46 protein-coding genes are annotated in these 49,620 nt (G+C 66.2%); 26 read left to right on the top strand and 20 right to left on the bottom strand.

The genetic code is table 11. The annotated features are described in order from the left end of the window. Positions 1 to 86: 86 nt before the first annotated feature. Positions 87 to 998 carry a hydroxymethylbilane synthase gene (gene hemC, locus N5D20_RS21550; protein ID WP_049435842.1) on the top strand — a complete coding sequence of 304 codons (912 nt, stop codon included), beginning with the start codon at positions 87 to 89 and terminating at the stop codon, positions 996 to 998. A 117-nt stretch (positions 999 to 1,115) separates the two neighbouring features. On the opposite strand, the gene N5D20_RS21545 is transcribed toward hemC, so the two are convergent. Both N5D20_RS21545 and N5D20_RS21540 read right to left on the bottom strand, forming a co-directional pair. Then, the gene (locus N5D20_RS21545; RefSeq protein ID WP_010481298.1) at positions 1,116 to 1,892 is read right to left on the bottom strand and encodes a DUF481 domain-containing protein; all 777 of its coding nucleotides are present in this window, start codon (positions 1,890 to 1,892) and stop codon (positions 1,116 to 1,118) included. A gap of 107 nt (positions 1,893 to 1,999) precedes the next feature. Then, positions 2,000 to 2,602, bottom strand: a complete 603-nt coding sequence (locus N5D20_RS21540; RefSeq protein WP_049435843.1) for a hypothetical protein — start codon at positions 2,600 to 2,602, stop codon at positions 2,000 to 2,002. Between the two features lie 81 nt (positions 2,603 to 2,683). Between N5D20_RS21540 and N5D20_RS21535 the strand changes: the two genes are divergently transcribed. Both N5D20_RS21535 and N5D20_RS21530 read left to right on the top strand, forming a co-directional pair. Beyond that, the gene (locus N5D20_RS21535) at positions 2,684 to 3,655 is read left to right on the top strand and encodes a YafY family protein (RefSeq protein WP_049435845.1); all 972 of its coding nucleotides are present in this window, start codon (positions 2,684 to 2,686) and stop codon (positions 3,653 to 3,655) included. Positions 3,656 to 3,681: 26 nt separating this feature from the next. Further along, the gene (locus N5D20_RS21530; RefSeq protein ID WP_010481303.1) at positions 3,682 to 4,476 is read left to right on the top strand and encodes a MetQ/NlpA family ABC transporter substrate-binding protein; all 795 of its coding nucleotides are present in this window, start codon (positions 3,682 to 3,684) and stop codon (positions 4,474 to 4,476) included. A gap of 173 nt (positions 4,477 to 4,649) precedes the next feature. On the opposite strand, the gene glpK is transcribed toward N5D20_RS21530, so the two are convergent. The 3 genes from glpK to N5D20_RS21515 all read right to left on the bottom strand — a co-directional run bounded on the left by glpK (position 4,650) and on the right by N5D20_RS21515 (position 8,620). Beyond that, entirely contained in the window at positions 4,650 to 6,149 is a 1,500-nt protein-coding gene (glpK, locus tag N5D20_RS21525; protein ID WP_049435846.1) for a glycerol kinase GlpK, read from the bottom strand. Between the two features lie 102 nt (positions 6,150 to 6,251). Then, on the bottom strand, positions 6,252 to 7,739 hold the full coding sequence (glpD, locus tag N5D20_RS21520) for a glycerol-3-phosphate dehydrogenase (protein WP_197578830.1): 1,488 nt from the start codon (positions 7,737 to 7,739) through the stop codon (positions 6,252 to 6,254). 245 nt (positions 7,740 to 7,984) lie between these two features. Next, positions 7,985 to 8,620, bottom strand: coding sequence for an OmpW family outer membrane protein (locus N5D20_RS21515; RefSeq protein WP_010481310.1), 636 nt, complete (start codon positions 8,618 to 8,620; stop codon positions 7,985 to 7,987). A 186-nt stretch (positions 8,621 to 8,806) separates the two neighbouring features. On the opposite strand from N5D20_RS21515, the gene N5D20_RS21510 reads away from it, so the two are divergent. From N5D20_RS21510 to lpdA, 3 genes are all read left to right on the top strand, one after another. Further along, positions 8,807 to 9,322, top strand: a complete 516-nt coding sequence (locus tag N5D20_RS21510; protein WP_049435935.1) for a DNA-deoxyinosine glycosylase — start codon at positions 8,807 to 8,809, stop codon at positions 9,320 to 9,322. Between the two features lie 167 nt (positions 9,323 to 9,489). Further along, positions 9,490 to 11,211, top strand: a complete 1,722-nt coding sequence (aceF, locus tag N5D20_RS21505; RefSeq protein WP_197578829.1) for a dihydrolipoyllysine-residue acetyltransferase — start codon at positions 9,490 to 9,492, stop codon at positions 11,209 to 11,211. 107 nt (positions 11,212 to 11,318) lie between these two features. Continuing rightward, positions 11,319 to 13,127 carry a dihydrolipoyl dehydrogenase gene (gene lpdA / locus N5D20_RS21500; protein WP_143994686.1) on the top strand — a complete coding sequence of 603 codons (1,809 nt, stop codon included), beginning with the start codon at positions 11,319 to 11,321 and terminating at the stop codon, positions 13,125 to 13,127. Between the two features lie 462 nt (positions 13,128 to 13,589). Here the strand turns inward: lpdA and N5D20_RS21495 are convergent, their stop codons facing one another. Further along, complete coding sequence (locus N5D20_RS21495) at positions 13,590 to 14,408, bottom strand: hypothetical protein (protein ID WP_049435856.1); 819 nt, start codon at positions 14,406 to 14,408, stop codon at positions 13,590 to 13,592. A 459-nt stretch (positions 14,409 to 14,867) separates the two neighbouring features. Here N5D20_RS21495 and N5D20_RS21490 point away from each other — a divergent pair, with 459 nt between their 5' ends. From N5D20_RS21490 to N5D20_RS21445, 10 genes are all read left to right on the top strand, one after another. After that, complete coding sequence (locus N5D20_RS21490; RefSeq protein ID WP_006394654.1) at positions 14,868 to 15,233, top strand: hypothetical protein; 366 nt, start codon at positions 14,868 to 14,870, stop codon at positions 15,231 to 15,233. A gap of 31 nt (positions 15,234 to 15,264) precedes the next feature. Continuing rightward, on the top strand, positions 15,265 to 16,065 hold the full coding sequence (gene atpB, locus N5D20_RS21485; protein ID WP_019338861.1) for a F0F1 ATP synthase subunit A: 801 nt from the start codon (positions 15,265 to 15,267) through the stop codon (positions 16,063 to 16,065). Between the two features lie 73 nt (positions 16,066 to 16,138). Then, a complete protein-coding gene (gene atpE, locus N5D20_RS21480) occupies positions 16,139 to 16,444 on the top strand; it encodes a F0F1 ATP synthase subunit C (protein WP_005411133.1) in 306 nt (101 codons plus the stop codon). A gap of 106 nt (positions 16,445 to 16,550) precedes the next feature. Continuing rightward, positions 16,551 to 17,021 (top strand): F0F1 ATP synthase subunit B, encoded by a 471-nt coding sequence (locus tag N5D20_RS21475; RefSeq protein WP_005419512.1) that lies wholly within the window; start codon positions 16,551 to 16,553, stop codon positions 17,019 to 17,021. Between the two features lie 2 nt (positions 17,022 to 17,023). Beyond that, positions 17,024 to 17,551, top strand: coding sequence for a F0F1 ATP synthase subunit delta (locus N5D20_RS21470; protein WP_032129048.1), 528 nt, complete (start codon positions 17,024 to 17,026; stop codon positions 17,549 to 17,551). Positions 17,552 to 17,595: 44 nt separating this feature from the next. After that, positions 17,596 to 19,143, top strand: coding sequence for a F0F1 ATP synthase subunit alpha (atpA, locus tag N5D20_RS21465; RefSeq protein ID WP_032129047.1), 1,548 nt, complete (start codon positions 17,596 to 17,598; stop codon positions 19,141 to 19,143). Between the two features lie 83 nt (positions 19,144 to 19,226). After that, entirely contained in the window at positions 19,227 to 20,090 is an 864-nt protein-coding gene (atpG, locus tag N5D20_RS21460; protein ID WP_010481324.1) for a F0F1 ATP synthase subunit gamma, read from the top strand. Between the two features lie 38 nt (positions 20,091 to 20,128). Further along, positions 20,129 to 21,535: a F0F1 ATP synthase subunit beta gene (gene atpD, locus N5D20_RS21455; RefSeq protein ID WP_010481327.1), complete on the top strand. Its 1,407-nt coding sequence runs from the start codon at positions 20,129 to 20,131 to the stop codon at positions 21,533 to 21,535. 113 nt (positions 21,536 to 21,648) lie between these two features. Next, a complete protein-coding gene (locus tag N5D20_RS21450; RefSeq protein ID WP_005419509.1) occupies positions 21,649 to 22,071 on the top strand; it encodes a F0F1 ATP synthase subunit epsilon in 423 nt (140 codons plus the stop codon). A gap of 177 nt (positions 22,072 to 22,248) precedes the next feature. Next, a complete protein-coding gene (locus N5D20_RS21445) occupies positions 22,249 to 24,390 on the top strand; it encodes a hypothetical protein (protein WP_279914976.1) in 2,142 nt (713 codons plus the stop codon). A gap of 5 nt (positions 24,391 to 24,395) precedes the next feature. Here the strand turns inward: N5D20_RS21445 and N5D20_RS21440 are convergent, their stop codons facing one another. Further along, the gene (locus N5D20_RS21440) at positions 24,396 to 24,779 is read right to left on the bottom strand and encodes a GtrA family protein (RefSeq protein WP_197578828.1); all 384 of its coding nucleotides are present in this window, start codon (positions 24,777 to 24,779) and stop codon (positions 24,396 to 24,398) included. Between the two features lie 83 nt (positions 24,780 to 24,862). Between N5D20_RS21440 and glmU the strand changes: the two genes are divergently transcribed. Together glmU and N5D20_RS21430 are read left to right on the top strand one after the other, a co-directional pair. After that, the gene (gene glmU / locus N5D20_RS21435) at positions 24,863 to 26,230 is read left to right on the top strand and encodes a bifunctional UDP-N-acetylglucosamine diphosphorylase/glucosamine-1-phosphate N-acetyltransferase GlmU (RefSeq protein ID WP_010481330.1); all 1,368 of its coding nucleotides are present in this window, start codon (positions 24,863 to 24,865) and stop codon (positions 26,228 to 26,230) included. Next, positions 26,199 to 26,732 (top strand): GNAT family N-acetyltransferase, encoded by a 534-nt coding sequence (locus N5D20_RS21430; RefSeq protein WP_197578827.1) that lies wholly within the window; start codon positions 26,199 to 26,201, stop codon positions 26,730 to 26,732. The genes glmU and N5D20_RS21430 overlap by 32 nt, the downstream gene beginning before the upstream one ends. A gap of 56 nt (positions 26,733 to 26,788) precedes the next feature. Here N5D20_RS21430 and N5D20_RS21425 read toward each other — a convergent pair whose 3' ends face one another. The 7 genes from N5D20_RS21425 to N5D20_RS21395 all read right to left on the bottom strand — a co-directional run bounded on the left by N5D20_RS21425 (position 26,789) and on the right by N5D20_RS21395 (position 34,587). Then, the gene (locus N5D20_RS21425) at positions 26,789 to 28,141 is read right to left on the bottom strand and encodes a HAMP domain-containing sensor histidine kinase (RefSeq protein WP_054172544.1); all 1,353 of its coding nucleotides are present in this window, start codon (positions 28,139 to 28,141) and stop codon (positions 26,789 to 26,791) included. Further along, entirely contained in the window at positions 28,138 to 29,484 is a 1,347-nt protein-coding gene (locus N5D20_RS21420) for a sigma-54 dependent transcriptional regulator (RefSeq protein WP_197578826.1), read from the bottom strand. Before N5D20_RS21420 ends, N5D20_RS21425 begins: the two co-directional genes overlap by 4 nt. A gap of 123 nt (positions 29,485 to 29,607) precedes the next feature. Then, positions 29,608 to 29,985, bottom strand: a complete 378-nt coding sequence (locus N5D20_RS21415) for a PDZ domain-containing protein (protein ID WP_197578831.1) — start codon at positions 29,983 to 29,985, stop codon at positions 29,608 to 29,610. Positions 29,986 to 30,001: 16 nt separating this feature from the next. Further along, a complete protein-coding gene (locus N5D20_RS21410) occupies positions 30,002 to 31,219 on the bottom strand; it encodes an FtsX-like permease family protein (protein ID WP_010481336.1) in 1,218 nt (405 codons plus the stop codon). A 20-nt stretch (positions 31,220 to 31,239) separates the two neighbouring features. Next, positions 31,240 to 32,538, bottom strand: a complete 1,299-nt coding sequence (locus N5D20_RS21405; RefSeq protein ID WP_010481337.1) for an ABC transporter permease — start codon at positions 32,536 to 32,538, stop codon at positions 31,240 to 31,242. 10 nt (positions 32,539 to 32,548) lie between these two features. Next, positions 32,549 to 33,274: an ABC transporter ATP-binding protein gene (locus N5D20_RS21400; RefSeq protein WP_197578825.1), complete on the bottom strand. Its 726-nt coding sequence runs from the start codon at positions 33,272 to 33,274 to the stop codon at positions 32,549 to 32,551. Between the two features lie 35 nt (positions 33,275 to 33,309). Beyond that, a complete protein-coding gene (locus N5D20_RS21395; protein ID WP_197578824.1) occupies positions 33,310 to 34,587 on the bottom strand; it encodes an efflux RND transporter periplasmic adaptor subunit in 1,278 nt (425 codons plus the stop codon). A 203-nt stretch (positions 34,588 to 34,790) separates the two neighbouring features. Between N5D20_RS21395 and glmS the strand changes: the two genes are divergently transcribed. Continuing rightward, the gene (gene glmS / locus N5D20_RS21390; protein ID WP_197578823.1) at positions 34,791 to 36,629 is read left to right on the top strand and encodes a glutamine--fructose-6-phosphate transaminase (isomerizing); all 1,839 of its coding nucleotides are present in this window, start codon (positions 34,791 to 34,793) and stop codon (positions 36,627 to 36,629) included. Between the two features lie 445 nt (positions 36,630 to 37,074). Further along, a complete protein-coding gene (locus tag N5D20_RS21385; protein ID WP_106469182.1) occupies positions 37,075 to 37,506 on the top strand; it encodes a CBS domain-containing protein in 432 nt (143 codons plus the stop codon). Positions 37,507 to 37,573: 67 nt separating this feature from the next. Here N5D20_RS21385 and N5D20_RS21380 read toward each other — a convergent pair whose 3' ends face one another. Together N5D20_RS21380 and gloA are read right to left on the bottom strand one after the other, a co-directional pair. Next, positions 37,574 to 38,002 (bottom strand): VOC family protein, encoded by a 429-nt coding sequence (locus N5D20_RS21380; RefSeq protein ID WP_197578822.1) that lies wholly within the window; start codon positions 38,000 to 38,002, stop codon positions 37,574 to 37,576. A 121-nt stretch (positions 38,003 to 38,123) separates the two neighbouring features. Continuing rightward, positions 38,124 to 38,642 carry a lactoylglutathione lyase gene (gloA, locus tag N5D20_RS21375; protein WP_197578821.1) on the bottom strand — a complete coding sequence of 173 codons (519 nt, stop codon included), beginning with the start codon at positions 38,640 to 38,642 and terminating at the stop codon, positions 38,124 to 38,126. 122 nt (positions 38,643 to 38,764) lie between these two features. Here gloA and N5D20_RS21370 point away from each other — a divergent pair, with 122 nt between their 5' ends. Continuing rightward, complete coding sequence (locus N5D20_RS21370; RefSeq protein WP_197578820.1) at positions 38,765 to 39,877, top strand: PLP-dependent cysteine synthase family protein; 1,113 nt, start codon at positions 38,765 to 38,767, stop codon at positions 39,875 to 39,877. 48 nt (positions 39,878 to 39,925) lie between these two features. On the opposite strand, the gene N5D20_RS21365 is transcribed toward N5D20_RS21370, so the two are convergent. Next, entirely contained in the window at positions 39,926 to 40,330 is a 405-nt protein-coding gene (locus tag N5D20_RS21365; RefSeq protein WP_197578819.1) for a hypothetical protein, read from the bottom strand. Between the two features lie 170 nt (positions 40,331 to 40,500). Between N5D20_RS21365 and N5D20_RS21360 the strand changes: the two genes are divergently transcribed. After that, positions 40,501 to 42,531 carry a M3 family metallopeptidase gene (locus N5D20_RS21360; RefSeq protein WP_197578818.1) on the top strand — a complete coding sequence of 677 codons (2,031 nt, stop codon included), beginning with the start codon at positions 40,501 to 40,503 and terminating at the stop codon, positions 42,529 to 42,531. Positions 42,532 to 42,604: 73 nt separating this feature from the next. On the opposite strand, the gene N5D20_RS21355 is transcribed toward N5D20_RS21360, so the two are convergent. Continuing rightward, entirely contained in the window at positions 42,605 to 43,408 is an 804-nt protein-coding gene (locus tag N5D20_RS21355) for an SDR family oxidoreductase (protein ID WP_197578817.1), read from the bottom strand. Then, a complete protein-coding gene (locus N5D20_RS21350) occupies positions 43,405 to 43,971 on the bottom strand; it encodes a DUF1415 domain-containing protein (protein WP_049443995.1) in 567 nt (188 codons plus the stop codon). The genes N5D20_RS21355 and N5D20_RS21350 overlap by 4 nt, the downstream gene beginning before the upstream one ends. Before the next feature lie 193 nt (positions 43,972 to 44,164). Between N5D20_RS21350 and N5D20_RS21345 the strand changes: the two genes are divergently transcribed. The 3 genes from N5D20_RS21345 (at position 44,165) to N5D20_RS21335 (ending at position 48,132) form a co-directional block, all read left to right on the top strand. Then, positions 44,165 to 45,631: a benzaldehyde dehydrogenase gene (locus tag N5D20_RS21345; RefSeq protein ID WP_049435897.1), complete on the top strand. Its 1,467-nt coding sequence runs from the start codon at positions 44,165 to 44,167 to the stop codon at positions 45,629 to 45,631. Between the two features lie 17 nt (positions 45,632 to 45,648). Next, complete coding sequence (locus N5D20_RS21340) at positions 45,649 to 46,776, top strand: NAD(P)-dependent alcohol dehydrogenase (protein ID WP_049435899.1); 1,128 nt, start codon at positions 45,649 to 45,651, stop codon at positions 46,774 to 46,776. A 261-nt stretch (positions 46,777 to 47,037) separates the two neighbouring features. Further along, the gene (locus tag N5D20_RS21335) at positions 47,038 to 48,132 is read left to right on the top strand and encodes a helix-turn-helix domain-containing protein (RefSeq protein WP_230080630.1); all 1,095 of its coding nucleotides are present in this window, start codon (positions 47,038 to 47,040) and stop codon (positions 48,130 to 48,132) included. 35 nt (positions 48,133 to 48,167) lie between these two features. Here N5D20_RS21335 and N5D20_RS21330 read toward each other — a convergent pair whose 3' ends face one another. Beyond that, complete coding sequence (locus tag N5D20_RS21330; RefSeq protein ID WP_006471121.1) at positions 48,168 to 48,650, bottom strand: YajQ family cyclic di-GMP-binding protein; 483 nt, start codon at positions 48,648 to 48,650, stop codon at positions 48,168 to 48,170. A gap of 91 nt (positions 48,651 to 48,741) precedes the next feature. On the opposite strand from N5D20_RS21330, the gene N5D20_RS21325 reads away from it, so the two are divergent. Beyond that, positions 48,742 to 49,620 (top strand): DMT family transporter (locus N5D20_RS21325; RefSeq protein ID WP_279948140.1); only part of this gene is annotated, 879 nt, incomplete at its 3' end.

The following is a 49,620-nucleotide window of genomic DNA, read 5'->3' as shown; positions in this document are numbered from 1 at the left end:
CCGACCGGCCAAGCCCAGCTGCTGCTTCAAGCCACGAGGGGCTCCGCCGTTGGCCGTATCCCGCCGATAGGCGCGATAATGACCGGATGGAAACCGTCCGCATCGCCACCCGCAAGAGCCCGCTCGCCCTCTGGCAGAGCGAACACGTCGCCGACCGCCTGCGCCAGGCCCACCCCGGCCTGCATGTGGAACTGGTGCCGATGAGCACCCGCGGCGACGAGGTGCTCGACCGTTCGCTGGCCGCGATCGGTGGCAAGGGCCTGTTCCTGAAGGAACTGGAGCTGGCCATGCTGCGTGGCGAGGCCGACTGCGCCGTGCATTCGCTGAAGGATGTGCCGATGGAACTGGACGCGCCGTTCGCGTTGCCGGCAATGCTGACCCGCCACGATCCCGCCGATGGCTTCGTCTCCAATCTGTACGCCTCGCTGGACGCGCTGCCGATTGGCGCGCGGGTCGGTACCTCGTCGCTGCGTCGTCAGGCCCAACTGCGCGCGCTGCGCCCGGACCTGGAGCTGCTGGACCTGCGCGGCAACGTCAACACCCGCCTGGCCAAGCTCGACAACGGCGGCTACGACGCCATCGTGCTGGCCGTGGCCGGCCTGGAGCGTCTGGGCCTGGGCGGGCGCATCGTCGCGCGCCTGCAGCCGCCGCAGTGGCTGCCGGCTCCGGCGCAGGGCGCGGTGGCAGTGGAGTGCGATGGCGGCAATGCGCGCCTGATGGCGCTGTTCGCCCCGCTTGATGACGCGGCCACGCGTGCCTGCGTGGAGGCCGAGCGGGCGATGAACCGTGCGTTGCATGGCAGCTGCCACGTGCCGGTTGCGGCCATCGCGCAGTGGCAGGGCGACGACCTGCACCTGCAGGGGCTGGTTGGCAGCGCCAGCGATGGCCGTGCGGTGCGTGCCGAGGCGGTGGGCCCGGCCAGTGACCCGGAAGCGCTGGGCCAGCGCGTGGCGAAGATGCTGCTGGATGATGGCGCCGGCGAGCTGCTGAACGTCTGAGCCATCGCAGGTAGTGCCGGCCGTTGGCCGGCAACCTCGTGGCCCAGTTGAATGCAGTTGCCGGCCAGCGGCCGGCACTACCGGAAGAAGAACGGGCGCCCTCGGCGCCCGTTCTGCTTATTTGAACTTGTAGACCACGTTCATCGTGGTCAGCGTATCGGTCTTGCGCTTGTCCTCGGCCACGTCACTGTTGTAACGCGCCTGCCAGCCGGCCTTCAGCGCCAGATGTTCGTTCATGCTCACCGAAACACCGAAGTCGTTCTGGCCGAAGGTGTTGTAGGAACCCGATTCGACCAGCAGGGTGTTGACCAGGTCGGTGTTGTCGGTCAGCGAGTACTTCATGTCGAACAGGCCGCGGCCGATCATGCCGGTGCGGGTGCGGTCGTCCTCGGTGCTGTGGGTGCGGCGCACACCGGGGCCGATCTGCGCGTCGAACGAGAAACGCTCGGTGTTCCACAGGCGAGTGCCGTAACCCAGACCGAACGAGCTCTGGCGGTCGTAGGTGGCGAAGTCATCGCGCTCGGTACGCACCGTGGCCGTCAGCTGGCGGTGCTCGCCCAGCTGCAGCGCGCTGCCGGCACTGCCGGTGTAGCGGTTGGCGGTGGTGTTGTTGCGGCGGCTGGTGGAGCCGTCGTCGCGGGTCTCGATCACCTTGGAGCTGGAACGCAGGCCGGCCAGGTCCATGCTGTGCACCCAGTCGCCATCGGTGTAGCGCAGGCGCAGGCGGCCGTTGAAGCTCTCGGTGCTGCTGTTGCCGCGTGCCGAAGCGAAGCCGAGCTCGCCGCCACTGCCGCTCCACGGCGAGGACATCGCCGCCAGTTCGGAGGCATCCTGCGCATACGCGAGCGGTGCGCACAGCAGCAGGGGGATCAGCAGGGACACGCGCAGGGACATCGGGGCTTCTCCGAAGCGGTTGACAGCCGGTGATGATACTGGAAGCGTGATGGCGGTCCGAATCGATCCAAACGGTTTCTTCAGCAGACGTTGCCGCGATCGCCTATTCAGGGCAGATCGACGCGCAATGCCGGGTCGTTGAAGCGCGAATAGCGCAGGCGCAGCTGGAAGCTGCGGCCATTGCTGCTGCCGCTGCGGACGATCTGCCGCGGCAGGCCCTGCGCGTCCACCCAGTACTCCAGGCGTTCGCCGGGCTGCGCGCCACGCAGGCGGTAGTGACGTGTCTCGACCCCGTCCAGCGACTGGCTGCCCAGGTCTTCGGCCTGCAGATCGGCGGGCAGGGCATCGGCCGGCAGCGGGTTGCGCCATTGCTCGAGCAGGCCCGGTGGGGTCGGCACCTGCCGGATCGCGTCGTCGGCCTGCAGGAACATGGTGTCGCCGATGATCGTCTGCGGACCGGCCGGGGTCTGCACCCGGAAGCGGTCGGGGGCGACGAAGTCCATGGCGCTGCGCACCGGCTGCGGCGCACCCAGCACCTCCAGTTCGGCGTGGAAGCTGCGCAGGGCCGAGAAGCGCTGGCTGGCCTCCAGCACCGCCTGCGCCGGATCCGCTGCCGGCACGGGCGCTTCGGTGCTGGCCGGCGCGGGCGCGCGATCACAGGCGGCCAGCAGCAGGCAGGCCAGCAGGGACAGGGCAGGCAACCGGCGCATCGGGTGTTCCAGAGGGGTGGGGGCGACCACGATAGCCCAAACGTCCCACACAAGACCCGCGACTCGGACATAATCGGGGGTATGGACCGATACGAACGCATCACCGCCCTGCATCGTCTGCTCAAGTCCGCACGCTATCCGGTGACGGTGGCGACCCTGCAGGACAAGCTCGGTTGCTCCCGTGCCACCGTCTACCGCGATCTGGCCTTCCTGCGCGACGCGCTGATGGCACCGATCGAGGGCGACGGCGAGGCCGGCTTCCGTTACCAGGCCGACGAGAGCGACCGCTTCGAGCTGCCCGGCCTGTGGCTGAGCTCGGAGGAACTGCATGCCCTGCTGGCCTCGCAGCACCTGCTGGCGCGGACCGGCGGCGGCGTGCTGTCCTCGGTGCTGGCGCCGCTGCAGCAGCGCATCGAGAGCCTGCTGGCGGCCCAGGCTGGCGTTTCCAGCTGGCCGGTGGACCGCGTGCGGGTGATTCCGCACCGTGGCCGCAAGTTCGATGAAGGCAGCTTCCGCAGCGTGGCTTCAGCGGTGCTGGAGCGCCGCCAGCTGGCGTTCGAGTACCGCGCCCGTTCCACCGACGAGCCGACCAAGCGCACCGTTTCGCCGCAGCGCCTGACCCACTACCGCGACAACTGGTACCTGGATGCCTGGGACCATGACCGCGAGGCGCTGCGCAGCTTTGCCGTGGACCGTATCCACAGGGCGCGGGTGATCGACAGCACCGCCCGTGACGTGGCCGACAGCGAACTGGACGAGCAGCTGGGGGCCAGCTACGGCATCTTCTCCGGCGCGCCGAAGGGCTGGGCGACCATCCTGTTCAGCGCCAAGGCCGCGCGCTGGGTGGCCGACGAGCACTGGCATTCCAAGCAGCAGGGCCGCTTCCTGGCTGATGGCCGCTATGAACTGAAGGTGCCGTACAGCGTCTCCCGCGAGCTGCTGATGGACGTGCTGCACTACGGCTCGGATGCCGAGATCGTCGAACCGGTGATGCTGCGCGAGCAGGCCAAGGCGCTGCTTGAGCTCGCCCTGAGCAACTACGACAACTCCTGACACTCCCCCCGAGAACCCTCCCGCCCATGAAGAAGACCCTGTTGCTGCCCCTGCTCGCCGCTGCGCTGGCCCTGACCGCCTGCGGCACGTCCGGCGAGCCCTCGCAGAAGCTGGTGGTGGCCGCCACGGCCGTGCCGCATGCCGAGATCCTTGAAGTGGTCAAGCCGATCCTCAAGCAGGAAGGCGTGGACCTGGACGTGCGCGTGTTCAACGACTACGTGCAGCCCAACGACCAGCTGGTGCAGAAGCAGGTGGACGCCAACTACTTCCAGACCGAGCCTTACCTGGACGCCTACAACCGCGACCGCAAGACCGATCTGGTGAAGGTGATCGGCGTGCACATCGAGCCGTTCGGTGCGTACTCGCGCAAGATCAAGTCGCTGGCCGAGCTGCGCGAAGGCGCCGACGTGGTGATCCCGAACGATCCGAGCAACAACAGCCGTGCGCTGATCCTGCTGCACAAGGCCGGCGTGATCGAGCTGAAGGATCCGACCAACGCGCTGTCGACCCTGCGTGACATCACCGCCAATCCGAAGAACCTGAAGTTCCGCGAGCTGGACTCGGCGATGCTGCCGCGCGTGCTGGACCAGGTCGATCTGGCCCTGATCAACACCAACTACGCGCTGGACGCCGGCCTCAACCCGACCAAGGATGCACTGGCGATCGAGAGCAAGGACTCGCCGTACGTGAACTTCCTGGTCGCGCGCCCGGACAACAAGGACGACGCCCGCGTGCAGAAGCTGGCCAAGGCCCTGACCAGCCCGCAGGTGAAGGCCTTCATCGAGACCAAGTACAAGGGCGCGGTGCTGCCGGCGTTCTGATCCCCGGCGCCAATGTCCCTGTAGAGCCGAGCCCATGCTCGGCTCTGCTTTTTTGCGGCGCCCCACCAACGGCAGCCGAGCATGGCTCGGCTCTACAGGGTCAATCCACGTACCGTAGCCGGGCACGGCACGGCACGGCACGGCACGGCACGGCACGGCACGGCATTGCAGTTTCAATCGACGTGGAAGGCGAGGGTGGCGGCAACGGCCTGCTGCCATCCTGCATACAGTTTCTCACGCCGGGCCACGTCCATCTGTGGCTCGAAGCGCCGGTCCAGGCCCCATTGCGCGGCGATCTGTTCGCGGCTGGACCAGAACCCCACCGCCAGCCCGGCCAGGTAGGCCGCGCCCAGCGCAGTGGTCTCGGTCAACCGCGGCCGCAGCAGTGGCACCCCAAGGATGTCGGCCTGGAAGCCGGCAAGGAAGTCGTTGCCGATCGCGCCGCCATCGGCGCGCAGTTCGGTCAGCGCGATACCGGCATCGGACTGCATCGCATCGAGCACGTCGCGGGTCTGGTAGGCCATCGCTTCCAACGCCGCACGCACGAAGTGCGCCTTGCCGGTGCCACGGGTCAATCCGAACATCGCACCGCGCACATCACTGCGCCAGTAAGGCGCCCCCAGGCCGACGAAGGCGGGAACCAGATAGACGCCGCCGCTGTCGGGCACCTGCGCGGCCAGCGCCTGGCTGTCACTGGCGCGCTCGATCATCCGCAGGCCGTCGCGCAGCCACTGCACCACCGAGCCGGCGATGAAGATCGAACCTTCGAGTGCATATTCCACGCGCCCGTCGAGGCCCCAGGCGATGGTGGTCAGCAGGCCGTTGCGCGAACGCACCGCCTGCGTGCCGGTGTGCATCAGCATGAAGCAGCCGGTGCCATAAGTGTTCTTGACCATGCCTGGCTGGAAGCAGGCCTGGCCGAACAGCGCCGCCTGTTGGTCACCAGCGATGCCGGCGATCGGGATCGGGTGGTCGAAGAAGAACTGTGGCCGGGTGTGCGCATACACCGAACTGGAATCGCGCACCTGCGGCAGCATCGCGCGCGGGATGTCGAGCAGGGCCAGCAGGTCGTCATCCCAGTCCAGCGTGTGGATGTTGAACAGCAGCGTGCGCGCCGCGTTGCTGTAGTCAGTCACATGCGCCTGGCCACCGCTGAGGTTCCACACCAGCCAGCTGTCGATGGTACCGAACAGCAGTTCGCCACGCTCGGCGCGCTGCTGCGCACCTTCCACGTGGTCGAGGATCCAGCGCACCTTGGTCGCAGAGAAATAGGCATCGATCAGCAGGCCGGTCCGCTCGCGGATCAGCGCTTCATGCCCGTCGGACTTCAGCCGCTCGCAGATGGCGTGGCTCTGCCGCGACTGCCAGACGATGGCATTGTGGATCGGCTGGCCGGTGGCACGGTCCCAGACCACGGTGGTTTCGCGCTGGTTGGTGATGCCCAGTGCGGCGATGTGGCGCGGGTCGATCTGACCACGGCTGAGCAGTTCGGTCAGCGTGGCATAGACGCTGGTGAGGATCTCGCGTGGGTCATGCTCAACCCAGCCCGGTTGCGGAAAGATCTGCGCGAACTCGCGCTGCGCACTGCCGACGATGTCGCCAGCGCGGTCGAACAGGATCGCGCGCGAACTGGTGGTGCCCTGGTCGATGGCCAGCACGTAGCGGGGCGTCATGCAGCGTCTCCGGTAGAACGGTCAGGGTAACTTACCTTTCTCTCTGTAGAGCCGAGCCATGCTTGGCTGCATTTGCACAGCGCAGCCGAGCATGGCTTGGCTCTACAGGGTGGGTTGCTCCATCCACGCCTGCAGTCGCGCCACCTGCGCCGCATCCAGCCGCAACCCCAGCTTGCTCCGCCGCCACAGCACGTCCTCGGCATCCAGGGCCCATTCGTGCTCACGCAGGAAAGCCACTTCCCGCGCATGCAGGCCCCCGCCAAAGTCCTCACCAAGATCGTTCACACCCTGCAGGCCATGCAGCAGCTCCGCGCTGCGGCTGCCGTAGGCGCCGGCCCAGCGGCGTGCGATTTCCTCGGGCAACCACGGTGCCAGCGCCTGCAGGCGGGAGCGCGCCTGTGCGGCGTCACCCCAGTCGCTGCCCGGCAGCGGGTCTCCACCTGCCGTCCAGGCCGGTCCCATCTGTGGCAGGGCAGGGCGCAGCAGGTTCAGCGCTTCTTCGGCCAGCACCCGGTAGGTGGTCAGCTTGCCGCCCAGCACATGCAGCGCCGGTGCCGGGTAGGACTGCAGCTGAAGTCGGTAGTCGCGGCTCAGCTTCGCCGCACGCGGGTCCGGGTCGGCCAGCAATGGGCGCACGCCGGCGAACTGCCAGGCCACGTCTTGCGCAGTGATCGGCTCGCGCAGATAACGGTTGGCGGCCGCGCACAGGTAGCTCACCTCGGAAGGCAGCACGCTGCAGCGTGCCGGATCGCCGCGGTAGTCGGTGTCGGTAGTGCCGACCAGCAGATGATCGTGGGCGAAGGGCAGCAGGAACACCACGCGGCCATCGGGCTGCTGCAGCAGGCACGCACTGTCGTCGGGCCAGGGACGGCGCAGCACGATGTGGCTGCCTTGTACCAGCCGCAGTGAGGGGCCGCCGCTGCGTGCCTCCATCTGCTCCAGCAGGCCGCCGGCCCATGGACCGGCCGCATTGGCCACGGCACGCGCGGTCACGTTCTGCCGTCGGCCGTCGCAGGATTCCAGCACGGCCTGCCAATGGCCCTGTACAGGGCGCAGCTCGATGCAGCGGCTGCGCACATGTACCTGCGCGCCACGTTGGGCAGCGTCCAGGGCGTTGAGCAGCACCAGGCGCGCGTCATCCACCTGCGCGTCGGCGTAGCTGAAGGCCTGCCGCAGGTCCGGAGAGAGCCAAGGGCCGAGCGGATCACGCTGAAGGTCCAGGGCGTGCGAGGCGGGAAATGCCGGGCTGCGCCGGCCCAGGTGGTCGTACAGCCACAGTCCCATGCGCAGCATCCAGCGTGGGCGCAGGTGGGGTTCCCACGGCAGTACGAAGCGCAATGGATGGACCAGATGGGGCGCCTGCCGGCGTACCACCTCGCGTTCGCCCAGCGCCTTGCGCACCAGGCCCAGCTCGCCCTGTTCCAGGTAACGCAGGCCGCCGTGGACCAGTTTGCTGCTGGCACTGGAGGTATGCGCGGCCAGGTCGTGCTGTTCGCACAGCTGCACGCGCAGGCCGCGGCCGCTGGCATCACGGGCGATGCCGGCGCCGTTGATGCCGCCACCGATCACCAGCAGGTCGACGTCGTGCATCGTGCCTCCGCATCCTGTTTATGTAGAGCCGAGCCGCGCCACCATTGACCGTGGGCGCCATTGAACGTAACGCATCGCAATGCGCGCGGAGCCCGCCGCTCGACTCGGGATAGGGGCTTGGCTCGACTCTACATAAAAGCAGCCGAGCATGGGCTTGGCTCTACAGGTGGAGCGCGGGTGACAGAAACGACGACGGGCCCCGAAGGGCCCGTCGCGTTACATCAGTGAAGCAGGTGCAGCCTGGATCAGAAGCGGGCGCCGATGCCGAAGCCGACGGTCCACGGATCCATCTTGGCTTCGCCGATCTTCTCGCCGCCCACCTTCACGTCCGGGCGCGAACGCATGTAGCGGGCGTCAGCACGGGCGAACCAGGTGGAGTTGATGTTCATGTCCACGCCGACGGTGCCGATCACGCCCTTGGCATCCTTGAAGCGGATGTCGGTGTCAGCGCCGTTGCCCAGCTTCTCGTTGCTGAAGCTCGACTGGTAGTAGCCCACGCCCACGAACGGACGGAACACGTTGTCAGCCTGGCCGAAGTGGTACTGGCCGCTCAGCGCGATCGGCTGCTGCTCGACCGAGCCCAGGCGGGCGTTGTCCGGGCCCTTGAACTTGTTGTCGAACTTGTCGGCAGCGCCCCACAGTTCAACGGCCCAGTTGTCGTTGATGTAGTAGCTGAAGCTGACGGTCGGCGCCGGGCCACCATCGGTCTTCTTCACGCCGGTGATCGGGTCGTTCTTCGGTTCCAGCAGCGAGATGCCGCCAACAACGGCAAAATGCTTGCCCGAAGCGGTGTCGGTGCTGCTGCTGTCCTGGGCGAAAGCGGCCGGCGCGAAGGCGGCGGAGGTCAGCAGGGCGAGACTCAGGATACGGATGGAGCGCATGGGGGTATCTCCTAATGTTTCTTGTTTTGGGCCCCCGGTTGCGGGGCGAGCACACCGTAGTCGCCCCAACATGAATCGAATCCGACGCACGTTAAAAAATAGTTTTCCTTGTTCAGCGACCGGAGCGAAAAGCCTGTTTTCATGGGCTTTTCGGCCTTCGGCGACATTCATGCAGTTGGAGAAGATGTGAGCGAAGCAACGGTGTGCATCGGCCTGCAAGCGCAGGTGAACACGAAGTGCAGGGTGTTGCTGCTGGGTTCGATGCCCGGCGTTGCGTCATTGCAGGAGCAGCGCTACTACGCGCATCCGCGCAATCGCTTCTGGCCTGTGCTGGCCGATATCTGCGGCTTCGACGCGGGTCTGCCCTATGCGCAGCGACTGCAGGCACTACAGGCGGCAGGTATCGGCCTGTGGGATGTGATCGGCCAGTGCGAGCGGCGTGGCAGCCTGGATGCCGACATCGTGCGTGGCACGGAAGTGCCCAATGCGCTGCCGGCATTAATCGCTTCGCTTCCTGAGCTGGAGCTGATCGGCTGCAACGGTGCCGCTTCACTGAAGGCATTCCAGCGTTGGGTGCTGCCCTGCCTGGAGACTCCGCCAAGGCTGCTGGCACTGCCGTCCACCAGCCCGGCCAACGCGGCCTGGTCGCTGCCGCGGCTGCGCCAGGCCTGGCAGCCGGTAGCCGACGCACTGGCGACATGAAGCGGACATCGTCCGGACAATACGCTACCGACTGGTCGCGGCCGCAACCCATGAGCAACAGCGTGTCCCGGCTGCGTGAGTACTGAAAACACCTGTAACGGTTGGCGCTGGCCCCCGCTGGCCGCACAATAGACGTTTCCCTACACCAGATTGCCGGAGTTATCCCCATGGCCGAAATCAAGGAAGCACTTGTCCCCGATATCGGTGACTACAGCGATATCCCGGTAATCGAGGTGCTTGTCGCCGTCGGCGACACGGTCAAGAAGGACCAGGGCCTGGTGACGCTGGAAAGTGACAAGGCGACCATGGAAGTGCCGTCGTCGGTGGCTGGCGTGGTCAAGGAACTGAAGGTCAAGGTCGGCGACAGCCTGTCCGAAGGCAAGGTCGTGGCGCTGATCGAAGTGGCCGAAGGCGAAGCCGCCAAGCCGGCCGCTGCTGCTCCGGCACCGGCCAAGGCCGCTGCCCCGGCTGCCGCTACCCAGAGCGCGCCGGCTCCGGCCGCTGCTGCACCGGCTGCACCGGCTGCCCCGGCCGCCAGCGGTGGCGCGGTGGAGGCGCTGGTGCCGGATATCGGCGATTACTCCGGTATCCCGGTCATCGAAGTGCTGGTCGCCGTCGGCGACACGGTCAAGAAGGACCAGGGCCTGGTCACGCTGGAAAGCGACAAGGCCACCATGGAAGTGCCGTCGTCGGTGGCCGGTGTGGTCAAGGAGATCAAGGTCAAGGTTGGCGACAATCTGTCGCAGGGCAATGTGGTCGCCATCATCGAAGCCGAGGGCGCTGCCGCGCCGGCGCCGACCAAGGCGGCCGCTGCGGCCGCTCCGGCTGCCGCCGAGACCGCCACCAAGGTCGAGCCGGTCGCTGTGCCGGCGCAGCCGGACAAGCTGGCGGCCCGTGAGATCGCCTCGGCCGGTACCCCGAGCAGCCCGCCGGTGCAGTTCAACGCCGATGGCGTGCTGCCGGCCAAGGTGCCGTATGCCACCCCGGCGGTGCGTGTGTTCGCCCGCGAACTGGGCGTGGACCTGCTGCAGATCAACGGCACCGAGAAGGGTGGCCGCATCACCAAGGGTGACGTGCAGAAGTTCGTCAAGGCCGCACTCAGCGGTGGCGTGCCGGCTGCCGGCGGTGCTGCTGTCGCTGCCGGTGGTGGCCTGAACCTGCTGCCGTGGCCGAAGGTCGACTTCAGCAAGTTCGGCGAGACCGAAGTCCAGCCGCTGTCGCGCATCAAGAAGATCTCGGGTGCGAACCTGGCCCGCAACTGGGCCATGATCCCGCACGTCACCCAGTTCGAGCAGGCTGACATCACCGATCTGGAAGGCCTGCGCGTGGCGCTGAACAAGGAAAACGAGAAGGCCGGCATCAAGCTGACCATGCTCGCCTTCCTGATCAAGGCCAGCGCCGCGGCACTGAAGAAGTTCCCGGAATTCAATGCCTCGCTCGATGCCAGCGGTGAAAACCTGACCCTGAAGAAGTACTTCCACATCGGCTTTGCCGCCGATACGCCGAACGGCCTGGTCGTGCCGGTCATCCGCGACGTGGACAAGAAGGGCGTGGTGCAGATCGCGCAGGAAACCGGCGAACTGGCCAAGAAGGCGCGCGACGGCAAGCTGGGCCCGGCCGACATGAGCGGCGGCTGCTTCTCGATCAGCTCGCTGGGCGGCATCGGCGGCACCGCGTTCACCCCGATCGTCAATGCACCGGAAGTGGCCATCCTCGGCGTGTCCAAGTCGTCCATCCAGCCGGTCTGGAACGGCAAGGAATTCGCACCGAAGCTGATGCTGCCGCTGTCGCTGAGCTACGACCACCGCGTCATCGACGGCGCTCTGGCCGCACGCTTCACCACGTACCTGTCGCAGGTACTGGCCGACATGCGCCGCGTGCTGCTGTAAGGCACCGCTTCGCCCCCACCGTGCGGCCGCAGCCCCTGGCGCGGCCGCGTGAACAGATGCAGTGACAGCCCGCCGGCCATGCCGGGCGGGCACGAGGAAAACCCACCATGGCCACGATTGAAGTCAAGGTTCCCGACATCGGCGATTACAGCGATGTGCCGGTGATTGAAGTGTTGGTCGCCGTTGGCGACACGGTGAAGAAGGATCAGGGTCTGGTGACCCTGGAATCGGACAAGGCCACCCTGGAAGTGCCGTCCTCGGCCGCCGGCGTGGTCAAGGAAATCAAGGTCAAGCTGGGCGACACCCTGTCCGAGGGTGCCGTGGTCGTGGTGCTGGACGCTGAAGGCGCCGCCGAAGCCCCGGCCAAGGCCGCTGCGCCGGCTCCGGCAGCAGCTGCTCCGGCCAGCAAGCCGCCGGTGACCCCGTCGCACCGCGCCCCGGCCGAACCGGCCGCACCGAAGCCGGCGCTGTCCAGCGGCAAGCCGGCCGACATCGAATGCGAGATGGTTGTGCTGGGCTCCGGTCCGGGCGGCTACACGGCGGCGTTCCGCGCCGCAGACGTGGGCCTGGATACGGTGCTGGTCGAGCGCTACGCCAGCCTCGGCGGCGTCTGCCTCAACGTGGGCTGCATTCCGTCCAAGGCACTGCTGCATGCTGCTGCGGTGATCGACGAGGTCGCCCACGCCGGTGATTTCGGCGTCGAGTTCGGCAAGCCGACCATCACCCTGGACAAGCTGCGCGAGTACAAGGAAAAGGTCGTCAACCAGCTGACCAAGGGCCTGGCCGGCATGGCCAAGCAGCGCAAGGTCCGCAGCGTGCAGGGCGTCGGCAAGTTTGTTTCGGCCAACGAACTGGAAATCACTGCTGCTGACGGCAGCACCCAGCTGCTGCGCTTCCAGAAGTGCATCATCGCCGCCGGTTCGCAGGCGGTGAAGCTGCCGAACTTCCCGTGGGACGACAAGCGTGTGATGGATTCCACCGACGCGCTGGAGCTGGCCGAAGTGCCGGCTTCGCTGCTGGTCGTCGGCGGCGGCATCATCGGCCTGGAAATGGCCACCGTGTATGGCGCGCTGGGCAGCAAGGTCACCGTGGTCGAGTTCATGGACCAGCTGATGCCGGGCGCCGACAAGGACCTGGTCAAGCCGCTGGCCGACCGCCTGAAGAAGCAGGGCATCGAAGTGCACCTGAAGACCAAGGCCTCGGGCGTCACCGCCGATGCCAAGGGCATCACCGTGACCTTCGAAGCCGCCGAGGAAGGCCAGGCGCCTGCGCTGGCGCAGGGCACCTTCGACCGCGTGCTGGTGGCCGTGGGCCGCTCGCCGAACGGCAGGAAGATCGATGCCGAGAAGGCCGGCGTGCAGGTCACCGACCGTGGCTTCATCCCGGTTGACCGCCAGATGCGCACCAACGTGCCGCACATCTTTGCCATTGGCGACATCGTCGGCAACCCGATGCTGGCCCACAAGGCCACGCACGAGGGCAAGCTGGCCGCTGAAGTGGCAGCTGGGCACAAGAAGGAGTGGGTGGCGCGGGTGATTCCGTCGGTGGCCTACACCAACCCGGAAATCGCCTGGGTCGGCGTCACCGAGACCGAAGCCAAGGCCAAGGGCCTGAAGGTCGGCGTGGCCAAGTTCCCGTGGGCCGCCAGTGGCCGTGCGATCGGCATCGGCCGTACCGAGGGCTTCACCAAGCTGATCTTCGACGAAGAGACCCACCGCATCATCGGTGGTGCCATCGTCGGCGTGCATGCCGGTGACCTGCTGGCCGAGATCGGCCTGGCCATCGAGATGGGTGCGGAAGCCGAAGATATCGGCCACACCATCCACGCGCACCCGACGCTGAGCGAGTCGGTGGCGATGGCCTCGGAAATCTACGACGGCACGATCACCGATCTGTACATGCCGAAGAAGAAGTAAGGCGCCTGCGCCTTCGCGAACGAAAAGCCCTGGCATCTGCCGGGGCTTTTTGTTTCTTCGTTCGACGCCGTTGCGAGCGTTCGGGCCGCTGCGCGGGTGGCAGGCATTTGGACAAATGTCCCCCGTCGCCCGCCTGCGGCGGTCGCCTCCTCCTTTACTTTGTCCAAACGCCTGCCATCCACACAGCGGCTCGGCTTGCGGACGGTCGAGAGCCACTGCCTGGGCCGCCTGGACGCCTGGACGCCTGATACGCGGAGGGAAGAGGGGCTTGCGTGCGAAGTAAAGGAGGAGGCGACCGCCGCAGGCGGGCGACGGGGGACATTCGCACCCAGCCCCCTCTCCCTCAAGCGCTCGACCCAGCTGCTCTTGCTTCTGCACGCAGGGAAAAACAGCACAAAAAAGCGCGGCCCCGATGTTCCGGAGGCCGCGCCAGGAGAGAGAGCGTGTGGAAGGAGCGGGGGATCAGAACACGAAGCTGACGCCGGCCACCGGGCCCTTGAATTCCTGCTTCAGGCCGATGGTGCCGTCGCTGCCCTTCTTGTCCGCGTCCAGCTTGAACCAGTCATAGCCGGCGAACACGCCGAAGTTCTTCGTGAAGCGGTAATCGACGATGGCGTTGGCGCGGCTCAGGTCGCCCTTGTAGTCGTCGAAGCTGCCCCAGCGCGTGTTGAGGTACTGGCCCTGCAGCGTGATCATCCACTTCTCGGACGGGGTGAAACTCAGCCGCGCACCGACCACCGGCGCCACGCCGTCGGTCTTCTCGTTGAGGAACTGGCCTTCATAGACGGTGCCCAGATCGGCGTAGGCCTTGGTGCTCACCTTGGCGTACTCGGCACCCAGCTGCAGGCCGAGGTCGAAGGTGTCGGTGTCCACCACCGAGTAGTCATAGACCAGGCTGGCGACCTGGTACTTCAGCTCGCCCTTTACGAAGCTGCCCGACGGCACGTTGACGTCACCGAAGGAAATGTCCTGGCCGAGGGTCTCGCGGCGGTCCTTGTCGTACTTGAAGTAGTTGAACAGCAGGCGCTGGCGGTTGCTGATGCGGAACATGCCGTCGATGCGCGGCTCCCACTCCTTGCCACCCAGCTTGAAGTCCTCGGAGAAGCCGATGTCCTGGCCGGCGACGTTGGTCTTGCCGCGGAGGGTATTGTCCGAGTCGATGTTCATCGCACCCAGGCGCAGGGCGAAGCGGTCGTCGCCTTCAGCGGCGTGGGCGGCAGTGGCGAACGAGGCGCCGACGGCGAGCAGGGAGAGGGCGAGCAGGGTGGGTACAGGGCGCATCGAAGAGTCCTTGCAGTGGTTCATCAGAATGAAGACCACTGTGCCGGACGCGCCCGTCCACCATCCGTGAACGTATGGTCCATGGCATGTGTACGGTTCAGCGCTGTCGCGACGATGCAAAAAGATGGCCCCGGAGCCGGGCTTCGGGGCCATCGTGGGACCTGCGGGGCGAAGCGTCGACGAGGTTGCTGCAGGCAGGTCGAAAGATCGGACCGGTGCGTTGGGCGAAAGTTCCGCCGGATGCGACCAAAGTTCAATATTGCGCCGCAGCATCATACGGACGTCATTGTCCCCCGGGTGGCACGCAAAAATGTAACCGTTACCGCAACTTGCGGCTTCCCGGGATGAACAGGCAGCGGTTGTCTCGCAAATTGTCCCATTGCTATAATTTGGCGGCTCGATGAGGCCCCCCTGCTGTAGCCGCCTCAGTCCTCCATTTGCAACCACGCGGGACGTCCTGTGCTGAACTCCGTTGATGCGGGTCGGCGACTGATGCTGCGCGCCGCGGTCTACCCGCTGGCCGCAGTGGCTGTCCTGGCCCTGGCCTTCCTGCTGGTAGGTCCGAAATACGCCCTCGGCGCGCTGGCGTCCGGTGTGGCCATTTCGGCCGGTGGCTGGGTGGCGGCACGGATGGCACTGGGCGGCGGGGCACTGGCCGCTGGATCGGCGATGGCTCGCCTGATCATTGCGATCGTGGCCAAGTGGGTCGTGGTTTTCGGCGTCCTGCTGGTGGGGTTCCTGGTCTTCAAGCTGCCTGCATTGGCGCTGTTGGCCGGTATCGCCGTCGGCTTGATGTTCCAGGTCCTGGCCATGGCCAGGCGTTGACAGAATTCAATTAACTGAAGGTTCCGGACACATGGCGGGCGAGGCTCTAACCCCTACCAGCTACATCCAGCATCACTTGCAGAACCTGACCGCTCCGGTCGGCAAGGGCGAGGGTATGTTCTGGCATATCCACGTCGATACCTTCCTCACCGCGGTCCTGATGGGCCTGGTGATCGTGGTCGCCTTCTGGCTGGGCACCCGCAAGGCCACCGCCGGCGTGCCGGGCAAGTGGCAGGCCTTCGTGGAAATCTGCCTGGAGTTCGTCGACCGCCAGGCCAAGGACACCTACCACGGCAAGAGCAAGCTGGTCACGCCGATCGCCATCACCATCTTCTTCTGGATTCTGCTGATGAATCTGCTGAAGATGATCCCGGCCGATTTCATCGCCAAGCCGCTGGAATGGGTGGGCGTGCACTACTGGAAGCCGGTCCCGACCGCTGACGTCAACGCCACCCTGGGCATGGCCATCAGCGTGTTCTTCCTGATGCTGTTCTTCGCGCTCAAGTCCAAGGGCCTGGGCGGCTTCATCAAGGAATTCCTGACGGCGCCGTTCGGCAAGTGGATGATGCCGTTCAACCTGATCCTCAACATCGTCGAGTGGCTGAGCAAGCCGATCTCGCTGGCGATGCGACTGTTCGGCAACATGTTCGGCGGCGAAATCGTGTTCCTGCTGATCTGGGTGCTGGGTGGTGCCGGTTTCTTCGGTGCCATTGCCGGTGGTGTGTTCGGCCTCGGCTGGATGCTGTTCCACCTGCTGGTGATCCCGCTGCAGGCCTTCATCTTCATGATGCTGTCGATCGTGTACCTGAGCCTGTCGGAAGACGCTCACTGAGTTTCAAGCTTCAACGCGTTTCAACCTTCATCCGTTTCATCACCCTTAGCAACTTAAGTTCCTGGAGATAACCATGTACTTCGCCGTCCTGACCAACTTCGCGCAGATTCAGAGCTCCACCGCCCTTGCCGTCGGCATCATGATCGGCCTGGCCGCGCTGGGCGCCGGTCTGGGTCTGGCCATCATGGCTGGTAAGTTCCTGGAGTCGGCCGCCCGCCAGCCGGAACTGATCCCGGTCCTGCAGGTCCGCATGTTCATCACCGCCGGCCTGATCGACGCCGCGTTCATCATCTCGGTCGCTGTCGGCCTGCTGCTGGCCTTCGCCAACCCGCTGTCGGCTGCCTTCGCTGGCGCCGTCACCAAGGCTCTGGCCGGCTGATACAGCGGTTTGAGACGACCGGGTGCTGATGCACCCGGTTTCGGATGAAGGCCGGATGTGCCGCTTCGGCGGCACGTCCACCCCGAAACCAGCGATCGAGCTAACCATGAATATCAATTTCACCCTTCTTGCGCAGGCGCTCGCCTTCGCTGGTCTGATCTGGATCATCGCGACCAAGATCTGGCCGCCGCTGATGAACGCGATCGAAGAGCGCCAGCAGAAGATTGCTGAAGGCCTCGCTGCTGCCGACCGCAGCCAGAAAGACCTGGCCCAGGCGCAGGAGAAGGTCAACGAAGCGCTGAAGGAAGCACGCACCAAGGCCAACGAGATCATCGATCAGGCCCACGCACGTGCCAATCAGATCGTTGATGCTGCCCGTAACGAAGCGATCACCGAAGCCACCCGTCAGAAGGAACTGGCCCAGGCTGAAATCGACGCCGCCGCCAATCGTGCCCGTGAAGATCTGCGCAAGCAGGTGTCCGCGCTGGCCGTGACCGGTGCCGAAAAGCTGCTCAAGCGCGAAATCGACGCCAACGCCCACAAGGCGCTGCTCGACGAGCTGGCCTCGGAGATCTAAGGATGAGCCAGGCCCTCACGCTTGCCCGCCCGTACGCCCGCGCCGCGTTCGCGACCGCGCGCGACGAAGGCGCGTTCGCGCCGTGGTCGGACGCCCTGGCGTTCTCCGCCCACGTCGCCGCCGACCCGCGCGTGGCGGCCCTGCTCGCCAACCCGGAGCTGGGTCGTGACGACGCCGTCGCCCTGCTGGCGCCGGTGTCCCACGGCGAGACCTACTCGCGCTTCCTGGCCATCCTGGCCGAATCGCATCGTCTGCCGCTGCTGCCGGAAATCTCCGGCATGTTCGACGCCCTGCGCGCCGAAGCCGAGCACGTGGTCAAGGCCACGGTGACCTCGGCTTCCGAGCTGTCGGCCGGAGAGCTGGACGCGATCAAGGTTGCGCTGCGCAAGCGCTTCAACCGCGAGGTCGACGTGACCACCGCGGTCGATGCTTCGCTGATCGGCGGCGCCGTGATCGACGCCGGCGACGTGGTCATCGATGGTTCGCTGAAGGGCAAGCTGGCCCGTCTGCAGACCGCGCTCGCTAACTGAATTCATTTAACGTCCGGCCCCGCTGCCGGCACTAGGACTTGACGATGGCAACCACGCTCAACCCCTCCGAAATCAGCGAACTGATCAAGAACCGCATCGAGAAGGTCAAGCTGGCCGCGGAATCGCGCAACGAAGGCACCGTGACCAGCGTGTCCGACGGCATCGTGCGCATCTTCGGTCTGGCCGACGTGATGCAGGGCGAAATGATCGAACTGCCGAACAACACCTTCGCCCTGGCCCTGAACCTGGAGCGCGACTCGGTCGGCGCCGTGGTCCTGGGTGACTACGAAAACCTGCGCGAAGGCGACGTCGCCAAGACCACCGGCCGCATCCTGGAAGTGCCGGTCGGTCCGGAACTGCTGGGCCGCGTCGTGAACGCACTGGGCGAGCCGATCGACGGCAAGGGCCCGCTGGGCACCGACCTGACCGCTCCGGTGGAGCGCGTTGCTCCGGGCGTGATCTGGCGCAAGTCGGTCGACCAGCCGGTGCAGACCGGTTACAAGTCGGTCGACTCGATGATCCCGATCGGCCGTGGCCAGCGCGAGCTGATCATCGGTGACCGCCAGACCGGCAAGACCGCGATGGCGATCGATGCGGTGATCAACCAGAAGGGCACCGGCATCAAGTGCGTGTACGTTGCGATCGGCCAGAAGGCTTCGACCATCGCCAACATCGTGCGCAAGCTGGAAGAGAACGGCGCGCTGGCCCACACCATCGTGGTGGCCGCGACCGCTTCCGAATCGGCTGCCATGCAGTACATCAGCGCCTACTCGGGCTGCACCATGGGTGAGTACTTCATGGACCGCGGCGAAGACGCGCTGATCGTGTACGACGATCTGTCCAAGCAGGCCGTCGCCTACCGCCAGATCTCGCTGCTGCTGAAGCGCCCGCCGGGCCGTGAAGCCTACCCGGGTGACGTGTTCTACCTGCACTCCCGTCTGCTCGAGCGCGCTGCCCGCGTGTCCGAGGAGTACGTCGAGAAGTTCACCGAAGGCAAGGTCACCGGCAAGACCGGTTCGCTGACCGCGCTGCCGATCATCGAAACCCAGGCCGGCGACGTGTCCGCCTTCGTTCCGACCAACGTGATCTCGATCACCGACGGCCAGATCTTCCTGGAAACCGACCTGTTCAACGCCGGCATCCGCCCGGCCGTGAACGCCGGTATCTCGGTGTCGCGCGTCGGTGGCTCGGCCCAGACCAAGATCATCAAGAAGCTGTCGGGCGGCATCCGTATCTCGCTGGCCCAGTACCGTGAGCTGGCTGCGTTCGCGCAGTTCGCCTCGGACCTGGACGAAGCGACCCGCAAGCAGCTGGAGCGTGGCCAGCGCGTCACCGAGCTGATGAAGCAGAAGCAGTACGCGCCGATGTCGATCGCCAACCAGGCGCTGTCGATCTACGCCGTCAACGAGGGTTACCTCGACGACGTGCCGGTCAACAAGCTGCTGGCGTTCGAAGAAGGCCTGCACGCCCACTTCGCCAACACCCAGGGCGAACTGGTCAGCAAGGTCAACGCCACCGGCGGTTGGGACAACGACATCGAAGGTGCCTTCAAGAAGGGCATCGCCGAGTTCAAGACCACCGGCAGCTGGTAATCCAGCGCTCGTAGAGCGGGGCTCGCCCCGCTCAAACGGTTGAACAACGCGGGGCATCAGCCCCGCGCCACGGGAAACAAGAGATGGCAAGCGGACGCGAAATCAAAACCAAGATCAAGAGCGTGCAGAACACCCGCAAGGTGACGCGCGCCCTGGAAATGGTCTCGGCCTCCAAGATCCGCAAGGCGCAGGATCGGATGAAGACCTCGCGTCCGTACGCGCAGGCGATGAAGCAGGTGATCGGCCACCTGGCCCAGGCCAGCACCGACTACCAGCATCCGTTCCTGGTCGAGCGCGAGCAGGTCAAGCGGGTCGGGTTCATCGTGATCTCCTCCGATCGCGGCCTGGCCGGCGGGCTGAACAACAACCTGTTCCGCAAGATGCTGGGCGAAGCCAAGGCATGGCAGGACAAGGGTGCGGAAGTGGACCTGGTGACCATCGGCCAGAAGGCATCGACCTTCTTCCGCCGCGTGAAGGTCAACATGGTCGGCAGCGTGACCCACATCGGCGACGTGCCGAAGCTGGAATCGCTGATCGGTGTGATCAAGGTCATGCTCGACGCCTTCACCGAAGGCAAGGTCGACCGCGTGTACCTGGTCTACAACCGCTTCGTGAATACCATGGTGCAGAAGGCCAGCTTCGATCAGCTGCTGCCGCTGCCGCCGGCTGAGAAGCAGGTCGCTCACCACGACTGGGATTACCTGTACGAACCCGATGCCGCGACCGTGCTGGAGCACGTGATGACGCGTTACATCGAGTCGCTGGTGTACCAGGCACTGCTGGAAAACGTCGCCTCCGAGCATGCCGCACGCATGGTTGCGATGAAGGCGGCGAGCGACAACGCCAACAAGCTGATCGGCACCCTCCAGCTCGTCTACAACAAGGCGCGCCAGGCAGCGATCACCCAGGAAATCTCCGAAATCGTCGGCGGCGCGGCAGCAGTCTGACCGCGTTCGTTCAAAGCACACATTTAGAGGATGCAGCAATGAGTCAGGGCAAGATCGTTCAGATCATCGGCGCGGTCGTCGACGTCGAATTCCCGCGTGAGTCGGTGCCGAAGGTGTACGACGCACTGAAGGTCGACAACACCGAAATCACCCTCGAAGTCCAGCAGCAGCTGGGTGACGGCGTGGTGCGTACCATCGCCCTCGGTTCCACCGACGGCCTGAAGCGCAACCTGGTTGCCACCAATACCAACCGCGGCATCTCCGTGCCGGTCGGCGCTGGCACCCTGGGCCGCATCATGGACGTGCTCGGCCGTCCGATTGACGAAGCCGGCCCGGTGGCCGCCAGCGACAGCTGGGAAATCCACCGTGCGGCCCCGTCGTACGAAGACCAGTCCCCGGCCACCGAACTGCTGGAAACCGGCATCAAGGTCATCGACCTGATGTGCCCGTTCGCCAAGGGCGGCAAGGTGGGCCTGTTCGGCGGCGCCGGCGTCGGCAAGACCGTCAACATGATGGAACTGATCAACAACATCGCCAAGGCGCACAGCGGTCTGTCCGTGTTCGCCGGCGTGGGTGAGCGTACCCGTGAGGGCAACGACTTCTACCACGAAATGAAGGACTCCAACGTCCTCGACAAGGTGGCGATGGTGTACGGCCAGATGAACGAGCCGCCGGGCAACCGTCTGCGCGTCGCCCTGACCGGCCTGACCATGGCCGAGTACTTCCGCGACGAGAAGGACGAAAACGGCAAGGGTAAGGACGTCCTGCTGTTCGTCGACAACATCTACCGCTACACCCTGGCTGGTACCGAAGTGTCGGCACTGCTGGGCCGTATGCCGTCCGCGGTGGGTTACCAGCCGACCCTGGCCGAGGAAATGGGCGTCCTGCAGGAACGCATCACCTCGACCAAGAACGGTTCGATCACCTCGATCCAGGCCGTCTACGTTCCCGCGGACGACCTGACCGACCCGTCGCCGGCGACCACCTTCGCCCACCTGGACTCGACCGTCACCCTGTCGCGTTCGATCGCCTCGCTGGGTATCTACCCGGCCGTCGATCCGCTGGACTCCACCAGCCGCCAGATGGACCCGCTGGTCATCGGCCACGAGCACTACGACACCGCCCAGCGCGTCCAGCAGACCCTGCAGAAGTACAAGGAACTGAAGGACATCATCGCCATCCTGGGCATGGACGAACTGTCCGAAGAGGACAAGCAGGCCGTGTCGCGCGCACGTAAGATCGAGCGCTTCTTCAGCCAGCCGTTCCACGTGGCCGAAGTGTTCACCGGTTCGCCGGGCAAGTACGTGCCGCTGAAGGACACCATCCGTGGCTTCAAGGCCATCGTCGATGGCGAGTACGACCACCTGCCGGAGCAGGCGTTCTACATGGTCGGCGGCATCGAAGAAGCAGTCGAGAAGGCCAAGAAGATGGCCGAGAAGGCCTGATCCGGGACGGGCGGGAGCGATCCTGTCCGACCTGACGCCGGCGCCGGGCAACCGCCCGCGCCGGTGGACCCCCACGGTGGCATTGCGCCGCCGCGAACAGCGAAGAGATTTGCATGAGCACGATCCGTTGCGACATCGTCAGCGCCGAGCAGGAAATCTTCCGTGGAGAAGCGACCCTGGTCGTGGCCACCGGTGAGCTGGGCGAACTGGGCATCGCGCCCAAGCACGCGCCGCTGATCACCCGCCTGAAGCCGGGCAAGGTGGTGGTGACCACGCCGAACGGCGAGCAGCTGGATTTCGCCATTTCCGGCGGCATCCTGGAAGTGCAGCCGCAGGTGGTGACCGTGCTGGCCGACACCGCGATCCGCGCGCAGGACATCGACGAAGCCTCGGTCCGCAAGGCCAAGGAAGAAGCCGAGCGCATCCTGGCCAACCGCGGCGAGGCGATGGAAGTGGCTGAGGCCCAGCAGAAGCTGGCCGAAGCTGTTGTCCAGCTGCAGGCCCTGGAACGCCTGCGCAAGAACCTCAAGCACTGACACGTGCTCGGGAACCATCGGCAGCAATGCCGGTAGTGATGGAAGATCGCCGGCTCAGTGCCGGCGATTTTCGTTGAGGAGAGGGTAGGCATGCACGGAATGCAGTACGCATCGACCACGGGCATCGGCGCCATGGATACAGCCCGTTCCCGATGGGCTCGGCCTGAAACGCTGTGGGTGGCAAGCTGGCTGCTGCTTTGCCTGCCGTGGCTGATCGGTACCAAGGTCATTCCGTACGACGCCGTGCAGCAGTTCTTCCCGGCGGTCAGTTTCAGTGCCGAACAGCTTCGGAACCTGCAGGCCCCTTGGTGGAATCCCTACCTGTTCGGTGGCTATCCGCAGATCGCCGATCCGCAGATGATGACGCTGCAACCGACCATGGTCCTGCCGATGCTGCTGGCGCCCGCGTCGTTGCATCTGTTCACCGCGGTGGTGCTGCTGCATGTGCTGGCGGGTGGCTTCGGCGCCCTGCGCCTGGCGCGTTCATTCGGTCTTTCTGCACCCGCACAGTGGTTCTTTGCGATGGTGCTGATGTTCGGTGCGGTGGCAGCCTCGCGCCTGCAGCACACGCCGATGATCGTCAGCTACAGCCTGCTTCCCTGGATCTGGCTGGGCCTGTCGAATGTTCGGAACCAGGGCCGCGCGCGTGACGTGCTGCTGGCGGGAATTGCAGGAGGCCTGTGTGCGCTGCAGCTGACCCAGGTGACCTATTTCATCATCCTGGCGTGTGCTGTGTACGCCGTAGGTGCAGTGCTTTGGGCAAGGGGCAAGCGACTCCGCCTCGCATTGCAGCTGTCTGCGGTCGCCCTGATCGCCGCCGCAGTGAGCGCCCCCCAGTGGCTTTCCACATTGGCCTGGCTGGGTGACACCAATCGTGATGGCATGACCCTGGAGATGGCGCTGGCCGGTGCGATGCACTGGCAGGGCCTGGTGACACTGCTCTCGGGAAATGTGTTCTCACAGGTGCGTGGGACGAGCTGGTCCTTCGGCGACATCAGTACCGACTATCTCTATTTCGGCGCGGTGCCACTGGCGCTGTGGCTGGCCTGGGGCGGCAGCGTTGTGCACAGGCAGCGACGCGCCACCTGTTTGGCGCTCGGTGTACTGCTGTTGACGACGCTGGTCGCCCTGGGTGACGTCACGCCGCTGTTCGCGTGGCTCTTCAGCGGGTTGCCGGGTCTTGATCTGTTCCGGCGGCCCTCCGATGCGCTGTTCCTTGCGGTACCGGCAGCGGCCTGGCTGGGTGCACAGGCGTTGCTGATTGCGTTGGAGAAGCGCGCACTGCGCCCGCACCGGGTGTCGTTGGGGGTGGTCGTTGTCCTCGTGTCCGTTGCCTCCTGGCTGGCCGTGAGCCACGGGCATCTGGACGCCTTCGCGTGGTTGGCGGCCAGCGCCGGCATCGGCATTGCCGCAGTACAGCTGCTGCGCCGGCACCCGGCTCCGATGCGCTGGCTGATCGCACTGGTCGTGTTCGACATGCTGCTGTTCAACGTGGGAGCACGTTTCAATACATCGGGTGCCCGTCCGCCGGTAATGACGGCCGAGCGCAATGGCGCCACGCAGCGCGCCTATACGCTGCTGGCTGCCGAGCGGCATGCAGGCCTGCCCGAGCGCGCCATCGTTTTCGGCATCGGCGTGCTGACCAATGGCGCGGCCGTGCACGCGATTCCACTGGCCAATGGCTACAACCCGCTGCTGTCCAGTGACTACCAGCAGATGGTCGGCATGCCGACAGAGCCCGTGGCTGCCTTCCAACAGAAGGCAACGACCCCTTGGGCGCCAGACATGGATGCCCCCGTGTACGACCTGCTGGGGGTCCGCTGGCTGCTGTCACCGGAGCCGTTTGCAGGGTCCGATGACCAAGGCAGCGACGTGCAGCTGGCGTTACGTGGCAGTGTGCTGCCGCGTACGCTCAACCCGCAACGGGTGCAACGGCACCTTGAACGCCTGCCACCGGCCGCTGAGTTCAACCAGACGGACTTCAGCCAGGTGGTCTGGCTGCCCAGCGGGCAGCAGATGGACTGCCCTGAACGTGAGGCAGGCCAGCTGAAGGTGCTCTCGCAGGCCTATCAGCCCGGATGGATTGCCCTTGACGTGAACGCCGAGCATCCGGCGTGGCTGGTGATCAATGAGGTGACTGCCCAGGGTTGGCAGGCCCGGCTGGATGGCGGAGCGTCGTTGCCGCTGATGCGTGCCAATGGGCTTTTCCACGCGGTGTGCGTGCCCGCGGGGCGGCATCGCGTGGAACTTGGATACAGTCCCCTGCAGCTATGGTGGGATGGGCTGCGGAAGCGATTCGCGAAGGGTGGAGCAGGCTGAAGGTCTCAGCGGAAGACCACATGGCGCAGGAGCAGGAAGGAGATCAAAGCGATCCCACCTTCGATCAGCGGCTTTGCCAGCCAGGCCCAATCCAATCCAAGGTGGCGGCTGGTCAAAGCGACCAGCACCGTGCTGGCAGCTGTAAGTGCGGCCCAGATCCCCAGGAAACGTGAAAATCGACGCCAGCCAAGGCGCGCGTCACCTGCGTTGGCAAAGGTGTAACGGCCGTTGAGCCAGAAGCCCAGCAGCATCCCGGCCAGGCGACCGGCAATGTTGGCTGGCACCACGGGCAGGCCCAGCGCGGTCGCGGCGACGAACACCAGCCAGTCGAGCAGCAGCTGCACGAGCCCGATGATGAGATAGGTGCTTCCCTGGCGAACGAGGCCCATCAGCGTGGTGAAGGAGGTGGGATGCACATGTTAACGGCCCACGCTCTAGAATCACCGGCAACGAACTACGGACTGCCGCTCCCATGACCCAAGCCCTGCACGTCATCATCCTCGCCGCCGGCGCCGGCAAGCGCATGAAGTCGGTGTTGCCGAAGGTGCTGCAGCCGATCGCTGGCCAGCCGATGCTGGCGCATGTGATCGACGCCGCCCGCGAGCTGCAGCCGGCCGCGATCCACGTGGTCTACGGCCATGGCGGTGAAGCGGTACGCCAGCACTTCGCCGACCAGCCCGACCTGCAATGGGCTGAACAGGCGCAGCAGCTGGGCACCGGCCATGCGGTGGCCCAGGCGATGCCACAGGTGCCCGACGCCGCACAGGTGCTGGTGTTGTACGGCGACGTGCCACTGATCCGCGCGCAGACCCTGCGCGACCTGCTGGCGCAGCCGGGTCGACTGGCGGTGCTGGTCGCCGATGTCGATGACCCGACCGGTTACGGCCGCGTGCTGCGCGATGCCGAAGGCAAGGTCGGCTCGATTGTCGAACAGAAGGACGCTACCGACGACCAGCTGCGTGTGCGCACGATCAACACCGGCATCATCGCCGCCGAGTCGACCGCGCTGCGGCGCTGGCTGTCGCAGCTGTCCAACAGCAACGCGCAGGGCGAGTACTACCTGACCGACGTTTTCGCCTTTGCCGCGCACGAGTACACTCCGGCCGAGATGGCGCTGGTGGCCGACGCGCAGGAGGCCGAAGGGGCAAACGATCCCTGGCAGCTGTCGCAGCTGGAGCGTGCCTGGCAGCGTCGCGCGGTACGGGCCCTGTGCGCGCAGGGTGCGCGCGTGCGCGACCCGGCACGCCTGGATATCCGTGGCACCGTCACCGTGGGCAGCGACGTGCTGATCGATGTCGATGTCGTTCTGGAAGGCAACATCGTGCTCGGTGACGGCGTCACCGTGGGCCCGTTCAACCGGCTGAAGGACGTCAATCTTGGCCCGGGCACCGAAGTGCGCGCGCATTGCGACCTGGAAGGTGTGGTCACCGAAGGTGCTGCGTTGGTGGGGCCGTTCGCACGGCTGCGCCCGGGTACCGTGCTCGCCGATGGCGTGCATGTCGGCAACTTCGTCGAGACCAAGAAGGTCACCCTCGGTGTTGGCAGCAAGGCCAATCACCTGACCTACCTGGGCGACGCGGTGATCGGCAGCAAGGTGAACATCGGTGCCGGCACCATCACCTGCAACTACGATGGCGTGAACAAGTCGACCACCACCATCGGCGACAACGCCTTCATCGGTTCCAACAGCGCATTGGTGGCACCGGTGCTGATCGGTGAGGGCGCCACCATCGCTGCCGGTTCGGTCATCACCCGCAACGCGCCCGATGGCAAGCTGACGCTGGCACGTGCACGACAGGAAACCATCGATGGCTGGAAGCGCCCGCTCAAGAAGTCCTGAGCCACGCATCCCGCACGCCGACGAACTCGGCATGCTGCCGGCAATTGAACAACGTGCCGGTGAGCTGCTGAAGGGGCACCAGGCCTACCCGGTATTTGCCGGGCATGGCCTGGACCTGCCGACGCTGCAGGATGGCCTTCAACGTGGCCAGTTGTGGGTGGTGGATGCGGCTGACGGTGGCATCGCGGGCTACCTGCTGGCCGGTGAGCTGTGCGGTGACTTCCATGTGCTGCAGATGGACGTGGATCCCGCGCACGCGCGCCGCGGTCATGGTCGCGTGTTGTTGCGCCATGCGTTGGCACAGGCCAGGGCTGGCGGCTACGCGGCAGCGGTGCTGACCACGTTGTCCGACGTGCCGTGGAATGCGGCCTTCTATGCCAGTGAAGGGTTCGAGCTAGTGCCCGAGGCGCAGTGGAGCGCTGGCCTGCGCACGGTGATGGCCGAAGAGGCCGCGCTGGGATTTCCAATGCATCTGCGCGTGGCGATGCGGCAGGTCTGGTAGGTGCCGACCTTGGTCGACACATCCACGCATGGCGTGGATCTATTCGCTGGGCCGGCTCAACCCACCGGCAACAGAATCGACACGCACAACCCGCCATCACCACGGTTCTGCAACGACACCCGCCCACCGTGCGCTTCCACGATCTCGCGGGTCAGCGCCAAACCCAATCCAGTGCCATTGCGCTTGGTCGAATAGAACGGCATCAGCGCATTCTGCAGCACCTGCTCGTTCATGCCCTTGCCGCGGTCAAGCACATCCAGGCGCAGCCACTGCGGCAACCGGGTCAGCTGCACCTGTACATCATCGTTCGGCGGCTCTGCTTCGGCGCAGGCTTCGTGCGCGTTCTTCAACAGGTTCAGCAGCGCCTGCCCGAACTGCGCGATGTCGATGCGGCTGCTCAGTTCTTCGTCCGGCTCGCGCTCCATGGTGAACGGGATCTGCTGGCGCAGGCTGGACAGGAAGGGGGCCCAGTGCACGGTCTGCAACTGCGGCTGCGGCAGCTTGGCAAAGCGTGCGTAGCCACGGATGAAGCCTTCCAGGTGACGCGCCCGGTCCTCGATGGTGGTGAAGATCTCGGGCAGCCGGTCAAAGCGCTCACGCTGCACCAGCACGCCGCCGGAATGGGCGAGCGAAGCGATCGGCGCCAGCGAGTTGTTCAGTTCGTGGCTGATCACCCGGATCACCTTCTTCCAGGTCTGTACTTCCTGGCGGCGCAGCTCGGCGGTCAGCAGACGCACCAGCAGCAGGTCGTGCGGGCGCCCGTTGAGCTGGAAGGCGCGGCGCGAGAGGTGGTAGACCTGCTCGTCATCCTCATCGCCGTCTTCGCCTTCCGCATGCACCGCGAACAGGCTGTCACCGCCACGGGCGATGGCATCGCGCAGCTCCACCGGCACCTGCTCCAGCACCTCTTCCAGACGCTGGCCTTCCAGCTTCCAGCCGCCATGCAGCAGCTTGCGCGCGGCCAGGTTGGAGAACACCACGCGGGCGACGCCATCACCGCCGGAGGCGATCAGCAGCATCGCCACCGGCGTGTTCTGCACCATCGTGTCCAGCAGCAGTTCGCGTTGTACCAGGCCCTGCCGCTGCGCACGCAGCACATCGCCCAGTTCGCGGTGTGCCTGTACCAGGTCGCCGAGCTCGTCATTGCCGGGCCAGTGCACACCGAAGTTGTATTCGCCGTCGCGATAGCTGCTGGTGGTGCCCGCCAGGGCCCGCATCAGTGACCGCACCGGGGCGGTCGCCCGGCGCAGGGTCCACCACATCAACGACAGCAGGATCAACGCCGAAACCGTGGTCACCACCCAGCCATGGTCCATCCAGTAGGCCAGCAGCCACGGCAGTGCCGCCGCCAGTGCCAATACCGGCAGCAGGCGCAGGAACAGGCGGAAAGTGAACGAGCGCCGTTTCATTCGCGCGGAATACCGTGGCGGTCCATGCGCCGGTACAGCGCCTGGCGGCTCAGGCCGAGTTCGGCGGCGGCCTGGGCGATGACGCCATGGTTGCGCGCCAGTACATCCTCGATGCGTGCGCGGTCGGGATCATTGCCCGCACTGGGGGCCGGGCGCGGTGTGGCGGGTGCGCGCGGCAGGTTGAGATCGGCCACTTCGATGCGGTTTCCGGTGGCCAGCAGTTCGGCGCGCTGGATCACGTTGCGCAGTTCGCGCACGTTGCCCGGCCACGGGTGCCGCTGCAAGGCCGCGGTGGCCGCAGTGGACAACGGCTTGCCAGCGGTCAGGAAGCGCTCGGCCAGCGGCACGATGTCGCCCGGTCGTTCGGCCAGCGGCGGCAGCACCAGTTCTACCGTGTTGAGGCGGTAATAGAGGTCTTCGCGGAAGGTACCGTCGCGGATCATCGCCGGCAGGTCGGCATTGGTCGCGCTGACCACGCGGACCTTGACCTGGCGCTCGCGGTTGGAGCCCAGGCGCTCGAAGCGGCCGGTTTCCAGCACGCGCAGCAGCTTCATCTGTCCGCCCAGTGAAAGGTTGCCGATCTCATCCAGGAACAGGGTGCCGCCATCGGCAGCCTCGAACTTGCCTTCGCGGGCCTTGTTGGCGCCGGTATACGCACCGGCTTCGGCACCGAACAGTTCGGCTTCGATCAGTTCCGAGGGCAGCGCGCCGCAGTTGACCGCCACGAACGGCCCCTTGGCCACCAGCGAGTTGGCCTGGATGATCTGCGCGATCTTTTCCTTGCCGGCACCATTGGGGCCGGTGATCAGTACCGGCAGCTCGGAGCGCGCGACCTGGCAGGCCAGCGCGATCACGCGCTCGCTGGCGGGGTCGGCGAAGACCGCGCCGCACAGGTCGTACTTCTCTTCCAGCGCGTTGCGCTGGCGCAGTTCACGGCTGCGGCGCCGGTCCAGTTCGCGGCGCGCCTCGGACAGTTCCAGCAGGTTGTTGACCGTGGTCATCAGCTTGCGGTCGTCCCAGGGCTTGGCCAGGTAGTCGGCGGCACCGGCCTTGACCAGGTCCACGGCGCTGCTCAGATGGGTCCACGCCGTGAGCAGGATCACCGGCAGGTCCGGATGGCGCGCGCGGATCTGCGCGAACAGGGCCTCGCCTTCCTCGCCGGAGGTGGTGTCCTCGCTGAAATTCATGTCCTGGATGACCAGGTCGACCGGCTGAGATTCGAGCAGCGCCAGCCCGTCGGCGGGCGACTGCGCCTGCAGGGTGTCGATGTCGTGCAGGGAGAACAGTACGTCCAGCGCGGTACCCACGCTGGCGTTGTCGTCGATGATCAGGATCGCAGGCATCAAACGGTTCTGCAGAAAGGGATGGGCGGCGCCGTTGGAGCCGTTCGTGTCCACGCACCGGGAGAGCCCGGCGCCACCCATCAAGCATAGCCAAACCCGTGGCTGTGCAGGAGCGGCCCCCGCTCAGCGCCGGGGAGGCGCCGGGGGCGCTGGCGGCGCAGGTGGCAGCGGCACTTCCAGTGCCTGGCGCCAGGCTGCGGCGTCGACCGCCACCGTTAGTTCGCGTCTGTCGCGGCGCAGCAACAGATAGGCGGTGGCGGCGTGGGAATGGCGCAGGGCCTCGGCAAGGTGTTCGACCCGACGCACCGCCGTGTCGTCCACGCGGAGGATGCGATCACCGCTGCGCACGCCGAAGCGTGCTTCCGGGCTGGCAGCCTCCACGCGCACCTGGCCCTCGGTCGAGCGCAGTGACAGCCGCGCGGCATCCTGGCGCCATTCCAGTGTCTGCGCGTTGCCACCGCCGGCCAGCGCCGGCAGTGGCAGGAGCAGCATCAGGCACATCGCGCAGGCACGCATCTCAGGCGCCCCGCGTGGCGACCGCAGGCGGTACCGCCGCCGCACGCCGTGCCGGACCGAACACCGCGATCTGGCCCAGCACCCACAGCAGCAGTGCACCCAGCGGCAGGTAGTACAGCGGCATGCGCGGCAGCTCGTACAGGTTCATCAGGGCCAGGTTGATCGCATACGCCGCCAGCATTCCCAGCACGATGCCCAGCGAGGCGAGCAGGAAGTTCTCGGTCTGGAAGTAGCGCAGGATCTGCCCACGGGTCGCGCCCAGCGCACGGCGGATGCCGATCTGCTTGCTGCGCTGCTGCACCCAGAAGCTGGCCAGGCCGATGATGCCCAGCGCCGTGACCACCAGCAGCGAGATGCTGACGGTGATCAGCAGGCCGACCATCGCGCGGTCGTTCTTGAAGAAGTCCTTGCGCTGGTCTTCATAGGTCAGCTTGTCGCGCATCAGGCGGTTGGGGTCGTTGCGTTCCAGCGCGGCGGCACCGGCATCGAGGACCTCCTGGCGGCGCTCTGGCGAAGTGCGCAGCACATAGGTGCCACCTTCGTCGAAGGTGCGCCGCATGGGCAGCAGCATCGAGTTGGTCCAGTTGTCATTCCAGCCATTGGGCGTGCTGAGCGTGTCGACGATGCCGACCACATGCAGCGGCTGCTTGCCCATGTAGTAGGTCTTGCCCAGCGCACTGCCGTTGGGTTCCATCTTGGCGGCGGTGGCCTGGGTGAAGATGACCGGAATCGCCTTTTCCTTGGCGCCGCCCTTGCTGGCGTCTTCGAAGTTCTGGTACTCGTCGGGCAGGAAATCGCGGCCTGCGATCAGGTTGATGCCCATCGTGGCCAGCCCGTTCTCGGACAGGGTGTACATCGAGGCGTTGGTGGTCGGCCGTTCCTGGTCGACCTCGCGCGAGATGCTGCTGCTGGAGGAGCCGTTGCGGAAGGGAACCTGGTTGATGATGGTGACGTTGCTGACGCCGGGAATCGCGCGCAGCGATGCCAGGTCCTCGCGGGTGCGGGCCATGGCGTCGGTCTGCTTGCCGATGCCACTGACGCGCAGCATCACCAGTTCGCTCTCGGCGATGCCGCTGGGCATGCTGATCTTCTCCACGCGCTGACTGACCAGGAACAGCGCGTTGCAGACGATGGCGCAGGTCAGTGCGACTTCCAGCACGATCAGGGCAGCGGCAGTCTTGTGCCGGCGCAGCGTGCTGAGGATGGGGCGGATGTCCATGGGAGTCCTCGTTCGGGTGCTTACTGCGACTTGAGCTGGATGGCCGGGGTGACCTGCATGGCGCGCCAGGCGGGCAGGAAACCGGCAGCAAGGCTGGCGAGCAGGGTCAGGCCCAGTGCGAGCAGCAGCATGTTGCCGTCCAGGTGGGCCAGCTTGGCGTATTCCACCGGTTGCTGGCGCACCGCGAACAGGCCGAGCAGGGCCAGGCCGATACCCAGCACGCCACCGACCACGCCGACCGCACCTGCTTCCACCAGGCATTGCAGGAAGATCTGGCCGCGGCTGGCACCGAGCGCGCGGCGCACGCCGATCTCACCGCTGCGACGCAGGAACTTGGCCAGCAGCAGGCCCACCGTGTTGACCAGGCAGACACCAAGGAAGCCCAGTGCCAGCCACAGCTGCAGGCGCACGTCGCTGGGCACTGCGCCATTGAAGTCCAGCCACTCCATCACGGTGCGCAGGCGCACGTTCGGCGGGTGCTTGAAGCGGCCGGCCTCGCGCTGCTGGGTCGAATAGTTCTCCAGGTAGCGGCGGTAGTCGTCGGCCTTGGCCGGGTCCATCTCCACCCAGTACTGCAGCCACGCGCACGGTGCGTTGAGCGAGTAGCTGTTGCCGTCCGGATTCTCGCCGAAGCAGTTCATGTTGCCGTTGTTGCCCAGCTTCAGGTCGAAGGAGGTGGAGATCGGCAGCAGCAGGTCTTCGTTCTTGCCGTAGCTGCCAGTGGTCAGGTCGTAGAAGTGCGGCTCCGGGCTCCATTCCTTCATCACGCCGACGATGCGGTAGCTCTGGCCTTCCATGCGCAGGTCGCGGCCCACGCTGTTGGCGCCCTGGTACAGCTTGTCATTGAGCGCCTTGGAGATGACCACCACGCGCGCACGGCCTTCATCGTCCTCGCGCGTCCAGGGGCGGCCGTACTGCATGGGCACCTCGAACATCGGGAAGAAGTCGGCCGAGGTCCAGCGGGTGTCGATGCTGAAGGGCTTGAGGGTGCTGTTGTCCGGTTCGATGGTGCCGCCGCCGCCGCTCATCAGCGCCTGGCGCTCGCCCTTGGCTTCGCGCAGCAGGGCTTCACCGTCGAAGCGGGTCAGCTGGGTTTCCGGTTCCTCGCCGGCGACGTAGGCGCCGGTCGCGGCGTCGAGCTGGACGTAGAACAGGCGGTCGCTCTTGCCGGGAATCGGGTCACCGGACAGCACATGGAACACGGTCAGGGTGGTCATCGAGGCGCCGATGCCGAGCGCGATGGCAACCACCATCAGCGCGGTCAGGACCTTGTTGCGGCGGAAGCTGCGCACCGCCAGTCGGGCGTAGTAGGCGAACATGGTGGGGCCCTCACTCGTTGACGGCGACGATGTGGCGCGGCGGCGTGGCCAGCACCGGCTCGCGTACCAGGTCGGTCACCTGGCCATCAACGATGTGCACGTTGCGCTGCGCGCGCGCGGCCAGTTCCGGGTCGTGGGTGACCATCACGATGGTGGTGCCGGCGGCGTTGATCTCCTCCAGCAGTTCCATCACGCCGCGGGCCATCTGCGTGTCCAGGTTGCCGGTCGGTTCGTCAGCCAGCAGCAGGCGCGGGCTTCCGGCCAGCGCGCGCGCGATGGCCGCGCGCTGCTGCTGGCCGCCGGACAGCTCGTTCGGGTAGTGCTTCATGCGCGAGCCGAGGCCGACCTGGCTCAGCGCCTTTTCGATGCGCTCGCGGCGCTCGCTGGCGCTCATCTTCCGGTAGCGCAGCGGCACGTCGACGTTGTCGAACAGGTTCAGGTCGGGGATCAGGTTGAAGCCCTGGAAGATGAAGCCGATCTTCTGGTTGCGCAGGCGGCTGCGCGCATCATCGCCCAGTGTGCTCACATCCTGGCCGTCCAGCATGTAGGTGCCGCTGGTGAACGTTTCCAGCAGGCCGGCGATGTTGAGGAAGGTGGTCTTGCCGGAGCCTGACGGGCCGGTGACGGCGACGAACTCGCCTTCCTTGACCTGCAGTTCCAGTGAGCGCAGTGCGTGGGTTTCCACCTGTTCGGTGCGGAAGACCTTGGCGACCGAACGCATTTCGAGCATGTACATGGGGTGTCCTCTCTCCAGGATTCAGGGTTCAGGTATCAGTTGACGGAGACGCGTTCGGCGTCCTTGAACAGGTCGCTGCCGGAGACCACGATGCGGTCGCCCGGCTGCACACCCGACTTGATTTCCACTTCGCCCAGGCTGCTGACGCCCAGTTCCACCGGACGGCGCACGGCGGTGCGGCCATCCATCACGTAGGCCACGCCATTGCCCTGTTCGACGAACGGGCCGCGCTCGACCTTCAGCACGTTCTTGCGGGTATCGAGCAGCACGCGCACCGACATCCGCTGGCTCTGGCGCAGGCCTTCCGGCTGCGCGCTGGCAAAGCGCACGCGGGCGTTGACCTCGCCATTGACCACTTCCGGCGACACCGCGCTGATCTCACCCGGGAACGGCTGGCCATTGCCGCCGGTCAGCTGTGCCGGCATGCCGATCGCCAGGTCGCGGGCGAAGCTCTCCGGTACCTTGATCTCGACTTCGAACTTGGACAGGTCGACCACGCCCAGCACCGGGGCGTTGGCGGCCAGGTTGGTGGACTGCACCGCCTGCACCTGGCCGACCTGGCCATCGAACGGGGCGCGCAGCGTCAGCGCATCGACCTGGCGCTGCACTTCGGCCACCACGGCCTTCTGGCGGTCGGCCAGCAGGCGCTTGTTGCGGGCATCGAGGTCGGCGCCCTGGCTCTGCAGGCGCGCATCGGTGGTGGCGTTGGCCAGGGTGATGTCGGCCTTCTTCAGCGAGTCCTTGGCCTTGGCCAGGTCGATCTGCGGCACCGCACCGCCGTCGTAGCCGCGCTGGTAGCGCTGCAGGTCGCGGTCGGCAGCCTGCCGCTCGATGGTGGCCTGGTCGGTTTCCTTGCGCGACTTGGCGCGGGCCAGGGTGGCGTCCAGCGCGGCGCGGCTGGCCTCGGCTTCCAGGCCGGCCAGGGTGGCCTGCTCCTGGGCCAGCTTGCTGCGCAGTTCCGGGCTGTCGATGACCGCCAGCTCCTGGTCCTTCTTCACCACATCACCGGCGACCACCTTCAGGTCCACGGTACCGGCCGAGATGGCGTACAGGATCGGGCTGTTGGCGGCGATCACGCGACCGTCGGCGGCGATGTCGCGGACCAGGTCGCCGCGCTTCACTTCGGCGATGCGCACGCGGCTGCTGTCGAAGGAGCGGCTGGCGTTGGACCAGGCGTGCACGGCCCAGCCGATGCCGGCGAGCAGCACGATGGCGCCCAGTGCCGGCCAGCGGTAGCGCTGCCAGTTGGCGCGGGTGGTGCCGGCCGGGGCGGAGGAAACGATCTGGTCCTGTGCGGAAGTGTCGCGGATCATCGGGTGCGTGCCTGACGGTGGTAGCCAGTACCAAGCACGTAGCGTGCCAAGTTTATTTCCTTTCAGGTCAATTAGTTGGGAGGCGTGCTGAAGTGTCCGGGTGTCCGCGGACACCTTTCCGGACACTTTCATTAAGCGGACAGGAGGGGGAGCGCGGGCCCGCAGGCTAGAATGCGCCGATCGTCTTCAAGGAAACGCGTGACATGTGTGGAATCGTGGGTGCGATCGCTGATCGCGACGTAGTGCCGGTGCTGATCGAGGGTCTGAAGCGCCTTGAGTACCGTGGTTACGATTCCTCGGGTATCGCGGTGATCGACCACGCCGAGCGGTCCGAGGTGCGCCGCGTGCGTCGTACCGGGCGTGTGTCGGAAATGGCCACTGCGGCCGAGGCCGAGGGCTTCAATGCGGTGCTGGGCATCGGCCACACCCGCTGGGCCACCCATGGCGGTGTCACCGAGGCCAATGCGCATCCGCACATCAGCCACGGCGTGGCGCTGGTGCACAACGGCATCATCGAGAACCACGAAGAGCAGCGCGAGAAACTGCGCGCGCTGGGCTATACCTTCGAGTCGCAGACCGACACCGAAGTCATCGCGCACCTGATCCACCATCACCTGAAGGACGGCGACGACCTGCTGGTGGCGTTGCAGCACACGGTGAAGGAACTGACCGGTGCCTACGCGCTGGCCGTGGTCAGCCGTGCCGAGCCGGAGCGCTTCGTCTGCGCGCGCATGGGCTGCCCGCTGCTGGTCGGCCTGGGCGAGGGTGAGAACTTCGTCGCCTCCGACGTCTCGGCGGTGATCTCGGCCACGCGCAAGGTGATCTTCCTGGAGGAAGGCGACACCGCCGAAATCCGCCGTGACGGCGTGCGCATCTTCGATGAGCATGACCAGCCCATCGAGCGCGACGTGCATCTGTCCGATGTGTCGCTGGCTTCGCTGGAGCTGGGCCCGTACCGCCACTTCATGCAGAAGGAAATCCACGAGCAGCCGCGCGCGCTGGGCGACACCATCGAGGCGGCGATCGACGCCGGTGGTTTCCCGGCCGGGCTGTTCGGCAAGAATGCCGAAGCCGTGCTGTCGGGCATTGAAGGCGTGCAGATCATCGCCTGCGGTACCAGCTATTACTCCGGCCTGACCGCGCGCTACTGGATCGAGGCCATCGCCGGCCTGCCGTGCAGCGTGGAAATCGCCAGCGAGTACCGCTATCGCGCGGCCTATGCGAACCCCAAGCATCTGATCGTGACCATCTCGCAGTCCGGCGAAACGCTGGATACGATGGAAGCGCTGAAGTACGCCAAGTCGCTGGGCCATAAGCACACGCTGTCGATCTGCAACGTGCCGGAAAGTGCGATTCCGCGCGCCAGCGAACTGGTCTGCTACACCCGCGCCGGCGCCGAGATCGGCGTGGCCTCGACCAAGGCCTTCACCACCCAGCTGGCCGCGCTGTTCCAGCTGACCGTGGTGCTGGGCAAGCTGCATGGCCGCATCGACGCCGCGCAGGAAGCGGACTACCTGGAGCAGCTGCGCTTCCTGCCGGGCAGCGTGCAGCACGCGTTGAACATGGAGCCGCAGATCGCTGCGTGGGCCGAGCGATTCGCGCGCAAGAGCAGCGCGCTGTTCCTGGGCCGCGGCCTGCACTACCCGATCGCGCTGGAAGGCGCGCTCAAGCTCAAGGAAATCTCCTACATCCACGCCGAGGCCTACCCGGCCGGTGAGCTGAAGCATGGCCCGCTGGCGCTGGTGGACGAGGACATGCCGGTGGTGGTGATCGCGCCCAACGACAGTCTGCTGGAAAAGGTGAAGTCGAACATGCAGGAAGTGCGTGCGCGCGGCGGCGAGCTGTTCGTGTTCGCCGACCAGGACAGCAACTTCAACGAGTCCGAAGGCGTGCACGTGATTCGTACGCCGCGCCATGCCGGCGTGCTCAGTCCGATCGTGCACACCATTCCGGTGCAGCTGCTGGCGTACCACACCGCGCTGGCACGTGGCACCGACGTGGACAAGCCGCGCAACCTGGCCAAGAGCGTGACGGTGGAGTAAAGCACTCCCGGCTCTGTTGGATGCTGTATGCGAAAGGGGCCTGCGCGGCCCCTTTCGTTTGCGTCGGTAGCTGTGGAAAGTGGGACAGCCGCCGCGTGCTTTGTCCGCCTTCGGCAGGGCGCAATCAATCTTTAACGCGTGGCACCGCCAGTATTCAGCGGCGGTTTCAGCCGCGGTGCCATTCTCTGGATCGTCAGTTGGTTCCCACGACGAACTGTCCTATCGATGCCGGTAGTGACCGATGGTCGCAGTCGTAGAATCGATTCGACCGAGGTCCGGGTTGAGCGGTTGAGCCCACCTCGTTCGCGTTGCAGCACGTCGTCTGCCGATCCATTCCAAGCGGCAGCCGGGTGCGCCAGACGTGCGCTGAAAGGTCTGTTCCCGGGGAGGGGGCGTATCGGAAGAGCACACTTTTTGACTTAGTGACCTGCACCAGGAAACAAGAATGAACGTCCGCGAACTCCTGCAATCCAAGAAAGAAGCTGTCATCACCATCGACGCCGAAGACACCATCGGTGCCGCCGCCCACAAGATGAGCGCGAACAAGATCGCTGCGCTGGTGGTGATGAAGGACGATGCCCCGGTCGGCATCATTTCCGAAAAGGACATCGTGCGCACCCTGGCCGACGACGGCCCGCAGGCCGGCCGCCGGGTGATTTCCAGCGTGCCGTCCACCGGCCTGGAAGGCATCGCCCCGGAGGCCACCCTGAAGCAGGCCATGTCGTTGATGACGTACTCGCGGCGCCGTCATCTGATGGTCACCGAAGGCACCCGCCTGGTCGGCATCCTCAGCCTGGGCGATATCGTGAAGAACCTGCTGGGCGAGCTGGAGCTGGAAAAGGCCGTGCTGCAGGACATCTACATGGCGGCCCACTGAGGGCTGGACCCTTGGACGCAGAGAAGCCGGGCATTGCCCGGCTTCTTCGTTCACGGCTTCGGTGATATCAGAAAGTGACCTTCACCGAGTCGGCGCTGTAGTTGGCCGGGCCGTGGTAGACCACTTCGATGTTGTTGCCATCGGGATCGAGCACGAACGCGCCGTAGTAGCCCGGATGGTAGGGGCGTTCGCCCGGTGCACCGTTGTCGGTGCCGCCAGCGGCGATGGCTGCGGTGTGGAAGGCATCGACGGTGGCCGTATGGCGGGCCTGGAACGCCAGATGGTGGCGACCGGTCAACCGGCCGGCAGCGGCCTCGCTGCTGGCGCTGGAAATGAACAGCTCATCGGCCCAGAAGTAATCATCGCCTTCGCCGGCGATCGGAATGCCGATCGTATCGAACACCGCCTGGTAGAAGCGGCGGCTGGCGGCCAGGTCACGCACCACCAGCTGGATGTGGTCGATCAGGCGGCCACGGTGCAGTTCCATCGTTTCCATACGAACCTCAAAAAGGGGACGGAGTCGGTAGCGCCGGGCCGTGCCCGGCGAGCGCGCAGCGCGGCCTGCTCAAGGCCGCCGGGCATGGCCCGGCGCTACCAGAATTGTGCCCTTTTCCGGGTCAGGCGTTGGCGATGATCTCGACCCAGTAGCCGTCCGGGTCCTTGATGAAGGCCAGGTTCTTCATGCGGCCGTCGGTCAGGCGCTTCTGGAAGGTCACGCCCAGGTCTTCGAAGCGCCGGCAGGCGGCCTCGATGTCCGGCACCGACACGCAGATGTGGCCGAAGCCGCGCGGGTCGCTGTTGCCGTCATGGTAGACCGCACCGTCCTGGGTCTCGGTGCCGTGGTTGTGGGTCAGCTCCAGCACGCCTGGCAGGCCGGCCATCCACAGGCGGCGGGCGTTGTCATCTTCCGGCACCGTGACGTTGGCCGGCACGTAGGCCAGGAAGTACAGGCTGAACTGGGCCTCCGGGAAGTCGCGCTTGTCGATCAGCTGGTAGCCGAGCACGCGGGTGTAGAAGTCCAGCGAGGCGGTGATGTCCTTGACCCGCAGCATGGTGTGGTTGAACACGAAGCCGGTGGTTTCGGCCGGGGCCTGGGCGGCGACGCCGGGGACATCGCGCAGGGCGGGAATGGTCATGGGGGAGGTCCTTCAGACAGGGCCGTTGCCGGCCGGATGGGGTCATTCTACCGGCCGTCACCTGACGGCACCGCGACGTACAATGGGCGGATCGCACCGTTCCGTTCTGAGCATTGCCCGCCATGTCGCAGCGTGAATGGGTGGCTGCCGCCATCCGCAAGATCGAAGCCGATTTCAACCGTTCCGCCGATACCCACCTGATCCCGCTGGCGCTGCCCGGGTTCGAGGGCATCGACCTGTACCTGAAGGATGAATCGAGCCATCCCACCGGCAGCCTCAAGCACCGGCTGGCGCGCTCGCTGTTCCTGTATGCGTTGACCAACGGCTGGCTGCGCGAAGGGCGGCCGGTGATCGAAGCATCCAGCGGTTCGACGGCGGTGTCCGAGGCCTATTTCGCGCGTCTGCTGGGGGTGCCGTTCATCGCGGTGATCCCGGCCACGACCTCGCCGGAGAAGATTGCCGCCATCGAGTTCCACGGGGGCCGCTGCCATCTGGTCGAGCGCGCCTGCGAACTCAACGATGAATCGGAGAAGCTGGCCCGCGAAACCGGCGGCCACTTCATGGACCAGTTCACCTATGCCGAGCGCGCCACCGATTGGCGGGCCAACAACAACATTGCCGAGTCCATCTTCAAGCAGATGGCGGAAGAGCCGAGCCCGGTTCCGGAATGGATCGTGTGCAGCCCCGGTACCGGCGGTACTGCAGCGACGCTGGGCCGCTATGTCAGCTACCGCCGGCACGACACCCGCATTCTCTGCGCGGACCCGGAAGTGTCGGTGTTCTTCGACGGTTACCAGGCCGCCGTGGCTGGTGAGCCCGACTGGCGTGGCCTGACCTGCAGCGGCGGTTCGCGCGTGGAAGGCATTGGCCGGCCGCGTGTGGAATCGAGTTTCATCCCGACCAGTGTGGATGCGATGGTGAAGGTGCCCGACGCGCTGAGCCTGGCCGCGATGCGCCATGTCAGCCGCCAGCTCGGCCGCCGCGTCGGTGGCTCCACCGGCACCAACTTCATTGGTGTGCTGCAGGCCGCGCAGTGGATGCGCGAGGCGGGCCACCAGGGCAGCATCGTCAGCATTCTGTGCGACAGCGGCGAGCGTTACGCGCAGAGTTACTACGACCCGGCGTGGTACGCGCGGCAGGGCATCGACGTGGACGGTGCCGACGCACAGCTGGCGGCGGCAGTGGCCGGGCAGGGGTTGCCGGAACTGTCGTGGTGCAGCCTGGAAGTGCTGTAGGACGATCGACGTTGTCGCCGGGCATGGCCCGGCGGTCACGAGGGCGTCTCAATACCCCGCTGCGGTGAACGCGTCCAGCACCGCATCGCGCAGCGCATCGGGCAAGGCCTCGATGTCCATCGCGCGGTCATCCAGGTGCAGGCTCGGGTCCAGGATGCTGGCGCGTCCCTGGGCCAGCGCCTGCAGCCACAGCAGCACGCAGATCACGAACTCGCGCTCATGGCCCAGCCGCAGCTGGCTGGCGCCGCGTTCGATCACTTCGAACGGGTACCACTCCTGGGCATCGCTGAACGTGCCGCCCTGCTGCAGCACAGCCTGCAATTGATGCAGGTGACGTGGGGCGTCGTCGCCGGCATCGCACAATGCGGCGATCCAGGTCAGTTCGGCCGGGCTGGCGGACAATGCCAGTGACCGGGCCGGTGAGGCGGATGCAACTGCAGCCAGACCTTCCATGTAGGGCCTCGTTCGGTGCGTACCGCTGCGGACTCCCCCGCAGCCAGAGCTTCGAGCCGCGACCGTAAGGCCGACGTGAATGCCGGGCCGTGCCCCCTTGTCAGCCCTGCCTGCCAGCGCCATATCCTGCATGCTGCCCGCCTGTCGGGCCCGTACCCTGGAGATCTGCCGTGACCGTTGCCAACCCCCTGCTCGATTTTTCCGGCCTGCCGCGCTTCGAGGCCATCCGCCCCGAGCACGTGGCGCCGGCGCTGGACGTGCTGCTGGCCGAAGCCGAAGCCGCCGTCAGCGCGGCCGAGCAGGTGCAGCCGGTCACCTGGCAGACCTTCGTTGCCCCGCTGGACGATGCCACCGAGCGGCTGTGGCGCGCCTGGGGCCTGGTCGGCCACCTGCAGGGCGTGGTCAACACCCCGGAACTGCGTGAGGCCTACAACAGCAACCTGCCACGGGTGACCCGCTTCGCCAGCGCGCTGGGCCAGAACCTGGCGTTGTACCGGCAGTACCAGACGCTGGCCGACAGCCCGGAAGCCGCAGGCTTTGACGAATCCCAGCGCAAGGTGCTGGACAACACCCTGCGTGATTTCCGCCTCGGTGGCGCCGAACTGGCGCCCGAGGCGCAGCAGCGCTTCGCGGCAATCAAGGAAGAACTGTCGGCATTGTCGGCGAAGTTCTCGCAGAATGTGCTGGACGCTACCGATGCGTGGTCGTTGATCATCGAGGACGAAGCGCGACTGAAGGGTCTGCCGGAAGATGTGAAGGCTGCCGCGCATGCCGCAGCACAGAAGGATGGCAAGGCCGGCTGGAAACTGACCCTGCAGATGCCGTGCTACCTGCCGGTGCAGACCTGGGGCGAGGACCGCGACCTGCGCGAGATCCTGTACCGCGCCAGTGCGCAGCGCGCATCCGAATTCGGCGACGACGCGCTGGACAACGGCGGCAACATCGACCGCATCCTGGCCCTGCGCGCGGAACTGGCCGCGCTGCTCGGCTTCGGTTCGTATGGTGATTATTCGGTGGCGACCAAGATGGCGCAGGACCCGGCCGAAGTGCTCGGTTTCCTGCGTGACCTGGCTTCGCGCGCCAAACCGTTCGCGGCCAAGGACCGCGCCGAGCTGGAGCAGTTCGCACGCGAGCAACTGGGCATCGACAGCCTGCAGGCCTGGGACCTGGCATTCGCCGCCGACCGCCTGAAGCAAGCGCGCTACAGCTATTCCGAGCAGGAAGTGAAGCAGTACTTCACCGAGCCCAAGGTGCTGGGCGGCCTGTTCTCGGTGATCGAGCAGCTGTACGGCCTGCGCGTGCAGGAAGACAGCGCGCCGGTGTGGCACGAGGATGTGCGCTTCTTCCGTCTGGTCGATGCGCAGGGCGCGCTGGTTGGCCAGTTCTACCTGGACCTGTACGCGCGCGAAGGCAAGCGCGGTGGCGCGTGGATGGATGATTGCCGCAACCGCCGCGTGCGCGCGGACGGCAGCGTGCAGACGCCGCTGGTCTACCTGGTGTGCAACTTCGGCCGCGGTGCCAATGGTAAGCCGGCTACCTTCAGCCACAATGAAGTGACCACGCTGTTCCATGAGATGGGCCATGGCCTGCACCAGCTGCTGACCCGCATCGGCGAACTGGGCGTGGCCGGTATCAATGGCGTGGAATGGGATGCAGTGGAGCTGCCCAGCCAGTTCATGGAGAACTTCTGCTGGGAATGGGACCACCTGCAGGCGATGACCGCGCACGTGGACAGTGGCGAGCCGCTGCCACGCGCGCTGTACGAACGCATGCTGGCTGCACGCAACTTCCATAGCGGCATGGCGACCGTGCGCCAGCTGGAGTTCGGCCTGTTCGACATGCTGCTGCACAGCCAGTTCGAACCAGCGCAGGACAGCGTGCTGGCGCTGCTTGATCGGGTGCGCGCGGAGGTGGCGGTGAACCATCCGCCGGTCTGGAACCGCTTCCCGCACCAGTTCAGCCACATCTTCGCGGGGGGCTATGCGGCCGGCTACTACAGCTACAAGTGGGCCGAGGTGCTGAGCGCCGATGCCTACGCCGCGTTCGAAGAAGCGCCGCAGGCGCTGGCGGAAACCGGTGCACGCTTCCGCGATGAGATCCTGTCGCGCGGTGGCAGTCGCCCGGCGGCGGAGAACTTCAAGGCCTTCCGTGGGCGCGCGCCGCAGATCGATGCGCTGCTGCGCCATTCGGGCATGGCGTAAACGCAAAAAAAAGGGGACGGAGGGGATTAAGTCGTTTGTGCACAAACGACTTAATCCCCTCCGTCCCCTTTTTCTATTCGGCGTAGATCATCTTCCGGGTCATGCCGCCATCCACGATGAAATCCTGGCCGGTGCTGAAACCGGACAGCGACGACAGCAGGTACACCGCCAGTGCACCGATGTCTTCGGGGCGGCCGACCCGGCCGACCGGATGCTGGGCGTGGTCGGTGGCCGAGTAATCGGGCTCATGGCGGCGCGAGGGTGCCTGCCAGGCCGTGGTACCGATCCAGCCGGGGCTGATGCTGTTCACCCGCACTGCCGGGCCGGCGCTGATTGCCAACGCATGGGTGAAGGCGATCAGCCCACCTTTGGCGGCGGTATAGGCCTCACTGTGTGCCTCGGATTGCCAGGCACGGGTCGAGGCGATGTTGATGATCGCACCCGCCGCGTTGGCCGACAGTGCCGGCAGTGCATGCTTGCTGCACAGGAAGGCGCCATGCAGCGACGACAGGCGGCGTTGCCATTCGTCCCAGTCCATGTCCTGCAGCCGCGTGCCGTGTGGCGCTGCGATGCCGGCATTGTTGACCAGTCCGTCGATGTGTCCGAAGCGACGCAGCGCCTCGGCGATGAACGCGCGCACGCTGGCTTCGTCGGTGATGTCCAGGCGCTGGAACGCGGCGTCATCACCGCGCTGCCATTCCACCAGACACGCTTCGCCGGCCTCCACGTCCAGGTCGCCGATCAGCACGCGGCCACCGGCACCGAGCACGGCCTGGGCGATGCCGCGGCCGATGCCGTTGGCCCCTCCGGTGATCAGCACCACCTTGCCCGACAGCGGCGCGGCCGGCCATGCGGCAATCGGCGGCACGCGGCTCATGACAGGTCGTCGCCACGCAGGCGGCGATGCCAGCCGTCCACGCCGATGCGGTCCAGCGTCTGGATGTTGCGCTCGACGATCACGTCCGGGTCCGGATAGACGTCCACCGCGCGTGCGACGCTGTCCTCGCGCAGCAGGTGCAGGGTGGGGAAGGGCGCGCGATTGGTGTAATTGCTGGCGTCGTCGGCGGCCACACCGTCGAACTGGTAATCCGGATGGAAGCTGGCCACCTGCAGGATGCCCTGCAGGTCCAGCGCCTCGATCGCCGCGTCGGCGTTGTCGAGGAAGTCGTTGTAATCGAGGAAATCGGTCAGCACCTGCGGATGCACGATCAGCGTGGTATCGATCTGCTCGGCCGGCGTATCGCGCAGCAGCACCAGCTCCTCGGCCAGCTGTTCGACCAGCGCTTCCGGCGTGGTCGCATCGCTGAGCACAATGCGGACCTGGTCCTTCACGTACACCGCCTTGGCGAACGGGCACAGGTTCAGGCCGATGACGATGCGCTCCAGCCACAGGCGGGTGGCGGCGATCGGGTCATCGGTGGGCAGGTGGGAATCGGTCATGGCGGGCACGTCGGCTGGCGGGGCCGCCATTGTAGGCAGTGTGCCGGTGCTGCGCTGTCCACTGTGCAGGAACTGGACAGTGGCGAAGCGGGAAATCCCTGACGATTCAAATCGTTGCGCGCTATCGATGGATGGCCGATTGCCAGCCCGGGGCGACGGGCGTGGAATGGATGCACGACACAGGAGGACACCCATGACTGCATCTTCCCCGTGGCTGCCGGACGCCCTCTGGGCCGGCGCCTTCTTTGATGGCCACTGGCAGGCTGCCCCACAACGGCACCCGGTGATTGAACCGGCCACCGGCCAGCAGCTCGGCGAGATCGGCTTGGCCGACCCGGCGCAGGTCGCGCGTTCGGCCGCCGCCGCGGCGCAGGCCCAGCAGGCGTGGGCGGCGGCGCCCTACGAGCAGCGTGCCGACGTGCTGCGCAAGGCTGCGCGTCTGGCCGAAGAAAACATCGACACCCTGGTCGAGTGGCTGGTGCGCGAAAGCGGCTCGACCCGCCTGAAGGCTGGCTTCGAAGCCAAGGTGACCATCAAGGCACTGCATGAAGCTGCGGCGCTGCCGTCGCGCAGCACGGGTGAGATTCTGCCATCCGAACCGGGCAAGCTGAACCTGGCGCGCCGACGCCCGCTGGGCGTGGTCGGGGTCATCTCGCCGTTCAATTTCCCACTCTACCTGGCGATGCGCGCGGTGGCCCCGGCAATTGCGCTGGGCAACGCCGTGGTCCTCAAGCCGGACCCGCGTACGGCGGTATGTGGCGGCGCGGTGATCGCACGCTTGTTCGAGCAGGCGGGCCTGCCGGCAGGCGTGCTGCACATGCTGCCCGGTGATGGCGCGGCCGGTGCCGCACTGACCAGTGACCCGCACGTGGCGATGATCCAGTTCACCGGTTCCACCGCCGCTGGCCGCAAGGTCGGAGAGGCGGCCGGCAGGCATCTGAAGAAGGTCTCGCTGGAACTGGGCGGCAAGAATTCGTTGATCATCCTTGATGATGCAGACCTGGACCTGGCGGTGGCCAACACCGCGTGGGGCGTCTACCTGCACCAGGGCCAGATCTGCATGGCGACCGGCCGCGTGCTTGTGCACCGGAAGATCCACGACACGTTCCTGCAGAAACTGGTGGCCAAGGCCAATTCGCTGAAGGTGGGCGACCCGGCGCGCGAAGACGTGGCGATCGGCCCGCTGATCAATGCCGGCCAGCGCGACCACGCCGCGCGCGTGGTCGAACAGGCGGTGCAGGCCGGTGCCTCGCTGGAGGCGGGCGGCACCCATCGCGATCTGTTCTTCGCGCCGACGGTGCTTGGCAACGTCTCTGCCGACAATCCGGCGTTCAATGAAGAGATCTTCGCGCCGGTGGCGGTCGTGGTGCCGTTCGACGATGACGACGAAGCCGTGCGCCTGGCCAACGACAGCGAGTACGGGCTGTCGATGGCGATCGTGTCCAGCAACGTCGGCCGCGCGCTGAAGATAGGCGAGCGCCTGCGTACCGGCCTGCTGCACATCAACGACCAGACCGTGAATGACGAGGTGATCAATCCCTTCGGCGGCGTCGGCGCGTCCGGCAACGGCACCAGCATCGGTGGCCCGGCCAACGGCGAGGAGTTCACCCAGTGGCAGTGGTTGACCGTCAAGGGCGAAGCGCCCGCTTACCCGATCTGATCGAAGGAGCCATCACGATGAACGACAACAACGCAACGCGTGAGATCACCGCCGCCGTGGTACGCGGCAAGGAGCAGCCCTTCGTCATCGAGCAGGCGACGCTGCGCGGCCCGCAGGACGACGAGGTGCTGGTGAAGGTGGTGGCCACCGGCCTGTGCCACACCGACCTGATCGTGCGCGATCAGTACTATCCGGTGCCGCTGCCGGCGGTGCTCGGCCATGAGGGTGCGGGCATCGTCGAAGCGGTTGGCCCGAACGTGCGCGACCTCAAGGCGGGGGATCACGTGGTACTGACCTACGGCGCCTGTGGTCACTGCAATCCCTGCCGGGGCGGACACGGTGCCTATTGCAGGGATTTCTTCGCCCTGAATTTCGGTGGCGACGATGGCCACGGCCATACCGCCATCACCGATGCGCAGGGCCAGCCGCTGCACGATCACTTCTTCGCGCAGTCCTCGTTCGCCACCTACGCGCTGGCCCGCGAGATCAATGCGATCAAGGTGCCTGATGACGCACCACTGGAATTGCTGGGCCCGCTGGGGTGCGGCATCCAGACCGGTGCCGGTGCGGTACTCAACTCGCTGCAGGTGCGCTCGGGCAGCAGCTTTGCAAGCTATGGTGCCGGTGCGGTGGGCCTGAGTGCGGTGATGGCGGCCAAGGTGGCCGGCGCCACCACCATCATCGCCATCGACGTGGTGCCTTCGCGCCTGGAGCTTGCGCTGGAGCTGGGGGCCACCCACGTAGTCAACAGCCGGGAGACCGATGTGGTCGAGGCGGTGCGCGCGATCACCGGTGGTGGTGCTGACTTCGCGCTGGAATCGACCGGCCGTCCGGACGTGCTGTCCGCCGGCATCGAGGCACTGGGTGGGTTGGGCATGATGGGCGTGGTCGGTGCGCCGAAGCTGGGCACCACCGCCAGTTTCGATGTGAACAACCTGCTGCTCGGCGGGCGCAGCATCCGCGGCATCGTCGAGGGTGACAGCGTGCCGCAGGTGTTCATTCCGCAGCTGGTGACCCTGTTCCAGCAGGGGCGCTTTCCGTTCGACAAGCTGGTGAAGTTCTATCCGTTGGAACAGATCAACCAGGCGGCCGAAGACAGCACGAAGGGAATCACGCTCAAGCCGGTCCTGCGGATCGCGGCGTAAGGGTGGGGTGGGTTTGCAGGGCTGCGCCCTGCACCCGCCGAAGCAATGGCAGCCGCCAGAGCAACAGCAGAAGCTGGATTCCTGAGGTTGGCGGGGTGGGTCCGGTTGCTTTTGGTGGGTGCCGACCGTTGGTCGGCACGGGGTCGGAGCCGTTCTCCAAAGTAAAACGGCTCTGACCCCTTGTTTGAACCGCTGGCGGAAACATTCCGTTGTCGGAACGTAACGTGGCGTTGCCGCAGACGGGTGTACGCTGCCTCCATGATGGCCACGACAGTCGGGCAGCAGCAGTTGGTGGCGGCACGTGCCGCTTTCGCCGAGGGCGATGTGCGCTCATTGGGCGTGTTGCCGCTGCCGCTGCAGCAGTCATGGCTGCGTTCGCGCGCGGCGGGCCTGCAACCGGGGCAGGAGCCGGACTATCGGCCGCTGCTGGGGGGCGGACAGCGTCTCCCGCATCCCGACGACCGGCGCCTGGCACGTTGCGTGCAGCCGGAGCTGGAGCAGCTCTGGGCGGCCTTCGGTGGGCGCGGCTGGACGATGTTCTGCGCCAACCGCGACGGCATGGTGATCGCGCAGCAGGCCCACGGCCTGGAAGATGCTCCCTTGCTGCGGCCGATCCAGGTCGGGCGACAGCTGGGCGAGACGGAGATCGGCACCACCGCGCCGGCGGTCAGCCTGGCTGACGATGTGCCGGCACTGGTACGCGGCAACGAACATTACCTGCAGCGGTTCGCGCCGGTGTTCTGCCTGAGCGAGCCACTGCACGATCTCGACGGTCGGGTCTGTGGGGTGATCGACATCACCGGTCTTGGCGAACGCGATCCCGCCCTGCTGCAGGGCTATTTCCGGCAGGCTGCGCTGGCCAGCGAAAATCGCTTGTTCCATAGCCTCACCGACGTGCACCTGCTGGCCGTACAGCATGATCCGCGCTGGCTGGCGTCACCGCTGCAGGGACTGCTGGCGGTGCAGGAGGATGGCCAGCTGCGTGCAGCCAACCGCGTTGCACGGCGCCTGCTGGGCCTGCCACGGCGGGGGCCATTGCCGCTGCTGGATCTGGAGGCGCTGTTTGCTGGCGCCAGTGCGGCGCAACGGCGTCGCCTGCTGCAACCGGGCGCAGCGCATCGGGTCCGGTTGGGCGAGGGTAGTGCGGTGTACCTGCAGCGTCTGCAGGGGCCGCGGGGCGGGGCGCACCGGTCTACTCAGCGGAGCACCCCGGCAGATCCGGTCGCGCCGCTGCTGCGTGACCAGCAGCGTGAGGCCGCGCGCCGCGCGGCCCAGGCCGCTGACGGCAACCTCAGCCTGGCTGCACGCCAGCTGGGGATCTCGCGCACCACGCTGTACAAGCTGCTGCGCGATTGACCGCGTAGTCCGCCGGGCATGACCCGGCGGGGGCATCAGTCGCGGAAGTTGTTGAACTGCAGCGGCAGCTCGAACTTGCCGGCCTTGAGTACGGCAATGGCGTCCTGCAGGTCGTCGCGCTTCTTGCCCTGCACGCGCAGCTTGTCGCCGTTGATCTGGCTTTCCACCTTCAGCTTGGCGTCCTTCAGTGCCGCCGCGATCTTCTTGGCGATCTTCTGCTCGATGCCCTGCTTGACGGTGATCTTCTGCCGGGCCTGGGCCAGGTTGGTCTCGATGTCACCGAACTCCAGGCTGAGCACATCGATGCCGCGCGCGGCCAGGCGTGCACGCAGGATGTCGTTCATCTGCTTGAGCTGGAACTCAGTCGGCGCAGTCTGGTTGATGACATCGCCATCGCGCTCGAACTTGGCGTCCACGCCCTTGAAGTCGAAGCGGGTGGCCAGTTCGCGGTTGGCCTGGTCGATGGCGTTGGTCAGCTCGTGGGTGTCGACTTCGGACACGACGTCGAAGGAAGGCATGGGCGTGGCTCCGCGGAATTCAGTGGCCGCCATTCTATCGCGGCGCCCATGCCCGGCGCCCGGCGGGGCGCGCGGTCGGCGATAATGGGCCATGAACCTGCAACGCTCCCCTTCGCGTGCGGTGGCCTGGATGGTCGCTGCGGTCGCCTGTTTCTCGCTGATGGACGCTGGCATGAAGCAGCTGTCGGCCAGCTATCCCACGCTGGAAGTGACTTTCCTGCGCGGTGCGGCCTCGTTGCCGTTCGTGCTGGTCTGGGTGCTGGTCAGCGCCGGCCCGCGCTCACTGATCCCGCGCCGCTGGGGCCTGCACCTGCTGCGTGGCGGGCTGGGCATGGCGATGATCGGCTGCTTCGTGTTCGCCCTGCGCGACCTGCCGTTGTCCACCGCCTACACCATCTATTTCGTTGCCCCACTGCTGATTGCCGCGCTGTCGGTGCCGTTGCTGGGTGAGCGGGTCGGGCCGCGGCGCTGGGTCGCCATCGGCATCGGCCTGGTGGGCGTGCTGGTGGTGCTGCGGCCGGGCGTGGACGGCTTCATTTCGGTGCCCGGCCTGATGGTGCTGGCGGCGGCAACGGCCTATGCCGTGGCGGCGATCACGGTCAGCCTGCTGACCCGCACCGATACCTCGCAGTCGATGGTGGTCTGGTTCCTGGTGATCATGGCCATCGGTGCCGGGCTGCTGTCCATTCCCGGTTGGGTGCCGCTGCAGCTGGCACATGCCCCGCTGATCGCTGGCATGGGCCTGGCTGGGGCACTGGGCCAGATCGCCCTGACCAAGGCCTTCCAGCTGGGCGAGGCCTCGATGATCGCGCCGTTGGAGTACAGCGGCCTGGTCTGGGTGATCGGCTGGGACCTGGCCTTCTGGGGCCAGCTGCCGGACGGCTATACCTGGGTGGGTGCGGCGATCATCGTGGCCTCGGGGCTGTACCTGCTGCACCGCGAGCGGGTGAACCGGCAGGAACCACCGAAG

The organism is Stenotrophomonas sp. GD03877 (assembly GCF_029840555.1).
GTDB lineage: Bacteria > Pseudomonadota > Gammaproteobacteria > Xanthomonadales > Xanthomonadaceae > Stenotrophomonas > Stenotrophomonas geniculata.
Note: the sequence above shows the minus strand (reverse complement) of the source record. Positions and strands in the feature narration are given on the sequence as shown.

What these genes read in the sequence shown, in the direction of transcription:
- hemC (WP_049435842.1), top strand. Translation starts at nt 87, where the DNA reads ATGGAAACCGTCCGCATCGCCACCCGCAAGAGCCCGCTCGCCCTCTGG.
- N5D20_RS21545 (WP_010481298.1), bottom strand. Translation starts at nt 1,892, where the DNA reads ATGTCCCTGCGCGTGTCCCTGCTGATCCCCCTGCTGCTGTGCGCACCG.
- N5D20_RS21540 (WP_049435843.1), bottom strand. Translation starts at nt 2,602, where the DNA reads ATGCGCCGGTTGCCTGCCCTGTCCCTGCTGGCCTGCCTGCTGCTGGCC.
- N5D20_RS21535 (WP_049435845.1), top strand. Translation starts at nt 2,684, where the DNA reads ATGGACCGATACGAACGCATCACCGCCCTGCATCGTCTGCTCAAGTCC.
- N5D20_RS21530 (WP_010481303.1), top strand. Translation starts at nt 3,682, where the DNA reads ATGAAGAAGACCCTGTTGCTGCCCCTGCTCGCCGCTGCGCTGGCCCTG.
- glpK (WP_049435846.1), bottom strand. Translation starts at nt 6,149, where the DNA reads ATGACGCCCCGCTACGTGCTGGCCATCGACCAGGGCACCACCAGTTCG.
- glpD (WP_197578830.1), bottom strand. Translation starts at nt 7,739, where the DNA reads ATGCACGACGTCGACCTGCTGGTGATCGGTGGCGGCATCAACGGCGCC.
- N5D20_RS21515 (WP_010481310.1), bottom strand. Translation starts at nt 8,620, where the DNA reads ATGCGCTCCATCCGTATCCTGAGTCTCGCCCTGCTGACCTCCGCCGCC.
- aceF (WP_197578829.1), top strand. Translation starts at nt 9,490, where the DNA reads ATGGCCGAAATCAAGGAAGCACTTGTCCCCGATATCGGTGACTACAGC.
- lpdA (WP_143994686.1), top strand. Translation starts at nt 11,319, where the DNA reads ATGGCCACGATTGAAGTCAAGGTTCCCGACATCGGCGATTACAGCGAT.
- N5D20_RS21495 (WP_049435856.1), bottom strand. Translation starts at nt 14,408, where the DNA reads ATGCGCCCTGTACCCACCCTGCTCGCCCTCTCCCTGCTCGCCGTCGGC.
- atpB (WP_019338861.1), top strand. Translation starts at nt 15,265, where the DNA reads ATGGCGGGCGAGGCTCTAACCCCTACCAGCTACATCCAGCATCACTTG.
- atpE (WP_005411133.1), top strand. Translation starts at nt 16,139, where the DNA reads ATGTACTTCGCCGTCCTGACCAACTTCGCGCAGATTCAGAGCTCCACC.
- N5D20_RS21475 (WP_005419512.1), top strand. Translation starts at nt 16,551, where the DNA reads ATGAATATCAATTTCACCCTTCTTGCGCAGGCGCTCGCCTTCGCTGGT.
- N5D20_RS21470 (WP_032129048.1), top strand. Translation starts at nt 17,024, where the DNA reads ATGAGCCAGGCCCTCACGCTTGCCCGCCCGTACGCCCGCGCCGCGTTC.
- atpA (WP_032129047.1), top strand. Translation starts at nt 17,596, where the DNA reads ATGGCAACCACGCTCAACCCCTCCGAAATCAGCGAACTGATCAAGAAC.
- atpG (WP_010481324.1), top strand. Translation starts at nt 19,227, where the DNA reads ATGGCAAGCGGACGCGAAATCAAAACCAAGATCAAGAGCGTGCAGAAC.
- atpD (WP_010481327.1), top strand. Translation starts at nt 20,129, where the DNA reads ATGAGTCAGGGCAAGATCGTTCAGATCATCGGCGCGGTCGTCGACGTC.
- N5D20_RS21450 (WP_005419509.1), top strand. Translation starts at nt 21,649, where the DNA reads ATGAGCACGATCCGTTGCGACATCGTCAGCGCCGAGCAGGAAATCTTC.
- N5D20_RS21440 (WP_197578828.1), bottom strand. Translation starts at nt 24,779, where the DNA reads ATGGGCCTCGTTCGCCAGGGAAGCACCTATCTCATCATCGGGCTCGTG.
- glmU (WP_010481330.1), top strand. Translation starts at nt 24,863, where the DNA reads ATGACCCAAGCCCTGCACGTCATCATCCTCGCCGCCGGCGCCGGCAAG.
- N5D20_RS21430 (WP_197578827.1), top strand. Translation starts at nt 26,199, where the DNA reads ATGGCTGGAAGCGCCCGCTCAAGAAGTCCTGAGCCACGCATCCCGCAC.
- N5D20_RS21425 (WP_054172544.1), bottom strand. Translation starts at nt 28,141, where the DNA reads ATGAAACGGCGCTCGTTCACTTTCCGCCTGTTCCTGCGCCTGCTGCCG.
- N5D20_RS21420 (WP_197578826.1), bottom strand. Translation starts at nt 29,484, where the DNA reads ATGCCTGCGATCCTGATCATCGACGACAACGCCAGCGTGGGTACCGCG.
- N5D20_RS21415 (WP_197578831.1), bottom strand. Translation starts at nt 29,985, where the DNA reads ATGTGCCTGATGCTGCTCCTGCCACTGCCGGCGCTGGCCGGCGGTGGC.
- N5D20_RS21410 (WP_010481336.1), bottom strand. Translation starts at nt 31,219, where the DNA reads ATGGACATCCGCCCCATCCTCAGCACGCTGCGCCGGCACAAGACTGCC.
- N5D20_RS21405 (WP_010481337.1), bottom strand. Translation starts at nt 32,538, where the DNA reads ATGTTCGCCTACTACGCCCGACTGGCGGTGCGCAGCTTCCGCCGCAAC.
- N5D20_RS21400 (WP_197578825.1), bottom strand. Translation starts at nt 33,274, where the DNA reads ATGTACATGCTCGAAATGCGTTCGGTCGCCAAGGTCTTCCGCACCGAA.
- N5D20_RS21395 (WP_197578824.1), bottom strand. Translation starts at nt 34,587, where the DNA reads ATGATCCGCGACACTTCCGCACAGGACCAGATCGTTTCCTCCGCCCCG.
- glmS (WP_197578823.1), top strand. Translation starts at nt 34,791, where the DNA reads ATGTGTGGAATCGTGGGTGCGATCGCTGATCGCGACGTAGTGCCGGTG.
- N5D20_RS21385 (WP_106469182.1), top strand. Translation starts at nt 37,075, where the DNA reads ATGAACGTCCGCGAACTCCTGCAATCCAAGAAAGAAGCTGTCATCACC.
- N5D20_RS21380 (WP_197578822.1), bottom strand. Translation starts at nt 38,002, where the DNA reads ATGGAAACGATGGAACTGCACCGTGGCCGCCTGATCGACCACATCCAG.
- gloA (WP_197578821.1), bottom strand. Translation starts at nt 38,642, where the DNA reads ATGACCATTCCCGCCCTGCGCGATGTCCCCGGCGTCGCCGCCCAGGCC.
- N5D20_RS21370 (WP_197578820.1), top strand. Translation starts at nt 38,765, where the DNA reads ATGTCGCAGCGTGAATGGGTGGCTGCCGCCATCCGCAAGATCGAAGCC.
- N5D20_RS21365 (WP_197578819.1), bottom strand. Translation starts at nt 40,330, where the DNA reads ATGGAAGGTCTGGCTGCAGTTGCATCCGCCTCACCGGCCCGGTCACTG.
- N5D20_RS21355 (WP_197578817.1), bottom strand. Translation starts at nt 43,408, where the DNA reads ATGAGCCGCGTGCCGCCGATTGCCGCATGGCCGGCCGCGCCGCTGTCG.
- N5D20_RS21350 (WP_049443995.1), bottom strand. Translation starts at nt 43,971, where the DNA reads ATGACCGATTCCCACCTGCCCACCGATGACCCGATCGCCGCCACCCGC.
- N5D20_RS21345 (WP_049435897.1), top strand. Translation starts at nt 44,165, where the DNA reads ATGACTGCATCTTCCCCGTGGCTGCCGGACGCCCTCTGGGCCGGCGCC.
- N5D20_RS21340 (WP_049435899.1), top strand. Translation starts at nt 45,649, where the DNA reads ATGAACGACAACAACGCAACGCGTGAGATCACCGCCGCCGTGGTACGC.
- N5D20_RS21335 (WP_230080630.1), top strand. Translation starts at nt 47,038, where the DNA reads ATGGCCACGACAGTCGGGCAGCAGCAGTTGGTGGCGGCACGTGCCGCT.
- N5D20_RS21330 (WP_006471121.1), bottom strand. Translation starts at nt 48,650, where the DNA reads ATGCCTTCCTTCGACGTCGTGTCCGAAGTCGACACCCACGAGCTGACC.